51 protein-coding genes (1 of these 51 running past the window's edge) are annotated in these 57,671 nt (G+C 63.8%); 31 read left to right on the plus strand and 20 right to left on the minus strand.

Annotated elements, in window-relative coordinates; translation table 11 throughout:
- On the minus strand, positions 1-995 hold a 995-nt coding region (locus tag MKD49_RS21335; RefSeq protein WP_252697297.1), incomplete at its 3' end, for a filamentous hemagglutinin N-terminal domain-containing protein.
- Positions 996-1,378: 383 nt separating this feature from the next.
- On the opposite strand from MKD49_RS21335, the gene MKD49_RS21340 reads away from it, so the two are divergent.
- Complete coding sequence (locus tag MKD49_RS21340) at positions 1,379-2,275, plus strand: LysR family transcriptional regulator (protein ID WP_039785985.1); 897 nt, start codon at positions 1,379-1,381, stop codon at positions 2,273-2,275.
- Between the two features lie 129 nt (positions 2,276-2,404).
- On the plus strand, positions 2,405-3,535 hold the full coding sequence (locus MKD49_RS21345) for a DSD1 family PLP-dependent enzyme (protein ID WP_252697298.1): 1,131 nt from the start codon (positions 2,405-2,407) through the stop codon (positions 3,533-3,535).
- Here the strand turns inward: MKD49_RS21345 and MKD49_RS21350 are convergent.
- From MKD49_RS21350 to MKD49_RS21360, 3 genes are read right to left on the minus strand one after another with little or no spacing between them, the layout of a single operon-like run.
- Entirely contained in the window at positions 3,522-4,733 is a 1,212-nt protein-coding gene (locus MKD49_RS21350) for a M20 aminoacylase family protein (RefSeq protein WP_252697452.1), read from the minus strand. The genes MKD49_RS21345 and MKD49_RS21350 overlap by 14 nt on opposite strands.
- 45 nt (positions 4,734-4,778) lie before the next feature.
- Positions 4,779-6,260: an aldehyde dehydrogenase family protein gene (locus MKD49_RS21355; protein ID WP_252697299.1), complete on the minus strand. Its 1,482-nt coding sequence runs from the start codon at positions 6,258-6,260 to the stop codon at positions 4,779-4,781.
- A 46-nt stretch (positions 6,261-6,306) separates the two neighbouring features.
- Positions 6,307-6,705 carry a RidA family protein gene (locus MKD49_RS21360; protein WP_252697300.1) on the minus strand — a complete coding sequence of 133 codons (399 nt, stop codon included), beginning with the start codon at positions 6,703-6,705 and terminating at the stop codon, positions 6,307-6,309.
- A 126-nt stretch (positions 6,706-6,831) separates the two neighbouring features.
- Here MKD49_RS21360 and MKD49_RS21365 point away from each other — a divergent pair, with 126 nt between their 5' ends.
- The gene (locus MKD49_RS21365) at positions 6,832-7,776 is read left to right on the plus strand and encodes a LysR family transcriptional regulator (RefSeq protein WP_252697301.1); all 945 of its coding nucleotides are present in this window, start codon (positions 6,832-6,834) and stop codon (positions 7,774-7,776) included.
- 6 nt (positions 7,777-7,782) lie between these two features.
- Here MKD49_RS21365 and MKD49_RS21370 read toward each other — a convergent pair whose 3' ends face one another.
- The 8 genes from MKD49_RS21370 to MKD49_RS21405 all read right to left on the minus strand — a co-directional run bounded on the left by MKD49_RS21370 (position 7,783) and on the right by MKD49_RS21405 (position 16,964).
- Positions 7,783-9,108 carry an FAD-binding oxidoreductase gene (locus MKD49_RS21370; protein WP_252697302.1) on the minus strand — a complete coding sequence of 442 codons (1,326 nt, stop codon included), beginning with the start codon at positions 9,106-9,108 and terminating at the stop codon, positions 7,783-7,785.
- Between the two features lies 1 nt (position 9,109).
- Positions 9,110-9,844: a cupin domain-containing protein gene (locus MKD49_RS21375; protein ID WP_252697303.1), complete on the minus strand. Its 735-nt coding sequence runs from the start codon at positions 9,842-9,844 to the stop codon at positions 9,110-9,112.
- Between the two features lie 256 nt (positions 9,845-10,100).
- Complete coding sequence (locus MKD49_RS21380; RefSeq protein ID WP_121044135.1) at positions 10,101-12,038, minus strand: ABC transporter ATP-binding protein; 1,938 nt, start codon at positions 12,036-12,038, stop codon at positions 10,101-10,103.
- 4 nt (positions 12,039-12,042) lie between these two features.
- Positions 12,043-12,933: an ABC transporter permease gene (locus MKD49_RS21385; RefSeq protein ID WP_039785969.1), complete on the minus strand. Its 891-nt coding sequence runs from the start codon at positions 12,931-12,933 to the stop codon at positions 12,043-12,045.
- Positions 12,930-13,886 (minus strand): ABC transporter permease, encoded by a 957-nt coding sequence (locus tag MKD49_RS21390; RefSeq protein WP_039785967.1) that lies wholly within the window; start codon positions 13,884-13,886, stop codon positions 12,930-12,932. The genes MKD49_RS21385 and MKD49_RS21390 overlap by 4 nt, the downstream gene beginning before the upstream one ends.
- A 100-nt stretch (positions 13,887-13,986) precedes the next feature.
- Positions 13,987-15,609 (minus strand): ABC transporter substrate-binding protein, encoded by a 1,623-nt coding sequence (locus MKD49_RS21395; RefSeq protein ID WP_039785964.1) that lies wholly within the window; start codon positions 15,607-15,609, stop codon positions 13,987-13,989.
- A 207-nt stretch (positions 15,610-15,816) separates the two neighbouring features.
- Complete coding sequence (locus MKD49_RS21400) at positions 15,817-16,485, minus strand: haloacid dehalogenase type II (protein ID WP_034332087.1); 669 nt, start codon at positions 16,483-16,485, stop codon at positions 15,817-15,819.
- A gap of 14 nt (positions 16,486-16,499) precedes the next feature.
- Positions 16,500-16,964, minus strand: a complete 465-nt coding sequence (locus MKD49_RS21405; protein WP_252697304.1) for a hypothetical protein — start codon at positions 16,962-16,964, stop codon at positions 16,500-16,502.
- Positions 16,965-17,121: 157 nt separating this feature from the next.
- Between MKD49_RS21405 and MKD49_RS21410 the strand changes: the two genes are divergently transcribed.
- From MKD49_RS21410 to MKD49_RS21455, 10 genes are all read left to right on the plus strand, one after another.
- Positions 17,122-18,009 carry a GNAT family N-acetyltransferase gene (locus MKD49_RS21410; protein ID WP_252697305.1) on the plus strand — a complete coding sequence of 296 codons (888 nt, stop codon included), beginning with the start codon at positions 17,122-17,124 and terminating at the stop codon, positions 18,007-18,009.
- Positions 18,010-18,029: 20 nt separating this feature from the next.
- Positions 18,030-18,956: a glyoxylate/hydroxypyruvate reductase A gene (locus MKD49_RS21415; protein WP_252697306.1), complete on the plus strand. Its 927-nt coding sequence runs from the start codon at positions 18,030-18,032 to the stop codon at positions 18,954-18,956.
- A 132-nt stretch (positions 18,957-19,088) separates the two neighbouring features.
- Complete coding sequence (locus MKD49_RS21420; RefSeq protein WP_256497725.1) at positions 19,089-20,444, plus strand: FAD-binding oxidoreductase; 1,356 nt, start codon at positions 19,089-19,091, stop codon at positions 20,442-20,444.
- A 91-nt stretch (positions 20,445-20,535) separates the two neighbouring features.
- The gene (locus MKD49_RS21425; protein ID WP_204725004.1) at positions 20,536-22,017 is read left to right on the plus strand and encodes an NAD-dependent succinate-semialdehyde dehydrogenase; all 1,482 of its coding nucleotides are present in this window, start codon (positions 20,536-20,538) and stop codon (positions 22,015-22,017) included.
- Positions 22,018-22,066: 49 nt separating this feature from the next.
- Entirely contained in the window at positions 22,067-22,969 is a 903-nt protein-coding gene (locus MKD49_RS21430) for a GNAT family N-acetyltransferase (protein ID WP_252697308.1), read from the plus strand.
- 190 nt (positions 22,970-23,159) lie between these two features.
- Positions 23,160-24,536 (plus strand): aspartate aminotransferase family protein, encoded by a 1,377-nt coding sequence (locus MKD49_RS21435; protein WP_034332097.1) that lies wholly within the window; start codon positions 23,160-23,162, stop codon positions 24,534-24,536.
- 143 nt (positions 24,537-24,679) lie between these two features.
- Positions 24,680-25,174 carry an Lrp/AsnC family transcriptional regulator gene (locus MKD49_RS21440; RefSeq protein WP_081486017.1) on the plus strand — a complete coding sequence of 165 codons (495 nt, stop codon included), beginning with the start codon at positions 24,680-24,682 and terminating at the stop codon, positions 25,172-25,174.
- Positions 25,175-25,607: 433 nt separating this feature from the next.
- Positions 25,608-27,629, plus strand: a complete 2,022-nt coding sequence (gene fliD, locus MKD49_RS21445; protein ID WP_252697309.1) for a flagellar filament capping protein FliD — start codon at positions 25,608-25,610, stop codon at positions 27,627-27,629.
- Positions 27,630-27,853: 224 nt separating this feature from the next.
- Positions 27,854-28,522 (plus strand): hypothetical protein, encoded by a 669-nt coding sequence (locus MKD49_RS21450; protein ID WP_252697310.1) that lies wholly within the window; start codon positions 27,854-27,856, stop codon positions 28,520-28,522.
- 83 nt (positions 28,523-28,605) lie between these two features.
- Complete coding sequence (locus MKD49_RS21455) at positions 28,606-29,061, plus strand: MaoC family dehydratase (RefSeq protein ID WP_209579527.1); 456 nt, start codon at positions 28,606-28,608, stop codon at positions 29,059-29,061.
- A 4-nt stretch (positions 29,062-29,065) separates the two neighbouring features.
- On the opposite strand, the gene maiA is transcribed toward MKD49_RS21455, so the two are convergent.
- From maiA to MKD49_RS21475, 4 genes are read right to left on the minus strand one after another with little or no spacing between them, the layout of a single operon-like run.
- On the minus strand, positions 29,066-29,713 hold the full coding sequence (maiA, locus tag MKD49_RS21460; RefSeq protein ID WP_121044168.1) for a maleylacetoacetate isomerase: 648 nt from the start codon (positions 29,711-29,713) through the stop codon (positions 29,066-29,068).
- 31 nt (positions 29,714-29,744) lie between these two features.
- Positions 29,745-31,091: a fumarylacetoacetase gene (fahA, locus tag MKD49_RS21465; protein ID WP_252697311.1), complete on the minus strand. Its 1,347-nt coding sequence runs from the start codon at positions 31,089-31,091 to the stop codon at positions 29,745-29,747.
- Positions 31,088-32,425, minus strand: a complete 1,338-nt coding sequence (hmgA, locus tag MKD49_RS21470; RefSeq protein ID WP_252697312.1) for a homogentisate 1,2-dioxygenase — start codon at positions 32,423-32,425, stop codon at positions 31,088-31,090. Before hmgA ends, fahA begins: the two co-directional genes overlap by 4 nt.
- Complete coding sequence (locus MKD49_RS21475) at positions 32,422-33,765, minus strand: MFS transporter (protein WP_209567775.1); 1,344 nt, start codon at positions 33,763-33,765, stop codon at positions 32,422-32,424. The genes hmgA and MKD49_RS21475 overlap by 4 nt, the downstream gene beginning before the upstream one ends.
- 244 nt (positions 33,766-34,009) lie before the next feature.
- Here MKD49_RS21475 and MKD49_RS21480 point away from each other — a divergent pair, with 244 nt between their 5' ends.
- The 5 genes from MKD49_RS21480 (at position 34,010) to MKD49_RS21500 (ending at position 41,117) form a co-directional block, all read left to right on the plus strand.
- Positions 34,010-34,924: a LysR substrate-binding domain-containing protein gene (locus tag MKD49_RS21480; RefSeq protein ID WP_121044179.1), complete on the plus strand. Its 915-nt coding sequence runs from the start codon at positions 34,010-34,012 to the stop codon at positions 34,922-34,924.
- A gap of 45 nt (positions 34,925-34,969) precedes the next feature.
- On the plus strand, positions 34,970-35,803 hold the full coding sequence (locus MKD49_RS21485; RefSeq protein ID WP_252697313.1) for an alpha/beta hydrolase: 834 nt from the start codon (positions 34,970-34,972) through the stop codon (positions 35,801-35,803).
- Positions 35,804-35,959: 156 nt separating this feature from the next.
- The gene (locus tag MKD49_RS21490) at positions 35,960-38,509 is read left to right on the plus strand and encodes a PepSY domain-containing protein (protein ID WP_252697314.1); all 2,550 of its coding nucleotides are present in this window, start codon (positions 35,960-35,962) and stop codon (positions 38,507-38,509) included.
- A gap of 228 nt (positions 38,510-38,737) precedes the next feature.
- Positions 38,738-40,156, plus strand: coding sequence for a cardiolipin synthase (gene cls / locus MKD49_RS21495; RefSeq protein WP_039785938.1), 1,419 nt, complete (start codon positions 38,738-38,740; stop codon positions 40,154-40,156).
- Between the two features lie 67 nt (positions 40,157-40,223).
- Positions 40,224-41,117, plus strand: coding sequence for a hypothetical protein (locus MKD49_RS21500; RefSeq protein WP_252697315.1), 894 nt, complete (start codon positions 40,224-40,226; stop codon positions 41,115-41,117).
- Here the strand turns inward: MKD49_RS21500 and MKD49_RS21505 are convergent.
- Positions 41,111-42,001 (minus strand): LysR substrate-binding domain-containing protein, encoded by an 891-nt coding sequence (locus MKD49_RS21505; protein ID WP_121044196.1) that lies wholly within the window; start codon positions 41,999-42,001, stop codon positions 41,111-41,113. The two genes, MKD49_RS21500 and MKD49_RS21505, sit on opposite strands and share 7 nt — an antisense overlap.
- A gap of 208 nt (positions 42,002-42,209) precedes the next feature.
- Between MKD49_RS21505 and MKD49_RS21510 the strand changes: the two genes are divergently transcribed.
- The 5 genes from MKD49_RS21510 (at position 42,210) to MKD49_RS21530 (ending at position 47,813) form a co-directional block, all read left to right on the plus strand.
- Positions 42,210-42,959: an SDR family NAD(P)-dependent oxidoreductase gene (locus MKD49_RS21510; protein ID WP_034332119.1), complete on the plus strand. Its 750-nt coding sequence runs from the start codon at positions 42,210-42,212 to the stop codon at positions 42,957-42,959.
- A 71-nt stretch (positions 42,960-43,030) separates the two neighbouring features.
- On the plus strand, positions 43,031-44,077 hold the full coding sequence (locus tag MKD49_RS21515) for a TRAP transporter substrate-binding protein (RefSeq protein ID WP_252697316.1): 1,047 nt from the start codon (positions 43,031-43,033) through the stop codon (positions 44,075-44,077).
- Positions 44,074-45,930 carry a TRAP transporter large permease subunit gene (locus tag MKD49_RS21520; protein ID WP_121044201.1) on the plus strand — a complete coding sequence of 619 codons (1,857 nt, stop codon included), beginning with the start codon at positions 44,074-44,076 and terminating at the stop codon, positions 45,928-45,930. The genes MKD49_RS21515 and MKD49_RS21520 overlap by 4 nt, the downstream gene beginning before the upstream one ends.
- Positions 45,931-45,966: 36 nt before the next feature.
- The gene (locus MKD49_RS21525; protein WP_252697317.1) at positions 45,967-46,812 is read left to right on the plus strand and encodes a transketolase; all 846 of its coding nucleotides are present in this window, start codon (positions 45,967-45,969) and stop codon (positions 46,810-46,812) included.
- Entirely contained in the window at positions 46,809-47,813 is a 1,005-nt protein-coding gene (locus MKD49_RS21530) for a transketolase family protein (RefSeq protein WP_204724991.1), read from the plus strand. The genes MKD49_RS21525 and MKD49_RS21530 overlap by 4 nt, the downstream gene beginning before the upstream one ends.
- A 90-nt stretch (positions 47,814-47,903) precedes the next feature.
- Here MKD49_RS21530 and MKD49_RS21535 read toward each other — a convergent pair whose 3' ends face one another.
- A complete protein-coding gene (locus tag MKD49_RS21535) occupies positions 47,904-48,218 on the minus strand; it encodes a c-type cytochrome (protein ID WP_252697318.1) in 315 nt (104 codons plus the stop codon).
- A gap of 231 nt (positions 48,219-48,449) precedes the next feature.
- Between MKD49_RS21535 and MKD49_RS21540 the strand changes: the two genes are divergently transcribed.
- From MKD49_RS21540 to MKD49_RS21565, 6 genes are all read left to right on the plus strand, one after another.
- The gene (locus tag MKD49_RS21540) at positions 48,450-49,352 is read left to right on the plus strand and encodes a LysR substrate-binding domain-containing protein (protein WP_252697319.1); all 903 of its coding nucleotides are present in this window, start codon (positions 48,450-48,452) and stop codon (positions 49,350-49,352) included.
- 88 nt (positions 49,353-49,440) lie between these two features.
- Complete coding sequence (gene lgt / locus MKD49_RS21545) at positions 49,441-50,277, plus strand: prolipoprotein diacylglyceryl transferase (protein ID WP_121044207.1); 837 nt, start codon at positions 49,441-49,443, stop codon at positions 50,275-50,277.
- A 285-nt stretch (positions 50,278-50,562) separates the two neighbouring features.
- Positions 50,563-51,132, plus strand: a complete 570-nt coding sequence (locus MKD49_RS21550; RefSeq protein WP_252697320.1) for a PAAR domain-containing protein — start codon at positions 50,563-50,565, stop codon at positions 51,130-51,132.
- The gene (locus MKD49_RS21555; protein WP_252697321.1) at positions 51,129-51,908 is read left to right on the plus strand and encodes a peptidoglycan recognition family protein; all 780 of its coding nucleotides are present in this window, start codon (positions 51,129-51,131) and stop codon (positions 51,906-51,908) included. Before MKD49_RS21550 ends, MKD49_RS21555 begins: the two co-directional genes overlap by 4 nt.
- A complete protein-coding gene (locus MKD49_RS21560; RefSeq protein ID WP_252697322.1) occupies positions 51,905-52,207 on the plus strand; it encodes a hypothetical protein in 303 nt (100 codons plus the stop codon). The genes MKD49_RS21555 and MKD49_RS21560 overlap by 4 nt, the downstream gene beginning before the upstream one ends.
- Positions 52,208-52,308: 101 nt before the next feature.
- Positions 52,309-52,878 carry a YdcF family protein gene (locus tag MKD49_RS21565; RefSeq protein WP_252697323.1) on the plus strand — a complete coding sequence of 190 codons (570 nt, stop codon included), beginning with the start codon at positions 52,309-52,311 and terminating at the stop codon, positions 52,876-52,878.
- A 97-nt stretch (positions 52,879-52,975) separates the two neighbouring features.
- Here the strand turns inward: MKD49_RS21565 and MKD49_RS21570 are convergent, their stop codons facing one another.
- Positions 52,976-53,605 carry a bifunctional 4-hydroxy-2-oxoglutarate aldolase/2-dehydro-3-deoxy-phosphogluconate aldolase gene (locus MKD49_RS21570; protein ID WP_034336019.1) on the minus strand — a complete coding sequence of 210 codons (630 nt, stop codon included), beginning with the start codon at positions 53,603-53,605 and terminating at the stop codon, positions 52,976-52,978.
- Complete coding sequence (gene edd / locus MKD49_RS21575; RefSeq protein ID WP_134137175.1) at positions 53,602-55,473, minus strand: phosphogluconate dehydratase; 1,872 nt, start codon at positions 55,471-55,473, stop codon at positions 53,602-53,604. The genes MKD49_RS21570 and edd overlap by 4 nt, the downstream gene beginning before the upstream one ends.
- Before the next feature lie 323 nt (positions 55,474-55,796).
- Here edd and pgi point away from each other — a divergent pair, with 323 nt between their 5' ends.
- Both pgi and zwf read left to right on the plus strand, forming a co-directional pair.
- Complete coding sequence (gene pgi / locus MKD49_RS21580) at positions 55,797-57,467, plus strand: glucose-6-phosphate isomerase (protein ID WP_252697324.1); 1,671 nt, start codon at positions 55,797-55,799, stop codon at positions 57,465-57,467.
- A gap of 51 nt (positions 57,468-57,518) precedes the next feature.
- Positions 57,519-57,671: the 5' portion of a glucose-6-phosphate dehydrogenase gene (gene zwf / locus MKD49_RS21585; RefSeq protein ID WP_121044221.1), read on the plus strand. The gene runs 1,314 nt beyond the window's last position; 153 of the gene's 1,467 nt are visible here — the first part of the coding sequence; its start codon is at positions 57,519-57,521; the stop codon falls past the right edge of the window.

Consider the following 57,671-nt stretch of genomic DNA (forward strand, 5'->3'; position numbering starts at 1 on the left):
GTCCCGGTATTTTCCAGGCGACCGGCTGAGGTGACGACCAGTTGTCCTTCCGTCGCCGCCGAGGTGCCACCATGATGTACACCCACGCCATGCTCGGTGGCGGTCAGGTAGATGTGGCCGGCATACATGCCGCCGACTTCCGCCACATCGACCGCGCGCACCGGTGCTGCATCGACGGCGGACAGGCCCGGCGTGACCTGCGCATGATCGGCGCTGACCGTATTGAGCCCGGCCGTGAGCCGGATCTGTCTTGCCCGCAGCGTCGCATGCACGCGCACCGCACGGGCGATGACGTCGGCATAAGCAGTGTCACTGGCTTGCAGGCCGCGTCCCTCAAAGCTGATCACGCCCCCGTTCACGCGATAGCTTTCAAGGTTGCCCTGCTGGATGACCGGCGTGCCGGTGGTCATGGTGGCGCGCTGGGCGTTGATGAAGCCGCAGCCCGCACAGGTGATGCCGGCAGGGTTGGCGATGATCACCTGCGCCGGGTTGCCGGCCACCTCGATGAAGCCACGCAGGAAGCTGGGCTCCGACGCGTTGGCCTGGTTGACGATGACCTGCGCGCCACCTCCCGGCATCCATGGATTGCCGGCGATGTGGCCGCCCAGTTCGGTCTTGCTGGAGCCACCCGCGTTGTTGAGGATGGCTCCCCGCTCATCCACATCGAAGCGCCGGTAGCTGTTGACCGAGAGGCCCTTGGCGTTGGGCTGCCGGACGTTCACTACTGGTACGCCATTGGCGGCCTTGAGCACCATCGGCTGCTGCTCGCGCGCAGCGTCGCGGTCGACCAGGATCTGTGCATGTCCCACGCTCTGCCAGGCCAGTGCCAGGGAAAAGAACAGCGTGCAAAACTTCCATGAAGTCGGTGCCATCACACCAGCCATCCGGGGCGACACCGCCAGTCTCTGGCCGCTGATGGTGGACGCGGTTTCTGCGACCGTCATCAGCATGCCGCGATGACGATTGAAGACCAACTGATAGCGAAGCCGATTCATGGCATGCCTTCTCCTTGAAAACAGTCTTGCCGGATAACAAGACGATCGGAGCAGCAGTCTATTTACTTGTATCTTCCTGAAATATCAGAAATATCTGGATTCCAGGAAACTTCCAGGCATAGTTTCGAGCGGATTTGATCGCTTTCGGAGATCAGTTTTTTGACCTGATGAAAAATAGTTTTGATTGATTTCATCCAGTCTCCTGCATCTACCTGAAAAGGCAGCCGACGAGTACCGCATAACGAAGCAACGCAATAAGCTCTTTACTGTCACCCCTCTCAATGCGAGCGCCTGCTATCGGCGAGGACATGGGAAATCTTGCTCCCGCAAATCAAAGTCATTGATAAAATTGAGATCGATTGCAGCCACTATCAGGAACCCTGATGAGAGAACTCAGCCTCGACCAGTTGCGCACGCTGGTCACCATCGTCGACCTCGGCACCTTCTCCGCTGCCGCCAATGCGCTGCACCTGGCCCAGCCCACGATCAGCCTGCATGTCAGCGACCTCGAAGAGCGCCTGGGCAGCGCCCTGCTCATGCGCGGCAGCCGCCGCGTGCAGGCCACGGCGCTGGGCGCGCTGGTGATCGACCGGGCCCGGCGCCTGTTGCGCGATGCCGACGATCTGCTCGATGTCGCCAGGAAACATGTGGAAGGCAAGGTCGGCCGGGTACGGCTGGGGACGTCGACGGGCGTGGTCGTCAACCTGCTGCCCCGCGTACTGCGCCAGCTGGAAAACAGCTATCCCGGCATCGACGTGGAGGTCAACATCATGGGCTCCAACGAAACCATGGCGCGCCTGCAGGAAGGCACGCTCGACATCGGACTGGTCGCCATCCCCATCACGGCCTCCAAGGACATCCAGATCACGCACTGGCGCAGCGACCGCATGATGGCTTTCCTGCCGGCCACCTGGAAATCGCCCGCCGCCATCAAGCCGGGCTGGCTGATGGACAAGCCCATGATCTTCAACGATGCCACCACCCAGATGTACCGGCTCACCATGGCCTGGTTTGCCGAGGCCGGGGAAAACCCGCGCGCGCGCATCGAACTGAACTACAACGAAGCCATGAAGAGCCTGGTCTCCGCCGGCTACGGCGCAGCCATCCTGCCGCTGGAGCAACCCCTGGCCGCCGAACTGGAGCGCCACAAGGACATCCGCATCGTGCCGCTGTCGCCGGTGCTCAAGCGCCACATCGGCGTGGCCCATCGCGCCCTGCCCAACCTGGACAAGGCCACCGTGAACGTGCTGGAGACCATACGGCAGTTCCAGGAAGCCTGACAGGGCTGGTTGACCGCAGGATCGTGCATTAAACACAGCTTAATGCTCGATTCACCGAGCATTAAGCACAGCGCAATCCTGATCTCCTATAGTCGATGCTCATCGACCTACCCTCTTCAGGAGTTCCCCATGAGCCTGTCCACCCTGCCCACGCCCGCCGCCTTGATCGACATCTCGCGCATGGAGCGCAACATCGCCCGCATGCAACAGCGCATGGATGCGCTGGGCGTGCGCTTCCGTCCGCACGTCAAGACCACCAAGTGCCAGCAGGTGGTGCAGGCACAACTGCAGGCCGGGGCGCGCGGCATCACCGTCTCCACCCTCAAGGAAGCCGAACAGTTCTTTGCTGCCGGCATCACCGACATCGTCTACGCCGTCGGCATGGCCCCCACCAAGCTGGGCCAGGCGCTGGCACTGCGCCGCCAGGGCTGCGATCTCAAGATCGTGGCCGACAGCGTGGTCTGTGCCGAGGCCATCGTGGCCTTCGGCCAGGCGCAAGAGGAATGTTTCGAGGTCTGGATTGAAATCGACGTGGATGGCCACCGCTCCGGCATCGCCCCGGAAGACGCCACCCTGCTGGCCGTGGGCAAGGTGCTCCACGCCGGCGGCATGCGCATCGGCGGCGTGATCGCCCATGCGGGCTCCAGCTATGACTACGACAACGACGACGCCCTCATCGCCGTGGCCGAGCAGGAACGCGCCGGCTGCGTGCGCGCCGCCGAGCGTTTGCGCGAAGCCGGCCTGCCCTGCGAGGTGGTCAGCATCGGCTCCACCCCGACCGCCCTGCGCGCCGAACACCTGCGCGGCGTGACCGAAGTGCGTGCCGGTGTCTATGCCATGTTCGACCTGGTGATGCACAACGTGGGCGTCAATACCATGGACGAGATCGCCCTGAGCGTGCTGACCACCGTGATCGGCCACCAGCCCGAAAAAGGCTGGGCCATCGTCGATGCAGGATGGATGGCCATGAGCCGTGACCGCGGCACGCAAGGACGCAAGCACGACTTCGGCTATGGGCAGGTCTGCACGGAAGACGGCAAGGTGCTGGAAGGCTACCTCATGAGCGGGGCCAACCAAGAGCACGGCATCCTCTCGCGCCAGGGCAGTCCGGATGCGCAAATCGCAGAGCACCTGCCCATCGGCACGCGCCTGCGCATCCTGCCCAACCACGCCTGTGCCACCGGTGCGCAGTACCAGGAATATCAGGCCATCGGCGCGGACGGCAGCGTGGCAATCTGGCCGCGTTTCAACGGCTGGTAAGCGCCCCGCCCTTGAGCCCGCTGCCAAACCAAGACTGCGCCAGCGCCACCCAGTAACGCACGCCTTCTTCGATGATGTCGTCGTTGAAGTCGTAGTGCGGGTGGTGCAGCGAGTGCGAGGCGCGGTCCTGAGGCGCATTGCCGATCAGCACATAAGTGCCGGGCCGCTCCTCCAGCATGAAACCGAAATCCTCGGAGGTCATGTTGGCCGGGATACCGGTGCGGATGCGTTCATCGCCGAAGGTCTGGCGAATCACCCGTTCGCAGAAATCGGTCTCGGCCGGGGTGTTGATGGTGGCCGGGTAGTACTGGAAGAATTCCACCTCGACCTTGGCCCCATAGGCGTCGGCCAGCGCATGGCACATGCGGCGGATATCTTCCTGCAGCTTCTGCTGCAAGGTGGAGGACAGCGTGCGAATGGTGCCGCGCAATTCGGCGCGGTCCGGGATGACGTTGTCGGTATCGCCCGCATGGAACATGCAGACCGAAATGACGGCAGGGTCGACCGGGTCCTTGTGACGCGCCGCGATGGTCTGGCACTGCAGGACCATGGAGCAGGCCAGCGGAATCGGGTCCAGCCCCAGGTGCGGCTGGGCCGCATGGGCGCCCTTGCCGGTGATGGTGATCTTCAGGCGCGAACCGGCAGCCATGATGGGACCGGTGCGCAAGCCGAACTGCCCGGCGGGCAAGCCGGGCCAGTTGTGCATGCCGAACACGGCTTCGGTCGGGAACTGGTCGAACAGTCCGTCATCGATCATCTTGCGCGCCCCCGCCCCGCCCTCTTCTCCCGGCTGGAAGACGAAGTGCACGCTGCCCGGCAAGGTCGGCTGCTGCTTGAGCACGCGCGCCGCGCCCAGCAGCATGACGGTGTGCCCGTCATGGCCGCAGGCGTGCATGATGCCGTGGCTGCAGGAAGCGTGCGCAAAGTTATTGGCCTCGACGATGGGCAAGGCATCCAGGTCGGCGCGCAGCACGATGCCGCGTTGCGGATCGCTACCAGGCAGGCTGGCTACCACGCCGGTGCCGCCCAGGCCACGCGTGACCTCATAGCCCAGCGCTTGCAGCTCCTGCACCACCACGTCGGCGGTGCGATGTTCCTCGAAACGCAGCTCGGGATGTGCGTGCAGGTCGCGGCGCAGGCCGGCCCAGTGGGCGCGATGCTGGTGCAGGGTGTCGTGCGGATGTTCGGTGTGTTCCATGATGCTCATGTGTTCATGCCGTCATGACGGCGGTGATGAAGGCCATCAGGCGTAGAAGCCCAGGATCGATTTCACTTCCATGTATTCCTCCATGCCTTCGACGCCATACTCGCGCCCGTTGCCGGACTGCTTGTAGCCGCCGAAGGGGGCCTGTGGATCCCAGGCCGGATAGTTCAGGTGCACCTGGCCGGACTGGATGCGGGCGGCCACGGCGCACACCTGGTCCTTGTCGGTGCCCTGCACGTGCGCACCCAGGCCATAGACGGTGTCGTTGGCGATGGCAATGGCTTCTTCCACGGTGTCATAGGGCAGGATGGCCAGCACGGGTCCGAAGATTTCTTCCTGGGCGATCACCATGTCGGTATGCACGTCGGAGAAGATCGTGGGCCGCGCATAGTAGCCCTGCTCCAGTCCGTCCGGGCGTCCGGCACCACCGGCCAGCAGGCGTGCGCCGTCCTGCATCCCGGCTTCGATCATCTGTTGTACCCGCAGGAATTGCGCACGGTTGGCCAGCGGGCCGTGGGTCGTCACCTCATCGGTGGGGTCGCCCACTTTCATCTGGGCCAGCGTTCCCAGCGCCAGTTCATGCACGCGGTCCAGCGCCGCACGCGGTACGATCAGGCGCGTGGGCGCGCTGCAGGACTGGCCCATGTTACGGAACGCCGCCGCCACACCGGGCGGAATGGCACGTGCCAGGTCCGCATCCGGCAACACCACATTGGGCGACTTGCCACCCAGCTCCTGGGCCACGCGCTTGACCGTGACGGCAGCGGCTTGCGCTACCAGCACGCCGGCGCGGGTGGAGCCGGTGATCGAGATCATGTCCACCTGCGGATGCGAGGACATGGCCGCACCGACCTCGGGCCCGCTGCCATTGACCAGGTTGAAGACGCCCGCCGGAATGCCCGCCTCATGCACGATCTCGGCAAACAGCAAGGCCGACAGCGGCGACAGTTCACTCGGCTTCAACACCACGGTGCAACCGGCCGCCAGTGCCGGGCCGACCTTGGCGGTGATCTGGTAGATCGGCCAGTTCCAGGGCGTGATGAGGGCACACACGCCGATCGGCTCGCGCACGATGGCCGTGGTGCCGCGCGGGCGGATGAAGGGATAGTCCGCCAGGTTGTCGCGCGCCACGCGCAGGTGTTCGGCGGCCAGCGGCACGTGGGCGGTGCGGGCATAGATGATGGGAGCGCCCATCTCCAGCGTCAGCGCCTGGGCGAACAGTTCGGTGCGTTCCACCAGCAGGGCGTGCACACGGCCCAGCAGCGCGGCGCGCTCCAGCGGCGAGGTCGCGGCCCAGGCGGCAAACGCCCGGCGCGCAGCCTGCACCGCCTGGTCCACGTCGGCGGCGTTGCCCAATGCGATCTCGCAGACACGTTCCTCCGTGGCCGGCGAGACCACGGCGGCGAGCCCGTCGCCTTGCGGGCGCTGCCACTGGCCGTCGATGTAGAAGTGATCCAGGCGGCCGTTGCGCTTGAGGTGCGCCAGTGGAGAGACGATGTCGGTGGAAGCGGTGCGGGTCATGTCGGGGGTGTCCTTGTTTCGGGTTGGTTGCGCGTACGGCGCAGTGTCACAGCAGTGCCGTGGCCTCCACCTCGACCTGCAGGCCGAAGTGCAGTGCCGGGACCGGCACCACGGCGCGCGCCGGGCGGGCGCTGCCGGCCCAGCGTGCGTAAATCTCGTTGAAGGCGGGCCAGTGCGCCACATCGGTGAGATAGATGCGGACCTGCAGCAGCTTGCCGATGTCGCTGCCGGCACCGGCGAGTGCGGCTTCCACATTGGCCAGCACCTGCAGTGCCTGCATTTCGAAGCTGGCCTCGGTGAGCTTGTGCCCGCTCGCATCGATGGGCAACTGGCCCGAAATGAAGACCATGCCGTTGCCGATGGCCACATGGCTGTAGTGGCCGCCCGGTGTGGCCAGGCCGGTCGGGTTGAGGGTAACGGGGGCGGAGTGTGCTGTGTTGTTCATGATGGGCAAGGCTGAAGTGGCAGGAAGGCCGATCAGGATAACCGACGCATTTCCTTTGATGGACTGTAGCCAAAAGACCTTCAGCGATGTTTAATGTTCGTTCAATTCACCATTAAGAGATTTTTAATGCTGCAACTCGATGACATGCAACTGCTGCGCGCCCTGGGCTCGGCCAGCTCGCTGGCCGGTGCCGCCCGCCTGCTCGACCTGACGCCACCGGCAGTGACGGTGCGCCTGCAGCGCATCGAGGACCGCGTCGGCGTGCGCCTGGCCAATCGCGCCGCGCGGGGCTTCGCGCTCACCGACGAAGGCCAGCGCCTGGTGCAGGAAGCCATGGACATCCTGGAGCGCATCGAATCCATCACCGCCAGCGTCTCGCGCGAATCGGACCGCGGGGCCGGCGGCAACCTGGCCAACGTCAGCGGTTCGCTGCGCGTGGTCGCGCCCTTCGGCTTCGGGCGCCGCTACGTGGCACCGCTGATCCGAGATCTGCACCGCAGCCATCCCAAACTGAGCATCTCGCTGCTGCTGGCCGAAAGTCCGCTGGCGGCTTCCACCGGCGCTGACGCCATCATCTCCATCGGGCGCGTCAAGGGCTCCTCCTGGGTCGGCCACTTCCTCGCGCCCAATGCGCGCTTCCTGTGTGCCGCGCCGGTGCTGGCCAAACGCATGCAGCGCGTCAAGCATCCTTCCGGCCTGGCCGAGTATCCCTACCTGAGCCTGCGCGAGAATGACGACGACCTCAGCCGCCTGCGCTTCACGCCCGTCGACAGTGCCGGCCGCCGCACCGGCAAGGCGCTGACCGTCAAGCTCAATGGCGCGCTCTCTTCCAATGACGGCACCATCACGCGCGACTGGGCGCTCGATGGTGAAGGCTTCGTGGCGCGTTCCGAATGGGATTGCGCGCATCTGGTCGCCGATGGCAGCCTCAAGCGCGTGCTGCCCGGCTGGCAACTCGATCCCGCGCCCATCATGGCGCTGCTGCCGGGCCGCCAGGGCCTGACGCTGCGCCAGCGCGTCTTCCTCGACGCCGCCAAGCGGGCCTTCCAGCCCGTGCCCTGGCGGCGCTGAACTGCTTCAGAAATCCGCCACCTTGCCCCAGGACGAATCCGAGAAACGATTGGGGTGATAGGGACGCGGATCGACGATGGGCTCCACACCACTGGCCAGGTCCGCGATCAGGTGACCCGCACCCGGCCCGATACCGAAACCGTGACCGGAGAAACCCGCCGCCAGGATCAGGCCCGGCGTCTGCGGCAGCTCACCGATGCCCGGCACGCCATCGGGCGTGCTGTCCACATAACCGGCCCACGTATGCGTGACCTTGGCCTGCGCCAGCTGCGGCAGCAACTCGACCGCACGGCGATGGGTGGCCCGGATCGAGACCGGATCGGCCGACGCATCCAGGATACGCATGCGTTCCATGGGCGTGGGCGCATCCATGCGCCAGCGCGACAGCGTCTCATGGCCACTGCGCCAGGCTTCCAGCCCGCCCGGCGACAGGCTGCGCCAGCGTTTGGCGAACATCGGCAGGAACTGCGGGGAGAAGCGCAGGAACTGCATGGTCGGATCGACCCGCGCGCGGCCGCTGATGGCCAGCGCATAGGAACCGTTGCTGCGGCGGGTGACGGCTACGCCAGAGGTGTAGAGCGCGCCCGGCAAAGGCTGCTCCATGGGCGCCACGCTCATGATGGATTGCCGCACGGATGCCTGCGGGAAGCGAATACCCAGTTGATGGCAGAACGATGAGGCCCATGCGCCACCGGCCATGACGGCCACCTTGGTCTTGATGACGCCGGCTTCGGTGATGACACCCGAAACGCGGCCACCTTCGGTTTCGATGCCGCGTGCGGCGCATTGCTGGATCACGTGGCCACCCAGTTTCATGATGGCGCGCGCCACGGCGGGTGCTGCCTTGCCCGGGTCGGCAGTGCCGTCGGTGGGCGAGAAGACGCCGCCCTTCCAGGCGCGTCCGGTGGCATGGCCGCGCTCGGCTGCTTGCTTCGAATCGAGCATGTAGGTGGTCACGCCGGCAGTCTTGGCGAAGTCGCCCCAGGCCGCCCAGCGGGCGATTTCTTCATCATCGTTGGAGAGATAGAGCAGGCCGCAGCGCGTAAAACCGGTGTCTTCGCCGGTCTCGGCGGAGAATTGTTCCCACAGGTCGATGCTCTTGGTGGCCATCGGCAGTTCGCGGGCGTCGCGATTCTGCTGGCGGCACCAGCCCCAGTTGCGGCTGGATTGTTCGGCACCGATGCGGCCCTTCTCGATCACCGCCACCGAGATGCCACGCTTGGCCAGATAGTAGGCGGTGAAGATGCCGATGATGCCGCCGCCGATGACGACCACATCGGCCGACGCCGGAGGAATGGTAGGACTCTGGACCTGCACGAGCGGGGGCGACATCTTACTTTCCTCCCTCGGCGGCGACGGTCTGCACCACGTAGTACTTGGCCACGCGCTCACTGCTCTCCCAGCCGATGGCCGCACCCAGCGGCACGAAGACGGCGTCGCCCCGCTCCACGGAAACCACGCTGCCATCCGGTTCGGCAAAGCGCACGCCGCCGTCGAGGATGTGCATGAATTCATTGACCGGATGGGCGCGCACGATGCGGTGGTAAGGGGTGGAATCCCAGGTGCCGATCTTGCAGCCGATGGAGCTTTCATCGATCACGTTGTCGCTGCGGCAGGTGGGTACGTCGCCCAGCAGGATTTCCTTGGGCAGCGAATTGGCCGAGGGCTTGAAGTTGGCCTCGGCCACCAGCGGGAACACGCCCGGCTGCACCGGCTGCGGGCAGTCGGCCGCGCAGAACATGAGGAGGGTCGGCTGCGTGGCCGTGATACGCACGGCCGCACCGGTGGCAATGACCACGCCGCTGTCGGGCTTGATCACCAGCGGTGCGGCACCTTCGGCTTCGATACGCAGTTCGCCTTGCACCACCACCAGGGTTTCCTGATGCGGGAAGCGGGCGATGTCGAGGCTGCCTTCGAAGCGCAGGCGGCCTGCGCTCATGCCGCCGATGCCCTGCCAGGCGATCTCGCGCGAGGCGGCAAAGGGGTCGGAGGCGCTCAGCGCGCCCGGATGGAAGGGGGTGGATACGGGGGTGCCGGAGGCACGGTACAACACCAACGCTGCAGTCATTTCTTCTCCTGTTTCCTTGGGGATGGGCAGGAATGCGAGACCGACTCCACGGTGCTCTTGCGGTCCTGCCCGAATCTTTGCTTCATGGCCGGCGCTGCGGCCGACGGCATGCCATCCATGACGATGCTACGAGCCGCGCCTGATCCTGTGATTAATGCTCAACGAATCCAGCATTAAATGCGGCTTAATGCTCGTGGCCTGCCTTGCCTGCCCGCCATGGCGCGCGGCCAGACAGGCGGCTGGGTGGGTCACCGGGTCAGACGGTGATGCCCTCCACCGGCACCAGCGGCATCTGCGACTGCTGCAGGTCGGCATCCGAACGGTGGCAAAGGATCTCGCCACCGTGTTCCATGTTGCGGCGGCGCGGCGGCACCACGTTGCAGACACCATCGATGCGCTGCGCACAGCGCGGCAGGAAGGCGCAGATCTCCGGCGACGGATCGACCGCGCCAATCGGCGGCAGCTTGTGCTGGCCGGCCCCGGCCACCTGTTCCAGCCAGCCTTGCTGCATGGCCGGCACCGACGACAGCAGCAGGTGCGAATACGGGTGATAGGGCGGCGCCATCATGGCTTCACGCGGACGGTTGGCGACCATGCGGCCGGCGTAGAGCACCACGATGTCGTCGCAAATGGCACGCACGGTGCTGATGTCGTGGCTGATGAACATGTAGGACACCTGCAGCTCGCGCCGCAGCTCGGCCAGCAGTTCCAGGATGGCGGCGGCCACCACGGTGTCCAGCGCCGACGTCACTTCATCGCACAGGATCAGGTCGGGCTTGGCGGCCAGTGCACGGGCCAGGTTCACGCGCTGCTTCTGGCCACCGGACAGTTCGGCGGGCAGGCGGTCGATGACGCTGGAAGGCAGCTTGACCAGGTCCAGCAGTTCAGCCGTGCGGCGGCGCATGGCCTCGCCCTTCAAGCCGTGATAGAAGGACAGCGGACGATTCAGGATGCGGCCGATGGTGTGCGCCGGATTGAGCGCAGTGTCGGCGTTCTGGAACACGATCTGCACGCGGCGGAATTGTTCGCGGGTGCGGCCTTCCAGTGTCGGTGACAGGTTCTGGCCATCGAGCTGGATGCTGCCGCGCGCCGGCGCGATCATGCCGGCCACGGCACGCGCCAGGGTGGTCTTGCCGGAACCGGATTCGCCGATGATGCCCACGGTGCTGCCGCGCTGGATGGTGAGATTGATGTCATCCAGGATGCGCACGCCCGGCAGGCCCAGCCGGTCCGGTGCGCCGTAACCGGCCACCAGGCCGCTGATGCGCAGCAGCGGTGCACGGGCTTCGGCCGGTACGGTCTCGGGCAGGATCTCGCGCAGTTGCACCACGCGCGCAGCCGGGCAGGCGGCGGCGATCAGGCTTTGGGTGTAGGTGTCGGCCGGGGCATGCAGCACCTGGTCGGTGGTGCCGACTTCGCGCACGGCACCGTCGCGCAGCACGATGATGCGGTCGGCCATCTGCGCCACCACGGCCAGATCGTGCGACACGTAGACGGCGGTGGTGCCGATTTCCTTGACCACTTTCTTGAAGGCGCGCAGCACTTCGATCTGGGTGGTCACGTCCAGCGCGGTCGTGGGTTCGTCCAGGATCACCAGTTCCGGATCGGTGATCAGGGCCATGGCCGCCATCACGCGCTGCAACTGGCCACCGGAGACCTGGTGCGGATAACGTTCACCGATCTTGTCGGGATTGGGCAGGGCCAGCGCGCGGAACAGCTCGACCGCCTTGCGCATGGCGCTGGCCTTGTCCATCACGCCGTGCTGCAGGGCGCTTTCGATCACCTGGTCCATCAGGGTACGGGCCGGATTGAAAGCCGCCGCCGCACTCTGGGCGATGTAGGCCACATGGTGGCCGCGCATGGCCAGCAGCGCCTTTTCATCCATCTGGTCGATCTGGCGCTGGCCGATGCGCACCTGGCCACCGGCGATCTGGCAGCCGGAACGCGCATAGCCCAGCAGCGAGAGAGCAATGGTGGTCTTGCCCGAACCGGATTCACCGATCAGGGCCAGCACTTCACCGGGGGCCACGGTGAAATTGACGTTCTTGACGATCTCGACCTGGGTGCCGTCGTCCTTGCGGGCATTCACGCGCAGGCCCTGCACTTCCACCAGGGGCCGCACTGCCGCCCCGCCAGCTGCAGCGCCAGCACCGACGCCGCTTTCCTTGCCGAGGAAGATATCGAATTGCTTCACGGGCTTACTCCTTGGCAGCGCGCTTGCTGCGCAGGTTATCGATCAACAGGTTCACGCCGATGGTCAGCGACGCAATCGCCAGGGCCGGCATGATCACCGCCAGGGCGCCTTCACCCAGGCCGGAAATGTTTTCCCGCACCAGCGAGCCCCAGTCCGCATCCGGCGGTTGCACGCCCAGCGAGAGGAAGCTCAGGCCCGACAGCAGCAGCACCACGTAGACGAAGCGCAGGCCGAAATCGGCCAGCACCGGGCGGATCATGTTGGGCAGCATTTCCACGGTCATGATGTACCACACGCCCTCGCCGCGAGCGCGCGCAGCCTGCACGTATTCCATGGCCTGCACGTTGACCGCCAAGGAACGGGCGATGCGGTAGGCACCGGGCATGTAGGTGATGGCAGCCGTGAGCACCAGCAGGAACATGGAAGAACCGAAAGTGGCCACCATCATCAGCGCGAACATCTTGCTGGGAATCGAGATCAGGGCATCGAGCGCACGGCTGATGACGGCATCGCGCCAGCCGCCCGAGAAGGCCGCGAACAAGGCGATGGCGGTACCCGAGAGGCTGGCCACCACGGTCGACAGCAAGGCCAGGCCGATGGTGGCGCGGGTGCCGAAGAGGATGCGGCTCAGCATGTCGCGGCCCAGGTAGTCGCTGCCCAGCAGGAACTTGTGGCTCATGCCGGAGAACACGTCGGTATCGACGATGGCAGTGGCGTCGTAGGGCGAGATGCTGGGGCCGAGGATGGCCATCAGGATCCAGAAGCCGACGATCACCATGCCGATCCAGGCCATGGTCGAATGGCGGCGCACGCGCTTGACGGGTGCGGTGGCTGCGGCAGCCGGTGCGACAGGCGCGCCCGCTTCGGTGCCGGTGGAGTCGTGGAGGGCTTTCATCGGGTCTTCAACCTTGGATTGGAAACAATGGCCAGCACATCGGCGGTCAGCACTAGCAGCAGGTAGCCGGTGCAGAAGATCATGGAACAGGCTTGCACCAGCGGCATGTCGCGGGTGGTCACGGCATCGATCATGAGGGTGGCGATGCCGGGATAATTGAAGATGCTCTCGACGATGAGCACACCGCCCAGCAGGTAGGACAGGCTCAGCGCCACGGCATTGGCAATCGGGCCGATGGCATTGGGCAGGGCATGGCGCAGCACGATGCGGGTGCGCTTGACGCCTTTGAGCAGCGCCATTTCGGCATAGGACGAACGCAACTGGTCGATCACGGCCGCGCGCGTCATGCGCGTCATCTGGGCCACGATCACGCAGCACAGGGTCAGCACCGGCATGGCATAGGCCTTGATGAAGGCACCCAGGGTGGCGGCATCGCTGGCATGCGACAGCGCCGACAGCCAGCGCAGCTTGACCGCGAAGATCATCACGGCCACCGTGGCCACCAGGAATTCCGGCACCGATACCATCGACACGGCACTGACGTTGACGGCACGGTCAAAGAAGGAGCCGCGATACATGGCCGAGAAGATGCCCAGGAACAGCGCCAGCGGCACCGATACGAGGGCCGTCACGGCCGCCAGCATCAGCGAGGCCGGCAGGCGGCCACCGATCATCTGCGCCACCGGCACATTGTTGACCAGCGACATGCCGGGGTTGCCCGAGAGCAGGTTGCCCAGCCAGTGCGCATAACGCAGCGGGGCCGGCAGATCCAGGCCGTATTGCAGGCGCAGTGCGGCCACCGTCTCCGGCGTGGCGGCCTGGCCCAGTGCGGTCTGGGCGGCGTCGCCCGGCAACAGGTTGGTGATGAAGAACACGCCGGCCGAGACCAGCAGCAGCGTCAGCACCGCCTGCAGCAGGCGGCGCACGATCAGACGCAGGATCATTCCATTCATAGCTTTCCTCGGTAACGAGTGGCGGGGCCGGCCATCGAGATGGACCGGTCCCGCGCGACTTCCACTGACAGCGTACGTCAGGCGTGAGACTTTCCCGGACTCACGCGTCCAGCCAGACGTACTCCGCACAGGTGTAGTTCATGAACGCACCCAGCGGCACCGGATCGATCCCCTTGACCTTGGTGCTCATGCCTTCCAGGTTGATGATGAAGACCGGGATACCCAGGCCGCACTTCTCGTGGATCATGGTCTGCAGGTCGGCGTACATGGCCTTGCGCTTGGTGAAGTCGGTCTCGCCGCGCGCGGCCACCACCAGCTGGTCGAACTGCGGATTCTTCCAGCCCGATTCGTTCCACTGCGCATCCGACTTGAAGAACTGGGTCAGCAGGATGTCGGCGCTGGGGCGCGGGTTGATGTTGCCGAAACCGACCGGCACCTTCATCCACTGGTTGGACCAGTAGCCGTCGGCGGGCACGCGCTTCACATCCAGCTTCAGGCCGATCTTGGCGGCGCTCTGCTGCATCAGCACGGCCATGTCGACCGAACCGGTGGCGGCCACCGAGGCCACGATGGGGATGGTGCTGCCCAGCACGCCTGCCTTCTCCAGGTGGAACTTGGCCTTCTCCGGATCGAAGGGGCGCTGCGGCAGGCCGGCGAAGTAGAAGCGGTTGGTCGGGTCGATCGGCTGGTCGTTGGCGGTCACGGCATAGCCACGGAAGGCGGCCATCTTGATCTGCTCGCGGTCCAGCAGGTACTTCATGCCCAGCGTGAAATCCATGCTGTTGCCCGGGGCCTGGTCCTGGCGGATGACGAGGTCGGTGTACTGGCCCGACTTGGTTTCCATGACGGTGTAGCCCGGCGTGCCCTTGACGCGGCCGGTGGAACGGGCGTTGACGTCGTTGATCCAGTGCACGTCGCCGGAGAGCAGCGCATTGACGCGCGCGGCTTCGTCCGGGATGCCGAATAGTTCGACTTCGTCCAGGTAGGGCAAGCCTGTCTTCCAATAATTCTCGTTGCGCACGCCGATGGTGCGCACGCCCGGGGTGAACTCCTTGAGCTTGAAGGCGCCGGTCCCGTTGGGGGTGCTGAAGTTGGTGGTGCCGTCGCGGATGATGAGGAACTGCGCGGTCGCCAGGATCACCGGCAAGTCGGCGTTGGCGCTGGTGAGCTTGATCTGGACTTCGTTGGGGCCGGTGGCCTTGACCGATTCGAACTGGTCGGCCACGACCTTGACCTTGGAGGCGGTGGCCGGATCCTTGTGGCGCATGATCGAGTAGACCACGTCGGCCGGGGTGAACGGCTTGCCGTCGTGGAAGACCACGCCCTTGCGCAGCTTGACGGTCCAGGTGATGGCGTCGGTGGTCAGCATTTCTTCAGCCAGCACCATCTGCGGTGCGAGCTTGCCATCGAGCTTGGTCAGGCCGTTGTAGAACATGTGCACCCGGGTGTAGTCGGTGGAGTGCGCGGTCTTGGCCGGGTCCAGGGTATCGGCAGTGGAGCTGGTCTGGGTGGCGATGCGCATCTTGCCGCCGCGCTTGCCGGTCTGTGCCATGACGCTGCCGCTGGCCGTCAGCAGGCCCGTGCCGCCGACCGTCATGAGGCTGCCGGCCAGCAGGGTGCGCATCATGTCGCGACGGGTGAAGCCGCCAGGGGCCTGGTCCAGCGCATCGCCGGTGATGATGGAACCCTCTTTGGGGTGATGTCCGTTTTCCTGCTTGCTCATGAAATGCCTCACGATAAAAGTTCAACCACGAAGACCACCGGCCTGCCCTGCCGTCTGCATGTTGCAGATCCCTCGGGAGGGCACGCCGCCTGTTGGGTCCGGCACACTCCTCGCAACATTGATACCAGGGCGGGAGCACACCGGGAATGACGGAAACTGCACGGGAGCCCTGCAGCTCCCGCTCACTGCTGACTGCTGACAAGCGCCTTACAGACCCAGCACGCCCGGCAGGCCGGAGATGTCCTTGATTTCGGTGTAGCCGTAATACGGGGTCGAGGGTTCATGGCCGCGGGCCACGAAGACCTTGTTCTTGATGCCCATGTCGGAGGCCGGCATGAGGTCGTAACGCAGGCTGGAGGACACGTGCAGCACGTCTTCCGGATTGCAGTTCAGGTTGTCGAGCATGTATTCGAAGGCGCTCAGGCGCGGCTTGTAGGCTTGTGCCTGCTGGGCGGTGAAGACCTTGTGGAAGGGCGCGCCCAGTTGCTCGACGTTGTGCATGATCTGGCTGTCGTCGGCATTGGAGAAGATCACCAGCGGGAATTCCTTGGCCACCTTGGACAGGCCGGCCGGCACGTCGGCGTGCGGGCCCCAGGTCGGCACGGCCTTGTAGAAGGCACCGGTTTCCTCGTCGGTGGTCTTGATGCCCCAGCGCGCGCAGGTGCGGGTGATGGCGTTCTTGCAGACCTGTTCGTAGGGCTTCCATTGATCCAGCACTTCATCGAGGCGATAGGCCGCGAACTGGCGCAGGAAGAACGGCATGTCTTCGGCGGAGACGCGATCGGCGTAAATCTTTTGTGCCGTTTCCGACATCTGGAAACGGGTCAGGGTGCCGTAGCAATCGAAGGTAATGAACTTGGGCTTGAAAATGCTCATGGAAAATCGTCCTGTCAAAAAAGGGGGCGCATCACCTGTTGGGCCTGCGCTGGAGGCTGCTTGCTTGCGGGATTGCGGTTGACTGCATGAGAAGGATTACAACATAGCGAAACTTGCGATTTATTCCTTTTTGACCGGGCCGCGAAACAGAAATATGTGTTTTCTGCGGTCCAATCAGCATAGCTTGCCGAGCAGTGCAGCAATGCGAGCCGGGTGCGCTGCTTTGGGGCATTTTCACCAAGCTGGTGCGGATCGTGTCCGCAGGCTGGCGCATGTCCGGGACTGCATTTGCGCAGGCGATGCCTGCTCCGCATCTGCTTGCGCACCGCGCTGGCCTGCCAAAGCAGAATCTGCGGGGGCTGCATCATGCTACTGCCGGTGCCGCCCAATTTTGTGCCGAGAAGAGGGGGCAGATCGCCATAAGATTGCGAATTGGCAGGCTTGAAAACTGCCGCGCAATGCCGCGCCAGGTGCATCATCGCTGGGGTAGCGTTGCGGACCCGGCCAGCGGGCGCGGCCCGCAGCGCGAGAAGACCGAAACCAGCAAACTATTTATATATTTATAGGATTTGACGGAACAGGGACCTTTGACCCTGCCTCATCCGCATCGCCACCGTATCGACAAGGACACGCTGCATGACTACCCAAAGCACGCTCCCGGCCGGACAGGCCGTACAGACCACCCTGCGCCCCATGCGCCCCGAGGACCTGGCCAGTTGCCACGCCATGAGTCTGCACCTCTACTGGCCGCACCGGCTGGCCGACTGGCAGTTCCATCATCAGGTCAGCAGCAGCTGGGCGGTGGAACTGGAAGAACCCGATGGCACGCGCAGCGTGGCCGGCAGCGGCATGCTCTGCCCGCTCGGTGAGGACTATGCCTCGCTGGGCCTGGTCATCATCACCGATGCCCTGCAAGGCCGTGGCCTGGGCCGCGCCATGATGCAACGCCTGCTGCAGGATGCCGGTACGCGCAACGTCATCCTCAATGCCACCGAGGCCGGACGCCCGCTCTATGAGAAGCTGGGCTTCGTGGTCACCGACACCCTGAGCCAGCACCAGAGCACTACCGCGCGTGCCACCCCGGTGCTGGCCGCAGGCGCGCGCATCCGCCCGCTGCGCAAGGACGAAGTGCCTTATCTGCTGGCACTGGACCGCCAGGCCAGCGGCATGGACCGCAGCGCCCTGCTGGTGCCGCTGCTGGACACCTCTGAAGTGGCCGTGCTGGAACAGGCGGGCCAGGTCAAGGGCGTCGCCTATCTGCGCGAGTTCGGGCGCGGCCGCGTGATCGGCCCCGTCATCGCCAGCAATGTGGAAGATGCGAAAACGCTCATCGCTTACTGGATCAACGCCTATCCCGGCGCTTATCTGCGCATCGACGTGCCGGGCCGGACCGGCCTCAAACCGTGGCTCGAAGAGATCGGCCTGACCTGCGTGGACAACGTGGTCAGCATGTGCCGTGGCACCCCGCCCGCGCCCGCCACCGCGTGGCGCACCTATTCCATGATCAACCAGGCACTGGGCTGAACGGCCCGCACGAGACCAACATGACTTTTCTCTACAAGGCCGATCCGGTACGCGGCGCCGAATGGGCGCAACTGTTTGCCGAGAAGGCCCCCGAGCTGCCCTTCCATATCTGGCCGCATGACGGCGATGGCAGCAGCGTGCGCTATCTGGCCGCCTGGACGCCGCCAGACGATATCGCGCAACGCTTCCCCCATCTGGAAATCCTGTTCTCGGTCGGGGCCGGCATCGACCAGTTCGACATGTCCACCCTGCCCCCGGACCTGCCGGTGGTGCGCATGACCGAACCCGGCATCGCCGCCGGCATGGTGCAGTACGTGACGCACGCGGTGCTGGGCCTGCATCGTGACAGCCGCGTGTATGCGCGACAGCAGCGGGAACAGGTGTGGCGCGCCCATCGCGTGCGCCCGGCCTCGGCTTGCCGCGTCGGCGTGCTGGGACTGGGCATGCTGGGGCGCGCCGTGCTGCAGCAGTTGCACGGACTGGGTTTCCCCTGCGCAGGATGGAGCCGTTCGGCGCACCAGATGGACGGTATCGATTGCTACAGCGGCAGCGATGGCCTGCGCCACTTCCTGGCGCGTACCGATGTGCTGGTGTGCCTGGTGCCGCTGACCGACGATACGCGCGGCCTGCTCAACGGCGAGCTGTTTGCGCAATTGCCGCGCGGTGCCGCGCTGGTCAACGTCGGACGCGGTGGCCATCTGGTGGAAGACGATCTGCTGGCCGCTCTCAATGACGGCCAATTGAGCGCCGCCGTGCTGGACGTGTGCGAGACCGAACCCTTGCCGCAGGGCCATCCCTTCTGGACCCATCCCGACATCGTGCTCACGCCGCACATCGCCAGCATGACCCAGCCCGATGGTGCGGTCGATGCGGTGCTGGAAAACCTGCGCCGCCATCGCGAGGGCTTGCCGCTGCTGGGCCTGATCGACCGCCAGCGCGGTTACTGATGTCTCACCGCCACTTCATCCGGAGATGCCGCATGGCAAACAAAATGCCGAACCGCCCCGCCACAACGGCATGCCATGCCGCTGGCGGCGGGCAGTTCGCGTCACGGCGCTGGCTTATGCGTTCTATCCTTGATGACGTGGCGCAGTGCGTCTGCCGCCTCACCTTTCCCCATTCACCTGCCTGAAGCCCCGACCATGAAGCTGGAATCCTACTGGACCGATTCTGCACCGCTGTTCATCTCCCCCACGCGCGAGCTGCCCACGCAGGTTGACGTGGCCATCGTCGGCGGCGGCTTCACCGGCTTGTCGGCGGCACTGGCTTTCGCCAAGCGCGGGGCCTCGGTGGTGGTGCTGGAAGCCGGCCCTCATGTCGCCGCCGAAGCCTCGGGCCGCAACGGCGGCCACGTCAACAACGGCCTCGCGGTGGACTATGCCGAGGTCGCCGCCAAGGTCGGCGTGGAGCGTGCCCGCGCCTGGTATCACGCCTATGACGATGCGGTCGATACGGTGGCGCGACTGGTGCAGCAGGAGCAGATTGCCTGCGATTTCCTGCGCCACGGCAAGCTCAAGATGGCCACCAAACCCTATCAGATGGACGCCCTGCAACGCAGTGCCGACCGTCTCATCGCCGATGGCGTGGACAGCGATGTGGAGATCCTCGATGCCGCCCGCGTGCGTGCCGAGGTGCAAAGCGAGCGCTTCCACGGCGGCCTGCTCTACAAGCGCAGCGGCCAGATGCACATGGGCCGCTTCGCCTGGGGCCTGGCCACGGCGGCAGAACGTCACGGCGCGGCCATCCATACCGGTACCGAAGTGCGACGCCTGGAACGCATCGGCAACACCCACGCGCATCGCGTCCACACCGCGCGCGGCACCATCACGGCCAAGCAGGTGCTGCTGGCCACCGGAGCCAGCCGTCACGGGGCCTATGGCAGCTTCGGCTGGCTGCGCCGGCGCATCGTGCCCATCGGCAGTTTCATCGTGGTGACCGAACCGCTGGGCGCCGAGCGCGCTGCCGCGATGCTGGCCAGGCAGCGCACCTACACCACGGTGGCCAACATCCACCACTATTTCCGCATGACGCCCGATACCCGCCTGGTCTTTGGCGGACGGGCGCGCTTTGCGATTTCCAGTCCGCAGTCCGATGCGGCCAGCGGCGAGATCCTGCGCCAGGGCCTGCACGAGACCTTCCCGCAGCTGGGCCAGGTGCGCCTGGACTACTGCTGGGGCGGCCTGGTCGACATGACGCGCGACCGCCTGCCGCAGGCTGGCGAACGCGACGGACTGTATTACTCCATGGGTTACAGCGGCCACGGCACGCAGATGTCGGTGCACATGGGCCAGTGCATGGCCCAGGTGATGGCGGGTGACGCGCTGGCCAACCCCTGGCGCGAACGCGAATGGCCGGCCATCCCCGGCCACTTCGGGCCGCCGTGGTTCCTGCCGGTGATCGGCCTGTATTACCAACTGAAGGACAAACTGGCGTGATGGCGTAATGGAGTGACGGCGCGCCACTGGCTGCATTAACTTTTTCTGAATGCTCGTTGATAGTTGCATTAACTTTTGCTGAATGCTCACCATGACCTCTCTGACTCTGCAACGCCAGGACCTGATGCCCGGCGCCCAACTGATCGGCGCCGACTGGCGCGCAGCGGCCGATGGCCGCGTACTGGACGTGACTGACCCGGCCACTGGCCAGGTGTTTGCCACCGTGCCGGACGGTACCGCCGCTGACGCGCGTGCTGCCGTCGATGCGGCTGTGGCCGCCTTCCCGGCCTGGCGTGCCACGCCGGCCAAGCAGCGCGCCACCATCATCAAGCGCTGGAACGATCTGCTGCTGGCGCACCAGGAAGACCTGGGCCGCCTGATCTCGCGCGAGCAGGGCAAGCCGCTGGCCGAAGCCAAGGGCGAAGTGGCCTATGCCGCCAGCTATGTGGAATGGTTCGGTGAAGAAGCCACGCGCGCCAATGGCGACATCATCCCGGCACCGGTCACCGGCCGCCGCATGATGGCGTTGAAGGAACCGGTGGGTGTCGTGGCGGCCATCACGCCGTGGAATTTCCCGGCAGCGATGATCGCCCGCAAGATCGCCCCGGCCCTGGCCGCCGGCTGCACCGTGGTGTGCAAACCGGCCGAGGACACGCCGCTGACGTCGCTGGCGCTGATCCGCCTGGCACTGGAAGCGGGCGTGCCGGCCGGGGTCATCAACATCGTCACGGCCTCGCGCGAACGTACCCCGGAAGTGGTCGATGTGTGGCTGGCCGATGGCCGCGTGCGCAAGATCAGCTTCACCGGCTCGACCGCCGTGGGCAAGCACCTGGCGCGCCATTCGGCCGATACCTTGAAGAAGCTCTCGCTGGAACTGGGCGGCAATGCGCCCTTCATCGTCTTCGATGATGCCGATATCGACGCCGCCATCGATGGCGTGATGGCCGCCAAGTTCCGCAATGGCGGCCAGACCTGCGTGAGCCCCAACCGTATCTACGTGCAAGACAAGGTCTATGAAAACTTCGTGGCCAAGCTCGGGGCGCGCGTGGCGGCACTGAAGGTCGGCCCGGCCACCGATCCGGCTTCGCAGATCGGCCCGATGATCAACGCCCGCGCCATTGGCAAGATCGACCAGCACGTGCGCGATGCCATCGAACGCGGTGCGCGCGTGATCACCGGCGGCAAGCGCCTGCAGGGCTCCGGCTTCGAAAGCGACAACTACTATGCCCCGACCGTGCTGGCCAACGTCACCGGCGAGATGCAATGCAGCTGCGAAGAGACCTTCGGACCGGTGGCACCAATTACCCGCTTCTCGACGGAAGAGGAAGTGATCGCCGCCGCCAATGCCACGCCCTTCGGTCTGGCTGCGTATTTCTATTCGACCGATGTGCGCCGCATCCATCGTGTCACCGATGCGCTGGAAAGCGGTATCGTGGGCGTCAACGAAGGTGCGCTGGCAGCGGAAGCCGCGCCCTTCGGCGGCGTGAAGGAATCCGGTTATGGCCGCGAAGGCTCGGTGCATGGCCTGGATGATTACCTGCACACCAAATACGTTTGCCAGGGCCAGCTCTGAGTCCTCCCGTGCCTAGCTGCCCCTCTCACTGAAACCAACAGGAGCCACCATGCCCGCGCTGTCCACCCACGAGCCCGAGACCGCCCGCGAGCCCTTGCCCGACCTGCTCTTGCGGCCGATTGCAACGGATGACCTGGGCCACTGCCACCGGCTGTCGCTGCGCTTCAAGTGGCCGCACCGGCTGGAAGACTGGAATTTCCTGCTGCAGATGGGGCAAGGCTACCTGCTGGAAAACACCGCCTCGGACGCGGCGCTGCGCACCGTCGGCAGCGTGGTCTGCACCACCTATGGCGAGCACCACGCCGTCATCGGCATGCTGCTGGTGCAGACCGAGTTGCAGCGGCGCGGCCTGGGACGGCGGCTGATGCAGCATGCGGCCAGCGAAGTCAATGGCCGCAGCCTCATCGTCAACGCGACAGCGGCCGGCATGCCGCTCTACAAGCAACTGGGTTTCGTGCAGCAGGATGTGCTGCACCAGTTCCAGGGCTCGTCGGCGCAGCCGGTGCTGGTGTCGCTGCCACCAGGCGAGCGCGTGCGGCCGATGGGCAAGAATGATGTCCATCGCCTGCTGGAACTGGATGCGCAGGCCACCGGCATGGATCGCAGCAAGCTGCTGCTGGCCCTGCTGGAGATATCCGAAGGCGTGGCACTGGACCGCGATGGCGAGATGCTGGGCTTTGCGCTGGTGCGCCGCTTCGGCCATGGCCGCGTGATCGGGCCGGTGGTGGCACCTGACGCGGAACGCGCCAAGGGATTGATCGCACACTGGATCAATACTTATTCGGACTCCTTCATCCGCATCGACGTCTTCGAATCGAGCGACCTGCCGGCCTGGTTCGACAAGCTGGGCCTGACCTGCGTGGACCATGTCACGCGCATGTGCAAGGGTGAACCACCGGTACGCGATGCGGGCATGCAGCTGTTTTCCATCGTCAACCAGGCGCTGGGCTGAGGCTGGGCTGAAGTGTCCGCGCTGCTGCCGCAGAAAATGCCGCAGCAGCGCGCAAAACCCATGAACATGCTTTTTCAGCCCCGCATCTTGCGCATCGCCTGCGCGGCCGGGGGCATAGGATAGAACCCATGCCGGTTGTGCCGTTTGCCTGCACGGCCTTGTTCAACGCATCTTCAGCGAGTCCACCTCTATGCAAACTTCCGCCCTGGCCGCGCTCGACCGCAGCCACCTGATCCACCCCGTTGCCAGCTTCCGCGAGCATGAAGAACTGGGCCCCATCATCCTCAAGTCCGGCCAAGGTGCCTACCTGACCGATCACCAGGACAAGCAGCTGCTGGATGCCTTTTCGGGACTGTGGTGCGTCAACACCGGCTATGGCCAGGAGAGCGTGATCCGCGCCGCCACCGAGCAGATGCAGCGCCTGCCGTATGCCACCGGCTATTTCCATTTCGCCTCGGAACCGGCCATCCTGCTGGCCAAGAAACTGGTGGACATCAGCCCGGCGTCGCTCAAGCACGTGTATTTCACCTTGGGCGGTTCCGATGCGGTGGATGCGGCCATTCGCTACATCACGCACTATCACAACTCCATCGGCAAGCCGACCAAAAAGCATTTCATCTCGCTGCAGCGTGGCTATCACGGTTCGTCCTCGGTGGGCGCGGGCCTGACTGCATTGCCCAATTTCCATTACAACTTCAACCTGCCGCTGCCGACCCAGCATTACCTGCCCTCGCCTTACCCTTACCGCAGCGAGCTGCAGGGCGATGAAGCGATCATCGCGGCCTCGGTGCAATCGCTGCGCGACAAGGTCGCCGAACTGGGCGCGGACAATGTGGCGGCCTTCTTCTGCGAACCGATCCAGGGTTCCGGTGGCGTGGTGGTGCCGCCCAAGGGCTGGCTCAAGGCCATGCAGCTGGCCTGCAACCAGCTGGACATCCTGTTCGTGGTGGACGAGGTCATCACCGGCTTCGGACGCACCGGCCCGATGTTCGCGTGCCTGGACGAAGACGTGCAGCCCGACCTGATGACCATGGCCAAGGGCTTGACCGCCGGCTATGCGCCGATGGGTGCGGTGATGATGTCGGACCGTGTCTACAACGGTATTGCCGATGGCGCACCGATGAGCACCGTGGTCGGCCATGGCCAGACCTACTCGGCCCATCCGGTCAGTGCGGCGGTGGCGCTGGAGGTCCTGCGGCTGTATGAGGAAGGCGGTCTGCTGGAAAACGGCCGGCGCCTGGAACCGGTCTTCGCCGGCGGCCTGCGCGCCCTGCTCGATCATCCGCTGGTGGGCGATGCGCGCAGCCGTGGCCTGCTGGGCGCACTGGAACTGGTGGCTGACAAGCAGACCAAGGCACGCTTTGCACCGGAGCTGAAGCTGCACGATCGCATCTTCCAGGTGGCCTATCGCCATGGCCTGGTGTTCCGCGCCTTCGGCGACAACATCCTCGGCTTTGCGCCCGCGCTGTGCTACACGGAAGAGGATTTCGCGCTGATGTTTGCGCGCCTGCGTGCCATCCTCGATGAAGTGCTGGCCCAACCCGAGGTGCGCCAGGCCGTGCGCTGAGCCGGCCCATGCGAGTATCGCCTCCGGCACGATGGGGAAATCGCCGCCGGAGGGGTTAAAATGCCCTGCTACATCCTGCCGGATTGCGCTGCGTGCGATACGCGAGGCAGACCGGCAGGCTGAGTCGAATAACCCGAGGCAACATGATGACTAACGGCGCGTTGAAACTGGACCGGATCGATCTGAGGATTTTGTGTCACCTGCAGCAGAATAGCCGCATTACCAATGTAATCCTGGCCGACGCCGTCGGCCTCTCGCCCAGTCCCTGCCTGATCCGTGTCAAGCGCCTGGAGAAGGCCGGCTACATCAGCGGCTATGGTGCGTATATCCGTCTGGAGAAACTGGCCGACGTCCAGATCGTGTTCACCGAGGTGACGCTGTCGGACCATCGGCGCGAAGACTTCGCCAAGTTCGAGGCCACCATCCGCAACGTCGATGAAATCATTGAATGCCATCTGGTCAGCGGTGGTTATGACTACCTGCTCAAGTTCATGACTCGCAGCGTGGTGCACTACCAGAGCGTGATCGAATCGCTGCTGGAACAGAATCTGCGCATCGAGAAGTATTTCAGCTACATCGTCATCAAGTCGCCCTTCATCAAGCATCACTATCCGCTGGAAAAATTCATCCAGACCTGAGGCGCATGGGCTGGCCGTCGCCGGACGATGCCGCGCGGCGCCAGCCAGGCACGCTCTGGAGGCGGCGATAGCGCTGTCTGCACGGTTTTCCGCAGATTTTTTCTGGCCTTTTTCCTGGCTTTTTTCCTGCCCCTTTTTCTGTACAGACGATCGCGGATGGTCCTGATCGTTTTTGCACACCCCCCTGTCAATTTCCGCACAGCAAGTTCTTTCCAGGGCAGGAAGCCCTCGGCCTCATCTTTACATTTATGCCCTCCGCGACGGCGGGATTGCGGCATCTCCATCCAATCTCCACAAATCCCCCAGAAAAACACCACTATTGGTCAGCAAACTCCCCTTTACTTTTGTAAAGACGTGCCGTTAACCTTCGGGTGCGCTGACGAAGGGTCAGTTTCTCAAATTACAAGAACATCACGTTTGCTTAGGGGTCAACATGGCAACTTCCACGGGGACGATCTCGACATCGGCCGGTCCGCTTGACGTTTCGACGCTGGTCAACCAGCTCATCGCGGTCGAGAGCAAGTCCAAGCTCACACCGCTGAAGACCAAGGAAAGCGGCTTCAATACGCTCATTTCCGCGTATGGCTCGCTGAAGAATGCGCTGACCAGCTATCAAAGCGCCCTGAAGGTCATGACGGCCGCCAGCTTCAGTGCGCAGAAGACCACCGTGTCCAATGCCGGCACCGGCACCAGCCTGACCACCGATCCGTTCACGGCAGAAGCCAACAGTGACGACTCGACCAAGGTCCTGGCACAGAAGCTGAAATCCGGTGGCTATGCCAGCGGCACCACCTTCAATGCCGGCGACTCGATCGCCATCAAGATCGGCACCAACTCGCCCACCTTCATCACGCTGCAGGCCAATGCCACCCTGGCAGGCCTGCGCGACACCATCAATGCCTCCAAGGCCGGCGTGACGGCCTCCATCGTCACCGATGGCAGCGGCGACCATCTGGTCCTGGAATCCAATACCGGCGGCACGGCCAACACCATCAAGGTCACGGCCAACAATTCGCTGTCCGGGCTGAGCTATGACCCCAGCGTGTCGGGCTCGGTGACGCAGATCCAGGCCCCGCGCGATGCCACCAAGGCCGCCGCCGGCAAGTACAGCATCGGCGTGAGCCAGCTGGCGCAGGCGGTCAAGGTCAGCTCGGCCGGCATCGTGCCCGGCACCACCTTCGACAATGGCGTGCTGGCCATCAAGACCGGCAATGGCTCGACCACGCTGATCCAGCCCAAGACCAATACCCTGGCCGGTGTGCGCGATGCCATCAACGCCAGCGATGCGGGCGTCAATGCGGCCATCGTCAGCGACGGCACCAACGATCACCTGGTGCTCACCGCCAAGGACAGCGGCGCGGCCAACAGCCTGCGGGTCAGCGGCACCGGCAATTTCGCGGTGTTCAACTTCGATCCCAGCGGCACCGTCACCACCACGGGCGTAGCGACCAACCAGACTTACAGCAGCGGCAGCCTGGCGCTGCAGGTCGGCAGCAAGTCCTTCACCATCACCCCGACCGATCTCGACAACAGCGGTGCCATCGGCCTGAACGACGTGATGAAAGCCATCAACGATGCCAATACCGGCGTGATCGCCAGCATCAGCAACGACGGCAGCAATGACCATCTGGTGCTCACGCCGGCCGGCACGGATCCGATCAAGCTGGTCGGCAGCAATGACTATGCCAACCTGTCCGGCAGCAGCATGGGGCAATTGGCCAAGGCGCAGGATGCCAAGCTGACCATCGATGGCGTGGCGGTGACCAGCACCACCAACAAGGTCAGCAATGCGATTTCGGGCGTGACGCTGAACCTGGCGAAGGTGACGACGGCGGCGGACAATTTCTCGCTGTCCATCGCCAATGACACCAGCGGCCTGTCGACGGCGGCCAACAGTTTCGTGACGGCCTACAACAACCTGGCCAAGGCCGTGACCAACCTCACCAAGCAGACCCCGTCCACCACCAAGGGCCAGGCCAGCACCGGCTCGCCGCTGGCAGCGGAATCTTCCGTGCTGAACATGATGACGCAGATCCGCGGCACCATGCTGGGCGCACTGGGCGACGATGGCGGCATGAACCTGTCGCAGGTGGGGATCTCGTTCCAGAAGGATGGCACGCTGGCGCTGGATGCGACCAAGCTGACGACGGCCGGCAACAAGGATTTCGACGCGGTCGCCAAGCTCTTCACCGGGACCTCCGGCGTCGTGCCCAAGCTGCAGAAGCTGATGGACAGCATCCTGGGCGACAGCGGCACGCTGGCCACCAAGACCAAGGGCCTGCAGGACAGCCTCAAGACCGTGACCGACCAGCAGACCGCGGCCAATGATCGGCTGCAAACCCTGAAGGACAACTACACCAACCAGTTCAACCGGCTCAACGTCACGCTGGCGACGATGCAGTCGCGGCAGAGCTATCTGACCCAGCAGCTGGCGAAGTTGTCCAAGTCGTCGTGATGAGAACGGCCGTGCCGAATGGCGTGGCAGAGGAAGCGGTGACACCGGGTTGCGCGTCACCGCTGCATCGAATAAATCCCAGGTTGCTCCGCTTTATCCGAAGCCCAATGGAAAAACCCCGCTGCAAGCGGGGTTCGTCGTTAAACTCTCGTGTGTCCTCGGGGGGAAGCTTGCGCTAACAGATCCCGTGGCTCGCGTGGCGACTATAGGGGTTAACGGGTGCAATGTCAATTCAGGCACAGATAGCGGAAATCCACCGGGCACTCTCGCCCGCGCGCATCTCGACCTACGCGGCGGCCACCCACTGCCACGGCCCCGACGACCCTGCCGCACTCAATCTCTACCTGTGGAACGCGCAGGTCTCCGCTGCCTTCCTGACACCCCTGCACTTGTGTGAAGTCGTGCTGCGCAATGCGGTGGACGACGCCCTTGCTGCCAAATACGGTGCTGCGTGGCCATGGGCCTCCGCCTTTGAACAAAGCTTGCCGGCCAGTTCGATCGCGTATGGTGCGCGCCATGATTTGGCCAAGGCCCGGGCAGGACTACCGATCGGGCAGACGGGCAAAGTGATTGCGGAACTCAAGTTCGTCTTCTGGCAGCGCATGTTCGCCGCAAGGCATGATGGACGACTATGGAATCCTCACCTGCGGCGCGTCTTCCCATATCTCGATCCGCGCCGCTCCGTGGCACAACATCGCAAGGCCATCCATGACGCACTTGAAACGATCCGACAATTGCGCAACCGCATCGCCCATCACGAGCCGATATTCCACCGTACGCTGGAGGCCGAGTATCAATTGATCGGTCAACTGATCGCTTGGCGTTCGCCACAGACCTTCCGCTGGATGCATCAGCACCAGCAAATCACTACCTGGCTGGCCGCCCGTCCATAAGCAGCGCGGTATCGTTATACTGGCTACCTGCCCCATGACGACAACAAGCACGTTACAGCGTGCATACCAGGAATGGAGACTCAGTGACCACCCTCAACTATCTCGATGACTTCCAGCCGGGCCAGGTATTTCGCTCGCCGGGCACGCTCACCGTGAGCGCCGAAGAGATCAAGCAGTTCGCCCAACAGTACGATCCCCAGCCCTTCCACCTCGACGACGCTGCTGCACAGCAGACCTTCTTCCGTGGCCTGGCCGCCAGCGGCTGGCATACCGCCGCGCTGACCATGCGCCTGCTGGTCGATACCCTGCACATCCAGGGCGGCATCATCGGTGCCGGCTTCGATGAATTCCGCTGGCCGCGTCCGACCCGTCCCGGCGATCTGCTGCGCCTGGAAGCCGAAGTGCTGGGCATCAAGACTTCGCAATCCAAGCCGCAGCAGGGATTCCTCAACCATCGCGTGACGACTTACAACCAGCACGACGAAGCCGTGCTCATCATGACCGGCAACCTGCTGGTACCGCGCCGCAGCCCGGGCTGATCGCTTACGCGGCGTCGGGCTGTTGCGCCGGATGCGCCTGCTCGAAAGCGGGCAGCGCATTGCAGGCGGCCTCGATGGCGCACAGCGTCGGGTAAGGCGCCATGTCCACTTCGAAACGGCGCGCATTGAAGATCTGCGGAATCAGGAAGCAATCGGCCATGGTCGGTGCATCGCCTACGCAGAAGTGGCCACGCGTGGCATCGGCCGCCAGTTGCTGTTCCAGCGCGGTGAAACCGAGCTTGATCCAGTGCTGGATCCAGGCCGTCTTCTGCGCCTCATCCACCGCCAGCGCGTGCTTGAGATAACGCAGCACGCGCAGGTTGTTCAGCGGATGGATTTCACAGGCGATGGCCAGCGACAGTTCGCGGATATGCGCTCGCGCAAAGGCATCGCCCGGCAACAGGGAGGGCGTCGGATAGCGCTCTTCCAGATACTCCAGCATCGCCATCGATTGCGTGAGCAGCTTGCCCTGGTCGGCCAGCACCGGGACCAGCGCATGCGGATTCAACTGCGTGAAGGCGGGCAGCAATTGCTCGCCGCCCTGATTCAACAAATGCACGGCCGCCGTTTCGTAAGCCACGCCTTTGATGTTCAGGGCGATGCGCACGCGATAGGAGGCCGAGCTGCGGAAATAGCTGTAGAGGGTAGTCATGCGCTTGCTCCCTTCAGGAAAGACAATCGGATCAGGCCAGGCTGCGGGCAGGCAACACAGTGCCGGCCGCTTCACCGAAACCGATATTGGGCAAGCCATCGCGACGAGCCACTGCGCGCAGGATGATGGTATCGCCATCTTCCAGGAAGACGCGCTTCTCGCCATTGGCCAGGGTCAGCGGGGTCTTGCCGCCACCGCTCAGTTCCAGCAGCGAACCGGCCTGGTCCGGTGCCGGACCCGACAAGGTCCCCGACCCGAAGAAATCGCCCGGACGCAAGTTGCAGCCATTGACGGTATGGTGCGTGACCAGCTGCGCCACGGTCCAGTAGGCATCCCGATAGTTGCCCAGCGAGAGCCGTTGCGGGGCACTGCCCGCTTCATGCATGGCAGCGGTCTGGATCAGCACTTCCAGTTCGATGTCAAAGGCGCCGCTCTCGCGCAGGGTCGGCGCATCCAGGTAAGGCAGCGGTTGCGGGTCGTCCGCCGGGCGCGTCCATCCGCAACGATACGGCGCCAGCGCTTCCAGCGTGACGATCCAGGGCGAGATGGTGGAAGCAAAGCTCTTCGACAGGAAGGGGCCCAGCGGCTGGTATTCCCAGGCCTGCACATCGCGTGCGGACCAGTCGTTCAGGAGACAAAGTCCAAACACCTTGTCCTCGGCCTGCGCCATCGGGACCGGCTCGCCCAGCGCATTGCCGCCGCCGATGAAGATGCCCAGTTCCAGTTCGTAATCCAGCCGCTTGCAGGGACCGAAAGCGGGCAGGTCTGCATCGGGGGCCTTGGTCTGGCCGACCGGACGGCGGAACTGCTGGCCCGAGATCGCGATGGATGAAGCACGGCCGTGATAGCCGATGGGCACCCACTTGTAGTTGGGCAGCAGTGGATTGTCGGGACGAAACAGCTTCCCTATCGTGGTGGCGTGGTGGATCGATGTGTAGAAGTCGGTGTAGTCGCCGATCACGGCCGGTACATCGTATTCGGCCTGGGCTTGCGGAACCAGGCAGGCGGCCAGTTCGGACTGATGCGCCGAACCGCTGCGCAGCAGGCGCGACAATGCCAGGCGCAGTGCCGACCAGGCAGCCGGCGTGAGCGCCATCAGGGCATTGAGGCTGCTGCCGCTGCAGGCGGCATGGGCTGCCGTGCGCGTGGCTTCATCGAAGCCCGAGAAGGCGCCGGCTGCCTGGGCGGCCGGCAGGTCCAGAATCTGGTCGCCGATGGCAACGCCCGCGCGGTACGCTTCTTCACTGCGGCTGCGGCGAAACACGCCGTAAGGCAGGTTCTGGATCGGGAAGCTGCAGTTTTCTGCATTTGCGCTCTGGACCCAGCTACGCAGCGAGGTGTCATGGGTTTCGTTCAGTGTCAGGCTAGGCAGGCTCATGCGCGCTCCGGGTTGAAGTTCTTCTGGATGCCCAGCCAGCAGTCCTGGTAATCGCGCTGCAAGGTCGGCGCGGACAGGGCGTGACGGGTCGGGCAAAGGATGTTGCGGGTCTCGAACATGAAGGCCATGGTGTGGTCGACCTTGTTCGGGGTGCTGGTATCGATGCGGCTGGCCTTCTCGAAGGTGGCCGCGTCCGGTCCGTGACCGCTCATGCAATTATGCAGGCTGCCGCCGCCGGGCACAAAGCCGCCGCCTTCCTTGGCATCGTACTGGCCGGTGATCAGGCCCATGTATTCGCTGGCCACGTTGCGGTGGAACCAGGGCGGACGGAAGGTATTTTCAGCAGCCAGCCAACGCGGCGGGAAGATCACGAAGTCGATCGTATCCACGCCGGGCGTATCGCTCTGCGACTGCAGCACCAGGAAGATCGAGGGATCGGGATGGTCGTAGCTGATCGAACCGATGGTGTTGAAGTGGCGCAGGTCGTACTTGTAGGGAACATAGTTGCCATGCCAGGCCACCACATCCAGCGGCGAATGGCCGATCTTCGCCTGCCACAGATTGCCGCCGAATTTGGCGATGAGCTGGAAGTCGCCCTCGCGGTCTTCGTACCAGGCGTGCGGTGTGGCGAAATCGCGCGGATTGGCCAGGCCGTTGGACCCCAGCGGACCAAGATCAGGCAGGCGCAGCAGCGCGCCGAAATTCTCGCAAATGTAGCCGCGTGCCTCGCCATCCGGCAGACGCACCTGGAAGCGCAGGCCACGCGGAATGACGGCGATCTCCTGCGGCTCGATATCGATCACGCCCAGCTCGGTACGCAATTGCAGGCGGCCCAGCTGCGGCACGATCAGCAGTTCGCCATCGGCCGAATAGAAGAAGCGATCGGTCATCGAGCAATTGGCGGCATACAAGTGAATGGCGCAACCGCTCTGGGCTTGCGGCGAGCCGTTGCCGGCCATGGTGACCATCCCTTCGATGAAATCGGTGGGCACGGTCGGCATGGGTAGCGGGTCCCAGCGCAACTGGTTGGGCGGCGCTGCGACGTCGTCGAAGTGGCTCACCAGCAGGCCGCGTTCCATCGGCTCAAAGGGATGATGCACTGCTGCCGGACGGATGCGATAGAGCCACGAGCGACGGTTGTGACCGCGCGGTGCAGTGAAGGCGGTACCGGAAATCTGCTCGGCATACAGGCCATAGGGCGCACGCTGCGGCGAATTCTGGTGCGCGGGAAGCGCACCCGGCAGGGCCTCGGTGGCGAACTCATTGCCGAAGCCGGACTGGTAGCCGCGTGTATGCACGTGATGGCTGACGGAAGAATCGGTGACGGTATTCATGCGGACACTCCTCGGGAAGTACGATGCAGGCGCGCGATGGTCAGCGCCGAAATCAGCGCCGGCACCGCCGCTGCAATGAACAGCGAACCATTGCTCCACTGCAGCGCGATCAGTTGGCCGCCGATGACCGGCCCGACCACCGAGCCGATGCGGCCGATGCCCAGCGCCCAGCCGATGCCGGTGGAGCGCAGCGTGGTCGGGTAGAAGGTACCGGCCAGTGCATTGACGGCCGGTTGTCCACCCACGATGCAGAAGCCCGCCACGATCACCGCCAGGAACAGCAGCACCGGCATGGCCGCCACCTTGCCGATCAGCGCAATGGACACGCAGGCCAGCAGGAAGCAGCTGCCCAGTACGCGGGTGAAGCCGAAGCGGTTGATGAAGCGGCCCAAGGTCAGCGTACCGACCACGCCGCCCACTTGCAGCGAGGTACCGATCAGCACGGCCATGCTGGTGGAATAGCCGGCGTCACGAATGAGCGTGGGCAGCCAATTGGAGAGGAAGTACAGGTTGATCAGGTTCATGAAGCTGATCAGCCACAGCAGCACGGTGACACCGGCGCGGCCATCGCGGAACAGGGCGGCTACCGGCATGCCTTCGGCCTTGCTTTCCTTGACCACGACCTCGGTGCTGTCATCGATGCGGATGGCGGGATCGAGCTTGCGCAGCCAGCGCGCCACCTGGCTGCGCGCACGACGGTGCAGCACCAGGAACTGTATCGATTCCGGCAGCCAGACCAGCATCGCCAGGCCCAGCACCAGCGGCACTGCACCGCCCACCCAGAACACTGCATGCCAGCCGTGCGCCGGGATCAGCGCTGCGCTCACGAATCCGCCGGCCGCAGCGCCCACGGTAAAGCCGCAGGAGACCAGCATCATGCGGGTCACGCGGGAGGACGAGGGGCTGTATTCACCGACCAGCGCCATCGCATTGGGCATGATGCTGCCCAGGCCGAAGCCGGTGATGAAACGCACGATCAGCAACTGATCGATGGTGGTGACCAGCGGCGTCACCAGCATGCAGACCGCAAAGAACAGGGTCGAGGCGATCAGGACCGGACGGCGGCCGTAGCGGTCACCCACCGGGGTAAGCACCAGCGAGCCCAGCAGCATGCCGAACAGGCCGGCACCGAATACCGGTCCCAGGCTGGCCTTGCTCACGCCCCAGTCGGCGATGATGGCCGGGGCCACATAGCCCATGGCCTGCACGTCGAAACCATCGATGATGAGGCACAGGCCGCACAGCAGCAGCAGGCCGAATTGAAAAGTGCCGAACCGGCCCTGCTCCACCACCTGGTCCACATGGACCGTGGGGAGAGCGCCACTTGCGTGGATACTCATTGTCGTGCTCCTCGTCTGTCTTTACGTTTTTTTAGTTGTGTTGCCTGCCATCCATGGGCCGATGCGGCCGACAATGGCAGATTGCATGGCCGTGTGCGCAGGCGCTGCTGCGCGGCTCTTGATGGTGTTGTCGCGCCGTCACTGTAGTGCAATCGCCTTTCTTTTACGATATAAATACGAAAATACGACCCATTCATTTCATGAATATTGCAGTGCACGCATTTGCCGTACTGCCGAGCTGACCATGGCCCTCATCGAACCGCGCGACATCGATCTCAACCTGCTGGTGGTATTTCAGGAAGTCTTCCAGGAACGCCAGATCTCCTCGGTCGCCCGTCGGCTGGGGCTGTCGCAGCCGGCGGTGTCCAATGCGCTGGCGCGGTTGCGGCGCAGCTTCGGCGATGAGCTGTTCGTGCGCACGGCGCAAGGGATGCAGCCCACGCCCTTTGCCGAACAGCTGGCCGAGCCGGTGGCTGCGGCGCTGCAGCAGGTGGCCCGTGCTCTCAACCTGCAGGAAGGCTTTGCGCCACAGACCAGCGAGCGCCGCTTCACGATTGCCATGACCGATGTGGGCGAGGTGTATTTCATGCCGCGCCTGATCGAAGCCTGTGCCGAAGTCGCGCCGGGCGTGAGCCTGTCGACCGTGCGTGCCGGCGCCATCGACCTGAAGAGTGAAATGGAAGCGGGCCGGGTGGACCTGGCCATCGGCGCGTTCGACAATCTGTCGGAGGCGCTGTACCAGCGGCGATTGTTCCGCCAGGAATACGTGAGCATGTTCCGCATCGGCCATGCCCTGGACAAGCGCGGCGAAGTCAGCCTCAAGGAATTCCTGGCGGCCGAGCACCTGATGGTGTCTTCGCTGGAGAGTCCTTATGATCGCATCAACCAGAATCTGGAGAAGGCGGGCGTGCTGCCCAGCGTGCGCTTCCGGGTGCCGCATTTCACGGCGGTTCCTTACATCGTCAGTACCACGGCGCTGGTGGTGACGGTGCCGCGCAAGCTGGCCGAGAGTGCTGCCGCGCCCTTCGGACTGCGTTACATCAAACCGCCGTTGCGCCTGCCGGCGCTGCAGACCAACATGTTCTGGCATCGCCGCTACAATCAGGACGAGGGCAATGTCTGGCTGCGCAACCTGATCTCGGCGCACTTTGCGGAATGAATCCGGGCAGGACAACGACTGTGGCCGGAAGGCCGGGGAGACAACATGAACATCTACCGCGACTATGACCGCGAGGCGCTGGACGAGCAATACAACGTGCGCCTGCGTATTACGGATTTCCAGGCGTATTTCGACCGCTTCGCGCGCGAGGGAGAAGCAGCGCGGCAAGCGCATCCGCATCTGACCGATGTACCTTACGGAGAGGATGCGCTGCAGACGCTGGATTTCTTTCCCGGGCGCAGCAATGGCCGGCCCCTGCTGGTCTTCATCCACGGCGGCTACTGGCGCTCGCTGGACAAGCACCAGTTCAGCCAGTTGGCCCTGCCCTACCTGGCCCAGGACATCAACGTTGCCCTCATCAATTACCGCCTGGCCCCGCAGGTGCGCATGGGCGACATCGCCGCCGACTGCGGGCGCGCGCTGCGCATGCTGTATGCCAAGGCCGCGGCGCTGCGCTTCGATCCGGATGCGATCTGGCTCATGGGCCACTCGGCCGGTGCCCACCTGGCCGCGCTGATTGCTTCGCTGGGTGCCGCGCCGGTGCGCGGCGTGTGCGGCATCAGCGGGATCTATGACCTGGAACCGGTGCGGCTGTCCTATCTGAACGAAGTGCTGCACCTCTCGCCCTCGGACGCCCAGCAGGCCAGCCCGCAGCTGCTGGCCATGCCCAATGGGGTACAGGCCTTGCTGTGCGCGGGCGACGATGAATCGGCGGAATTCCTGCGCCAGCGCGATTTCTATGCGGCCACGCTGCGGCAGTCGGGACATGCGGTGGAAGTCTTGCCGCTGCCCGGGCAACATCACCTGAGTGTGGTGGATGTGGCGGCGGATGAGGGGAGTGTGTTGACGCGGACGATGTTGAAGATGATGTTGGGCTAAGCTCATCGCTGTTCTTTACATGGCAGCCTCCAGATACCAATAAGAATCATTTTCATCTGAACTATAATAGCGGCCTGACCCGCCGGTCGCCCCCGCTGCGGCCCGGCAGACAAGACCAACAAGGCGCATGCGCGCCTCTCGCCGCCCTAGTGATACATGTTCAAGAAGATCTGGTTCCAGTTGCACTGGTTCATCGGCATTACTGCCGGCACCCTGTTGATGACCATCGGCGTGACCGGCGCCGTGCTGGCTTTCCGCGAAGAAATCATGGAGGCGCTGAGCCCCGGCGTGATGCATGTGCAAGTGCGCCAGCAGGCCACGCTCACGCCCCAGCAACTGCTGGACAAACTGCGTGAGGCCGAACCGGCCCGGCGCGTCACCACCCTCACCCTCACTGCTGAACCCGGCGCCTCGGCCCGCGTGGTCTTCGCGCCGCCGCCCGGCGTGCGGCGCGGTGAGGTGCGCTATGCCGATCCCTATACCGGCGCGCTGCTGCCGCCGGTGACAGGCGCGGAATTCTTCGAGTTCATCGAGCACTTCCACCGCTGGCTGCTGCTGCCCACCGAGATCGGCAAGATCGTCCTGGGCACGTTGGCACTGGCGCTGCTGATGCTGGCGCTCTCCGGCCTCTACCTGCGCTGGCCGCGCCGCCCGCTGTCGCTGCGCGCCTGGCTGCGGCTGGACTTCCAGTTGCAGGGCCGCTCCTTCCTGTGGAACCTGCATTCGGTCATCGGTACCTGGTCGCTGGTGATGTATGTCGTCTTCTCCATCACGGGTGCCTACTGGGCACTGGACTGGTTCAAGGACGGCCTCAATACGCTCGCCGGCGAGAGCCGCCGCCCCGCCATGCAGCGCGGCGAAGGCAAGAAGAAACCGGCCACGGACGAAGCCATCCCGCTGGAACTGGCCCAGGCCTGGAACAGTTTCCTCGCCAAAGCACCGGACTACCAGAGCGCCCAGCTGCGCCTGCCGGAACAGGGATCACAGCCGGTGCAGATCTTCTTCCTCGATCACGGTGCGCCCCATGAGCGCGCCCGCAGCCGCATGGTAGTCCTGCCGCAGAGCGGCGAGGTCCGGCAGCTGGAACGTTACGAGGACAAGAGCAATGGCGGCAAGCTGATCGCCGCCATCTATCCGCTGCACATGGGCACTTACTTCGGCCTGCCCGGCCGCATCATCATGGCCATCGCCAGCCTGATGATGCCGCTCTTCGGCATCACCGGCTGGATGCTCTATCTCGACCGCCGCCGCAAGAAGGCCGCGCTGCGCGCCGAACGTGCCAGCCTCAACGGCACGGCACCCGCTCCCGAAGGCGAACCGGTCCTGGTGGCCTATGCCTCGCAGACCGGCCAGGCCGAGCGCATCGCCCTGCATACCGCTGCCGGCCTGCGCCGCAGCGGCATCGCCGTGCAGCTGCAAGCGCTGGCACAAAGCACGCCGGAGAGCTTGCGCCATCACCGCCGCATCCTCTTCATCGCCAGCACCTTTGGCGAGGGCGATGCGCCCGACAGCGCACGCGGCTTCGAAAAGCGCCTGCGCCAGGCCGCAGGGCAGTCGCTGGCCCACGTGCAATACGCCATCCTGGCGCTGGGCGACCGTCACTACGCGCAGTTCTGCGGCTTCGGCCACACCCTCGACCACGGCCTGCGCCAGTGCGGGGCCAAGCCCCTGTTCCCGCTGGTGGAAGTGGACCGCATGGCCGGCGTGGCGCTGCGCAAATGGGAAACTGAACTGGCTGCCCACGGACTGCAGGCGAATGTGAGCGAAATCCTGCCCACCACTGCGCCGGCATGGCAGCAATGGAAGCTGACACGACGCGTGCTCATGAATCCGGGCAGCCAGGGTGCGCCGCTGTATCACGTGGAAATACAGCCGCAGGACGGCAGCCTGCCCGACTGGCAAGCTGGTGCACTGGTCGAGATCCTGCCGCGCCACGCACCGGATCGTATCGCCCTGCTGCTGCAGCGACTGCAGCTGGATGGCAGCGCCATGGTGAGCCATCAAGGCCGCCAAAAGACGCTGGCCGACGCGCTGGCCTGCAGCGTGCTGCCCACGCATCCCGTACGGGATGCCCAAGCCCTGGCCGACCAGTTGCAGCCCCTGGCCGCGCGTTCGTACTCGGTGGCCTCGGTGCCACAGGATGGCGCGGTGCACCTGCTGGTGCGCCAGGTCCGGCATGAAGACGGACTGGGACTGGCCTCCGGCTGGCTGACCGAATTTGCACCAGACGATGCCTCCATCGATCTGCGTCTGGTGGAGAACGCCGGTTTCGCCCCGGTCGCGGCCGATACGCCGGCCATCTTCATCGGCAATGGCTCGGGCCTGGCCGGCTTGCGCGGCCATCTGCGCGCACGCATGCAGCACGCAGAAACGCAGTCCCGCAACTGGCTGCTTTTTGGAGAACGTAACGAACGTTACGATTTCCTGTATGCCGATGAATTGCAGGACTGGCTGGAACACGGCCGCCTGGCGCGCCTTGATCTCGCCTTCTCGCGTGACCAGAGCGAACGCCTGTATGTACAGGACCGCCTGCGTGAAGCCGGGCCCGAGCTGCGCCAGTGGCTGGACCAGGGGGCCGTCATCTACGTCTGCGGCAGCCTGGAAGGCATGGCCGCCGGTGTCGATGCCGTCCTCACGGACCTGCTGGGCGAAGCCGGCCTGCATGCCCTGATCGAACAGAATCGCTATCGCCGCGACGTTTACTGATGATTCCCGCCGGATGGATCGTCGATCCATCCGCCTCTCCTCCTGCGGGATGCAACACCTCCCGCGCCCCCCTGTAGGCAGCTCCCGCTTTCCTCTGTAGGACAGTTCCGATTCGTGCCTGCGGCCGCGCTACGGCGCTGCGGCCGGGCATATACTCGTCCGCACAGCGTTGCCTGCCGACGCCGGACAGCGTCGCGGTCCATGGCAGCGCCCAACCGGGATCCTTCCATGACCAACAAGAAAATGAGATTGAGGAGCTGGTCCGCCGCCGGGCTCGTATTGCTGCTGAGCTCGGTGATGCTGGCCGCGTGCAGTTCGCTGCCCACCATCGTGCCCGACATGGACACGCAATCGGCCCGCACCATCCAGATGAAGGGCGGACGCGGCGTACTCTCGGAGGCACAGGCCAAGGCCGCGCTGGACAAGCTGCGCGCGCAGAATGCCGACAACACCCTGCTGGACCGCCACGTGGCCATCGAAGGCGCCATCACCGGCTCGCCGCTGGTCACCGGCAACAAGGTCACGCTGCTCATCGACGGCCCGGCCACCTATGCCTCCATGCAGCAGGCGATCCAGGCCGCGCGCTATCACATCAACATGGAAACCTACATCATGGAAGACGATGAGGTCGGCCGCCAGTTTGCCGACCTGCTGATCGCCATGCAGAAGAAGGGAGTGCAGGTCAACCTGATGTATGACAGCGTGGGCAGCATCAATACCCCGCGCGAATTCTTCCAGCCCCTGATCGATGCGGGCGTGCATGTGCTGGAATTCAATCCGCTCAATCCGACGCAGCTGCGCAAGGACTGGGCGGTCAACCAGCGCGATCACCGCAAGCTGCTGGTGGTCGATGGCAAGACCGCTTTCGTCGGCGGCATCAACATCAGCAGCGTGTATTCCAGCGGGTCCTTCAGCACCCGCAAGAAAAAACCGCAGCTCAACAAGGACGGCGAGCAAATCCCTTGGCGTGATACGCAGGTGCGCATCGATGGCCCGGTAGCGCTGGAATTCCAGAAGCTGTTCATCGAGACCTGGGGCAAGCAGCGCGGTCCGGACCTCGGCGACCATCGCTATTTCCCGCCCGTGGCCCCGGCCGGCAACGAGATCGTGCGCGCCATCGGTAGCTCACCGGATGATCCTTACAGCATCATCTACGCCACCTTCATCTCGGCCATCCAGCATGCCGAGAGCTCGATCTACCTGACCAATGCCTACTTCGTGCCCGATCCGCAACTGCGCGATTCGCTCAAGGATGCGGCCCGGCGCGGCGTGGATGTGCGCCTGATCCTGCCCTCGCACAGCGACTCCTCGCTGGTGCTGTATGCCTCGCGCTCCTTCTACAGCGAACTGCTGGAAGCGGGCGTGCGCATCTACGAGCGCCAGGACGCGCTGCTGCATTCCAAAACCGCGCTCATCGATGGCGTCTGGTCCACCATCGGTTCGACCAACCTCGACTGGCGCAGCTTCGTCTACAACCAGGAAATCAATGCCGTGATCCTGAGCCCGCAATTCGGGGCCCAGAATAAAACCATGTTCGACCGGGATCTTGGCGCCTCCAAGGAAATCACAAAGGAACAATGGGAGCAGCGCCCGATCAGTGAAAGGATGAAGGAATTTGGTGCCAGCGTCTGGTCCCGCCTGCTTTGAGCGCGGCGGGAAACGCCGGTGAATGAACGAATGTACTGAAATCGAAAAGGAGTCCGGTTTGCGATCGATGTTGTCCCGTCTGACCTCACGCTTGTTGCTGGCTGCCACCTGTGCCTTGGCGGTCGGCAGCTGGGCACATGCCCAAACCCAGACCGGTGCGGTCGCCATGAAGAGCCGTTACGAAGAATTGCAGGGCGAGCTCAGCAACAACGGTTACCATCGCCCGCTTTACCTGAATTCGCGCGAGGAGGGCGGCAACGTCAAGGGCGACATCTATGCCGTGCTGAGCTATCCCTTTGCGCAAGTCCGCGAATCACTGGACAACCCCGATCATTGGTGTGACATCCTCATCCTGCACCTCAACACCAAGTATTGCCGCATGATGCGCGAGAACGGCAAGACCACCCTGCGCATGCTGGTCGGCAAGAAGACCGAACAGGATCTCAACGATACCTACCGCGTCGACCTGCGCTATCACGGCGGGGCCAGCGCGGCCGATTATTTTTCGTCCTCGATGCTGGCCGACAAGGGACCGCTGGACACCTCCAACTATCGCATCGAGATTGAAGCCATTCCGCTGGATGACAAGCGCTCCTTCCTGCATTTCAGCTATGCCTATTCCTATGGCATGGCCAGCAAGCTGGCGCTGCGTGCCTACCTGATGACGGCCGGCCGCGACAAGGTCGGTTTCAGCGTGGTCAAGCGCGAGGCCAACGGACAGCCGCAGTATGTCTCGGGCAGCCGCGCCACGGTGGAGCGCAATACCATGCGCTATTACCTGGCCATCGATGCCTATCTGTCCGGCCTGGAAGCACCGGCCGGAGAACGGCTGGAGAAGCGGCTGACGGCCTGGTACGGTGCGACCGAACAATATCCCCGCCAGTTGCATGAGGTCAGCCGCGAGGACTATCTCTCCATGAAGCGCAAGGAAGTGGCGCGGCAGCAGAAGGCCGCTCAGTAATCCTGCACTTCGGCCTGCTCACGCAGCCACTCAAGGAACGCAGCCACCGCAGGCCGGCGTGCATGATGCGCCGGGTAGACCGCAAAGTGCGCCTTGACCTTGATGGCGCGATCCAGTCCGAAGACCGGTTTCAGTTTCTTTTCCTCGATGTGCCGCGCGGCCACGGTCGCGCTCTCCAGCGCCACGCCCAATCCCTGGGTAGCGGCATCCAGTGACATCTGCGCACGGTCGAAGCGCACCGCGAATTGCTCCGGCGGACGCACGTCCGCAAATTCCCCGAACCAGTCCGACCACTGCACCACGCTCACGTTGCTGCGAATGAGCTTCACGCCCAGCAGATCGGCAGGTTTTTTGAGCTTGTACTCACGGATGAAAGCCGGGCTGGCCAGCGGCACGATGCGCTCTTCAAAGAGCGGCTCCACCACCAGTCCCGGCCAGTTGGGAATGCCGTAGCGGATGTCGATATCGACCTCGCCCAATTCAAAATTGCTCTGCGAATGCGCCGCCGAGAGATTGAAGGTGATCTCCGGATAGGTGCGCGCGAAATCATTGAGCCGCGCCATCAGCCACAGGCTGGCGATGCTGGGCGCGGAATGGATGTAGAGCGTATTGCTGACGCCCTGCCGCACATCCATGGAGGCCGCCGTGATGGCCGAGATCGCCCCCTGGATGCGCGCCAGGTAACTCTCCCCTGCCGTGGTGATGCGCACGCCGTGCGCGCTGCGCTCGAAGAGGCGAATGCCGAGATAGGACTCCAGCCGCGCCACCTGATGGCTTACTGCCGAAGCGGTCAGGTGCAGCTCGGCCGCCGCCAGCGCAAAACTCTTGCGCCGGGCCACCGCTTCGAAGGCCTGGAGGTTGGGTAACGGCGGGAGAACGGCCATGGACGGGCTCTCTGGCTAAGATGATGATCCGTCACTTTAACATGACGAGACTTCGCTTGTCGTCAGGCGAGGAAAGTTCGACCATGCGCATCAGAACAAAAACGGAGACATGGTCAAAGCCCTGCACGCTGCACGCTGCACGCGCCATCGCGCATCCGCGCTGTCTCCGCTGTTGCTCACTTCAACGCAAACATCTGGAGAACACGACATGCTGCTCAAGGACAAGGTTGCCGTCATCACCGGCGGTGCAGGAATCAACGGACTGGGCTACGCCACCGCGCGCCTGATGGCCGGACAAGGCGCCCGCGTGGTGGTGCTGGACCTGGCGCAAGCCGATCCGGCCGGTGCTGCCGCCCGCATCGGCAGCCAGCATCTGGGGCTGGTGGCGGACGTGACCGACAAGGCTTCCTGCGAGGCGGCCATCGCCCAGGCCGTCAAGCAGTTCGGCCGCATCGACATCCTGGTCAACAATGCCGGCATCACCCAACCCGTCAAGACGCTGGAGATCACCGGTGCGGATTACGACCGCATCCTCGATGTCAGCCTGCGCGGCACGCTCTACATGTCGCAGGCGGTGCTGCCGGCCATGCGTGCGCAGCAGAGCGGTTCCATCATCTGCATCTCGTCGGTATCGGCGCAGCGCGGCGGCGGCATCCTGGGGGGGCCGCACTATTCGGCGGCCAAGGCCGGCGTGCTGGGGCTGGCGCGTGCCATGGCGCGCGAGTTCGGCCCGGAAGGCATCCGCGTCAACAGCATCACCCCCGGCCTGATCGGCACCGACATCATCAAGGGCAAGCTCACCGAAGAAAAGAAGGCTGAGATCGCCGAGACCATTCCGCTGGCGCGCCTGGGCCGTGCCGACGACATCGGCGGTGCCTGCGTCTTCCTCGGCAGCGACCTCTCGCAATATTGCACCGGCATCACGCTGGACGTTAATGGTGGAATGCTGATTCATTAAACACAGCTTAATGCTCGCACGCCGGCCTGGCCGGCATCTTTCCCGATACCAGAACAAACAGGAGACCAGAGATGACCCAAGACAACAGCAAACCCCGCAAGACCACCCTGAGCCGCCGCCAGCTGCTCAAGACCGGTGCCGTGGGCGCGGCGCTGCCGCTGTTTTCCATCATGAGCCGTCCGGCCCATGCGGCCGAGTTCAACTACAAGTTCGCCACTGGACAAGATCCGTCGCACCCGGTCAACAAGCGTGCGCAGCAGGCCATCGACCGCATCCGTGAAGCCACCGGCGGCCGGCTGGACATCAAGCTGTTCCCGGCCAACCAGCTGGGTTCGGATACCGACCTGATGTCGCAGATCCGCAATGGCGGCGTGGAATTCTTCAACCAGGCCAGCGTGGTGCTGTCGACCCTGGTGCCGGCAGCCGGCATCGTCAACACCGGTTTCGCCTTCCACGACTACAAGGAAGTCTGGCAGGCCATGGATGGCCCGCTGGGGGCCTATGTGCGCGCGCAGATCGAGAAGGTGGGGCTGCTGACCATGTCCAAACCCTGGGACAATGGCTTCCGCCAGATCACCACCTCGACCAAACCGATCAAGACTGCGGGCGACCTCAAGGGCCTGAAGCTGCGCGTGCCGGCGGCACCGATGCTGACTTCGCTCTTCACCGCGCTCGGTGCCAGCCCCACGCCGATCAACTTCAACGAAGTCTATTCGTCGCTGCAGACCAAGCTGGTCGAAGGCCAGGAAAACCCGCTGGCCATCATCAGCACCGCACGCCTGTACGAGGTCCAGAAGTTCTGCACCATCTCCAATCACGTGTGGGATGCCTACTGGATCCTCGGCAACCGCCGCGCCTTCGAGAAGCTGCCCAAGGACATCCAGGAAATCGTGCGCCGCGAACTGGACAAGGCCGCCACGGATGAACGCGCCGACATCGCCTCGCTGGCCGGCTTCGCCCGCAATGACCTGCAGGGCAAGGGCGTGCAGATCATCGAGGCCGACAAGGATTCCTTCAAGGCTGCACTGGCGCAGGCCAACTTCTACAAGGACATGCGCGCCAAGTTCGGCGACGATGCATGGAAGCTGCTGCAGAACGCTGTCGGGAGCCTGGGATGAGCGCCCTGTCGCTGGAGCAGCCGGTGACGGATGATCGCTCCTTGGCGGCGCGCCTGGAAAACTGGCTGGGCCTGGCCATCGAGATTCCTGCCGCGGCGCTGGTGGTGGGCGAGGTGGTGGTCCTGCTGGCGGGCGTGATCATGCGCTTCATCTTCAACAACCCGATCCCCTGGGCCGATGAACTGGCGTCCATCCTCTTCCTCTGGCTTGCCAACCTGGGCGCGGCCGTGGCCCTGCGGCGCGGTACCCACATGCGCACCACCGTGCTGGTGGGCTTCATGAGCGAACGCGGCAAGGCCTGGGCCGAAGCCTTGGCCATCATCGCGCCCTGCGTGATGCTGCTGATCCTGATGCATCCGATGTGGGAATACGCCGAAGACGAAATGTTCGTACAGACCCCGGCGCTGGGCTGGCCCAACACCGTGCGTGCGGCGGCCGTGGCGGTCGGTGCGGCGCTGATGATTGCGCTGTCGCTGCTGCGTATCTCGCGCCAGAAGCTGGTCGACCTGGCCGGCGTGGTGGTCCTGCTGGCCGTGGTGGCCGGTGCCATGTATCTGGGCGCAGGCTGGCTGCAGGCCATCGGCAACTGGAACCTGGTGGTGTTCTTCGGTGTGGTACTGGGGGTGTCGGTGCTGCTGGGCATTCCCATCGCCTTCTGCTTCGGCCTGGCGACGGTGGCCTTCATGCTCACGGTCACCACCAGTCCGCTGGCCGTGGTGGCGGGGCGCTTCGACGAAGGCATGTCCTCGCTGATCCTGCTGGCCGTGCCGCTGTTCATCCTGCTGGGCCATCTGGTGGAAATGACCGGCATGGCCAAGGCCATGGTGGATTTCCTGGCGTCGCTGCTGGGCCACGTGCGCGGTGGGCTGAACTATGTGCTGCTGGGCGCGATGCTGCTGGTCTCGGGCATCTCCGGCGCCAAGACCGCCGACATGGCGGCCGTGGCCCCGGTGCTGCTGCCGGAGATGAAGCGCCGTGGCAATCACGAGGGTGAACTCATTTCGCTGCTGGCGGCCTCCGGTGCCATGGCCGAGACCATTCCGCCCTCGCTGGTGTTGATCACCATCGGTTCGGTGGCAGGGGTATCGATTGCGGCGCTGTTCACCGGCGGCATCATGCCGGGCATCGTGCTGGCGGTGCTGCTGGCGATCCTGGCACGCTGGCGCAGCGCCGAGATTCTCGAAGGCATCCAGCGCGCGCCCGGCCGCGTAGTGCTGCGCACGCTCATCATCGCCCTGCCCGCGCTGCTGCTGCCGATCCTGATCCGCACTGCCGTGGTCGAAGGCGTGGCCACGGCCACCGAGGTCTCCACCATCGGCATCGCCTATTCGGTGGTGGCGGGTCTGTTGGTGTATCGCCAGTTCGACTGGAAGCGGCTCTATCCGATGCTGGTCGATACGGCTGCCTTGTCGGGCGCGATCCTGTTCATCATCGGCACCGCTACCGGCATGTCGTGGGCGCTGACGCAGTCGGGCTTCTCGCATGCGCTGGCCGAGGCCATGACCAGTGTGCCGGGGGGCAAGTATGGCTTCCTGCTGGTGTCGATCGCCGCCTTCATCGTGCTGGGCAGCGTGCTGGAGGGAATCCCGGCCATGGTGCTGTTCGCGCCGCTGCTGTTCCCGGTGGCCAAGGCCATCGGCGTGCATGAGGTGCATTACGCCATGGTCATCATCCTCTCCATGGGCGTGGGCCTGTTCGCACCACCCTTCGGCCTGGGCTACTACGCCGCCTGCACCATCGGCCGCGTGCATCCGGACGTCGCCGTCAAGCGCATCTGGCCGTATCTCGGCGCGCTGGTGGTGGGCCTGCTGATCGTCGCCTTCGTGCCGTGGTTCTCGATTGGCTTCCTGTGATTTTTTACGTTTTCATTCCTCTAGCAAGGACTCGCAATGTCTGACAATTTGGCAAACCTGCGCGCAAGCGCATACCGCATCCGCCGCAATGCCGTGCGCATGGGCGAGGTCCAGGGCCAGGGCTACATCGGCCAGGCGCTGGGCTGGGCCGACGTGCTGGCCGTGGCCTACAAGCACGCCATGCAACTGCGCCCGGATGATCCGGAATGGAGCGGCCGCGACCGCTTCCTGCTCTCGCACGGGCACTACGCCATCGCCCTGTATGCCGCCCTGATCGAGGCCGGCATCGTCCCCGATGAAGAGCTGGAATCCTACGGCAGCGATGACAGCCGCCTGCCCATGTCGGGCATGGCGACCTATACGCCGGGCATGGAAATCTCCGGTGGCTCGCTGGGCCAGGGCCTGGCCATCGGCGTGGGCATGGCGCTGGGCCTGCGCTACAACCACAATCCGGCCTTCGTCTACAACTCCATGTCCGATGGCGAGCTGGATGAGGGCTCGACCTGGGAAGCCGCCATGGGCGCGGCCCACCACCAGCTGGGCAACCTGATCTGCCTGGTCGACATCAACAACCAGCAGGCCGATGGTCCTTCCAGCAAGGTGATGGGCTTTGAGCCGCTGGCCGACAAGTGGGCGTCCTTCGGCTGGTACGTGCAGCGGGTCGATGGCAACGACCTGGCCGCCGTGGTGCAGGCCTTCGACAATGCCCGCCACCTCAAGGACGCCAAGCCGCGCGTGATCCTGTTCGATACCCTGATGGGCAAGGGCGTGCCCTTCCTGGAGCAGCGCGAGAAGAACCACTTCATCCGTGTGGATCCGCCCGAATGGCAGCAGGCGCTGTCCATCCTCGACCAGTCTTATCAACAAGGAAGCCAAGCATGAACACCGTCGCAGAGAAGAAACCGCGCCTGACCACTTCGGCCATGATCGCCTCCATCGCCGCCGAAGGGCAGCGCGTGCAGGCGGCCCCGTTCGGCAAGGCCCTGGTGGAATACGCAGCGGACCGCCCCGAGATCGTGGGCCTCACCGCTGACCTGGCCAAGTACACCGACCTGCATCTGTTCCAGAAGGCGTATCCCGAGCGCTTCTTCCAGATGGGCATGGCCGAGCAGTTGCTCATGGCCGCCGCCGGCGGCATGGCCAAGGAGGGACTGGTGCCCTTCGCCACCACCTATGCGGTCTTTGCCACGCGGCGTGCGTATGACTTCATCCACCAGGTGATCGCCGAAGAAAACCTGAACGTGAAGATCTGCTGCGCCCTGCCCGGCCTGACTACCGGTTACGGCCCCAGTCACCAGGCGACCGAGGACCTGGCGATGATGCGCGCCATTCCGGGCCTCACCATCGTCGACCCCTGCGATGCGCTGGACCTGGAACAGGCGGTGCCGCAGATCGCGGCGCACCAGGGCCCGGTCTACATGCGCCTGGCGCGCGGCAACGTGCCGCTGGTGCTGGATGAATACGACTACAAGTTCGAGCTGGGCAAAGCCAAAGAGATCCGCGATGGCAACGACGTGCTGATCATCTCCAGCGGCTTCATGACCATGCGCGCACTGGAAGTGGCCAAGGCGCTGGAAGCCGACAACGTCAGCGTGGGCGTGCTGCACTGCCCGACCATCAAGCCCTTTGACGAAGCCACGGTGGTGGAGCAGGTCAGCAAGAAGAACCGTCTGGTGGTGGTAGCCGAGAACCATTCGGTCATCGGCGGCCTGGGCGAGATCGTTGCCACCACGCTGATGCGCCACCGCGTGCAGCCGGCGGGATTCCAGATGGCCGGGCTGCCGGACGCCTTCCTCGATGCGGGCGCGCTGCCGACCTTGCATGACCGGTATGGGATCAGTTGTGAGGTATTGAGCCGGCGGATCAGGGAGTGGTTGAAGTAATCGCTTGTCAGCGCATACGGACGCTGACCAGAACGCAGACGATAAAAAAGGAGACCTCGGTCTCCTTTTCTCATGGCGGTTTGCTGACGCTTACTTCAGGCTCAGCACCCACTTCACCAACTCCTTCGCCTCAGCCTCGGTCACCTGGCCCTTGTTGGCCGGCATCGCCACCGGACCCCAGACACCGCCGCCGCCGTTGAGGACCTTCTGGGTCAGCTTGGCTTCGGCATCCTTCTGGCCGTTGTATTTCTTGGCCACTTCCTTGAAGGCGGGGCCGACGATCTTGGCATCCACCGAGTGGCAGGCCATGCAATTCTTGGACTTGGCCAGTTGCGCATTGGCCATGGCTTCGGCGGAAATGGCCGAACCGGCCACCAGGGTGGCGATCAACAACAGGTATTTCATGGGGGCTCCTCAGCAAGCGGTGGACGACGGTCACGCCTGCAGCGGCATTCTCCAGGCGCTTCGCAGGCGGGGCTATTCTAACCGGCTTCGCCACGCCCCCTCTATCTGCCCTCGCGTATATCTGTCATAGATCAAATTCCATGACGGAAATATCACGTCCCCTTCGCCTTGTCGCCCTGCAAGGCCGGAGATATCATGGACGCCCGACTCATTCGGATCCGATATCAGTCCATGTCCGACCATCCCCGCCTGGAATTGCGCCAGCTGCGCTACTTTGCCGCCGTCGCCGAAGAAAAACATTTCGGCCGCGCCGCCGCGCGCCTGCACATGACCCAGCCGCCGCTGTCGCAAACCATCGCCGCGCTGGAAGAGCAACTCGGTACGCCCCTGTTCCAGCGCACCAAGCGCAGCGTGGCGCTCACGCCGGCCGGCGAGGCATTGCTGCCGGAGGTCCAGCGCATCCTGCAACAGGCCGCCGCCCTGCCCGACCTGGCCCGGCGCGCGGCCAGCGGGGCCTCCGGACTTTTATCGCTTTCTTTCATATCGAGTGCGGACTACAGCATCCTGCCCCCGCTCCTGCAGCGCTTCCGGGCGCGTTATCCGCAAGTTCAGATCGAATTGCGCGAAGCCACCACCGATATCCAGCTGGAAGACCTGATGCAGGGCAAGATCGACGCCGGCCTGCTGCTGCCGCCACTGCCGGAGAAAGCCGCCGCCGTGCTGGATGTGCGTCCGGTGCTGTCGGAGCCGCTGATTGCGGCGCTGCCCGAAGGCGCGGTCAAGAGACGCGGAGCGGTGTCGCTCAGGAGCCTGCGCGAGCTGCCGCTGATCATTTTCCCGCGCCGCATTGCACCGGCCTTCCATGACACCATCCTGTCCTGCTTTCGCGATGCGGGCGTGACGCCCCATATCGGCCAGGAGGCGATCCAGATGCAGACCATCGTCGGCCTGGTCTCGGCTGGCATGGGAATGGCGCTTGTGCCACAATCCGTCTCGAATTTGAAACGCCCGGGCGTGGACTATCGCCGGCTCTCGGATGCGGCACCGGAAATCCAGACCGGCCTGGCCTGGCGGCGCGACAACCCGTCCGGCGTGCTGCGCGCTCTGCTGGAGCTGCTGGACATGCCTGCCTGATCCCGCCGAATGGGAATGGCTGCCGCGAACTTGCGCAAGCCGGCGCGCTCCAACCGCCGTTCCGCCCAACAACAGAAAGATCAAACTCATGCTCGTCCACCCCATGCCCGACCCGATCGCCATCCACATCGGGCCGCTGGCCGTCCACTGGTATGGCCTGATGTACCTGCTGGCCTTTGCCCAATTCATCGCGCTGGGACGCCTGCGCATCAAGCAGCCGCACATTGCCGCCGTCGGCTGGAAGAAGGAGGACCTGGACGACATGCTCTTCTATGGCGTGCTCGGGGTGGTGTTGGGCGGGCGGCTGGGCGAGATCCTGTTCTACAACCCGGCGTATTACTTTGCGCATCCGGCCGACATGATTGCGGTCTGGAAGGGCGGCATGTCCTTCCACGGCGGCTTCCTGGGCGTGATGCTGGCGATGTACCTGTGGGGCCGCAAGCGCGGCCGCAACCTGATGGACATCATGGACTTCATCGCGCCCATGGTACCGCTGGGCTATGCGGCCGGCCGCCTGGGCAATTTCATCAATGCAGAACTGCCGGGCCGTCCGGCCGATCCTTCGCTGCCCTGGGCCATGATCTGGCCCAACGTCGACAACATCCCGCGCCATCCTTCGCCGATCTACCAGATGCTGGTCGATGGCATCCTGCTGTTCATCATCCTGTGGATCTTCGCACGCCACTCGCGTCCCCGCATGGCGGTGGCGGGCATGTTCTCGCTGCTGTATGGCTGCGCGCGCTTCTTCACCGAGTATTTCCGCGTGCCGGATTACGAGGTGCATTTCGGTGGCATCACCATCTCGGCCGGGCAGATGCTGTCGGTGCCGATGATCGTGCTGGGGATCATCTTGCTGGTGTTGGCTTACAGGCTCAGGCAGCAGGCGCAAGCGCCGGTGGAGCCGGCAGTAGTGGCCAAGAACTAGACAAGCAAAAACTGGTAAAAGAAAAACAAAGACAGGCAAAAAGGGCGGGCAGCGATATCCATCGCGCCCGCCCTTTTTTCTTACAGTGGCATTCGAGGAGCAAACCGATATTCTTCGAGAAAGTAGTCTACATTCCTTGGGTTGAAGGTCTCTTCTGGTTAGCGAACCTTACACTCGCACCTCTCTGTTCACGTGCTGAAACCGCATGTGGTCCTTAAGAGCTGTATTCGCAGATAACCAGAAGGAACAACATGAAATACGAAGCATTTGCAGGAGGGCTGCAAGATGGCTAAGCGGCCCATCATTCGTTACGGCGACCGAACTACACATGGCGGAACAGTCATCACCGCTGATCACACATTCGCTGTTTATGGGAAGTCCGTAGCACGGGTTGGTGACTTGGTGTCGTGCCCAAGCTGCAAAGGAACATTTCCCATCGTCACAGGAGCTCCATATATGTGGAGCAGCCAGAACGTCGCCAGACAGGATGACATCACCTCATGCGGCGCAAAACTGATTGCTAGCCAAAGCACCGCTACCATTGACGACGATTCTGCGGTTTGCGCGTCATTTGCAGAAGTCTCGGCGCTTCTCCCGTCACAAGCCTCCGTATTCACTGATGACGACCAGCCTTGTGCAATCAGATTTCAGGCACTTGATCCGGAAACTGGAGAACCAGCCCCAAAATGTATCTACATACTGACGCGGGAAAATAGCACACAGCACGGCGGTATCACGGACCGGAAAGGCTACACCGAAATCATTGAGACCAAGCGACCCGAGCATATCGGTGTCCACTTCATGTTCAAGTCGCCCAAGGGGAGCAATATCGAACGGGGGGATTTGGCAGTATGAGCAATACAAATCACGACGACCTCAAAAAGGGCCCCTTCGACACCTGGGCTACTACGGAAGCCAGGCAAGGAGCGGAGATCAAAACGGTACACGTGAGAGTCAATTCCAAAGCGGCTACCAGACAGGCTATCATCGCCGATATAAGACGCAAAAAATTCGACTTCAGAACGCGTTCCGATTGGAAAGCAAAAGAACTGGCAAAGAATTCCAAGGCGGACTGGGACTATAAGGCGATTGCAATACACCATGCTGGAAACAGCTATAGCTGTGCTGCAGATGGGTTGACAGAATTGCGCAGAGCCGAAGCAACTGACATCAAGTCATTTGGGAATCTCAGTTACCACTATGCAATCGACTGCCATGGCGTGATTTATGAAGCGCTTGATATTCGCTTTCTAGGCGCGCACATCGAGGGCGGTAACTCCGGAGTGATTGGAATCGTTTTCTTGAGTGACCTAAGTGTCCGTGGAGAAGCTGCAAAATATGGACCAGGAGTATGGAACGTGATGAAGAAACGTGGCTTCAGAGCCGGTATCACCGAATGGATAGGAGAGCAAAAGGATAAATTGGACGTCACCCACGACGACCCAACTGAAAACCAGCTTGAGGCTGCGACCGCATTGATCGCAACACTACTGCAGTTTTTTGAGATCAAGATAATTGGCGGCCACCGTGAGTTTGCAAAAACTCATGGCACCAACCGACCATGCCCGGGCGTCTATGGAATGATTGTCGTGGAAATGATGCGTCGAGATTTCAATTTGATGCCGCCATGAGAAGCCTATCGTTCAAGAGCAAGCTCGCAGTGGCGGCTGCATTTTTCGTCTGGCCATTTATCGGTATAGAACGGATCGTTGGCGACCACGAAATGGGAATCTCTTGGGAACCCTTCTTTAAGCACCGCCCCTCCTTGCAGTTCCGTTTCTCAAATCCCGCACAAAAAGGGCTTGATATCATCCCGGTTGATGAACTTTCAATTTCAGAGCGGGCAGAGTTCAAACAATATTGTGAACAGCGCTTTGGCGAAGCTGAGCCATCCGATTGCTACGCACGGCTTGCTGACCGAGCCATCTGAATCTTAAAGCAGAGCCTCATCTTGATACCCGTGCGACATGATCTGTCTCAAGCAATGGATTAGCTTAACTCCGCTCAACGCAGACATATCCCAACTTATCAATGAAACGACTCATCATCATCACGACAAGCGTCCTCTTGATCGTCATGACATGCCTGCTGGGCATCGTACTGACCGGCCTGCTCGATGACATCCAGAAGAGCGATGCAGGCATCGTACTCGGCTCCAAGGTCATGCCAGACGGCACGCCCTCTGACCGCCTGCGCGCAAGACTGGACAAGACCGCCGAACTGTATCGGCAAGGCATGTTCCCGCGCATCATCGTCAGCGGAGGCACAGGCAAGGAAGGCTTCAGCGAGGCGCAAGTCATGGCCGCCTACCTGAGCGAAGTACAATCCGTTCCCCGTTCGGCCATCCTTCTGGATGAGCAGGGCAACACGACCATGGCAACGGCGGTCAACAGCGCGGCGATCATGCAGGCCCATGGTTTCCGGAGCGCCCTGGTCGTCACTCAGTTCTTCCACATTCCGCGCAGCCGTTACGCGCTGCACCGCGTCGGCATCGACACCGTTCATTCAGCACATGCGAACTACTTTGAAGCCCGTGATTTCTATTCCCTCGCACGCGAAATGATCGCACTACCAGCCTACTGGCTGGGCAGCAGACAATGACCAAAACAAAAAGCCCCGGCTGCAAACCGGGGCTTTTTTGATTCGATCAGACGGCCGGAAAAACCCGGCACCGTCCTCTCTCAAGGCTGTGGAAAACTCAAGCCTTCTTCAACGCAGCCGCCGCCTTGGCGATCTCGGTGATCTTGTCCCAGTCACCGGCCTCGATGGCCGCCTTCGGGGTCAGCCAGGAGCCGCCTACGCACACGACGTTCTTGCACGCCAGGAACTGCGGTGCCGTCTCTTGTGTAATACCGCCCGTCGGGCAGAACGACACATCGGACAAGGGGCCGGCGATACCGTTGAGCATGCCCACGCCACCGGCCGGCACGGCCGGGAACAGCTTCAACTGACGGAAGCCCGCTTCGCGCGCAGCCATCACTTCGGAAGGGGTCATCACGCCCGGCAGCAGCGGCAGGCCGCTGCGCTTGGCCGCTTCGATCAGCGCGGGGGTCAGGCCCGGCGAGACGCCAAAGACCGCACCTGCATCACGCGAAGCAGTGAACTCTTCAGGCGAAGTCAGCGTACCCACGCCCACGATGGCGTCCGGCACCGACTCGGCAATGGCGCGGATGGCCGGCAGGCCGTGTTCGGTGCGCAGGGTGATTTCCAGCACGCGGATCCCGCCCGCGACCAGGGCGCGTGCCAGCGGCACGGCGTGTTCGAACTTGTCGATGGCGATCACCGGGATGACCGGCGAGGCGCGCATGATTTCCAGTGTGGTCTTCATACCGTGACTTTCTCTTTCTCAAAAATCGGCGGCAGGCCAAAGGTGGCGCCACCCTCTTCTGCGGTTCCCACCGCGTTGCGGAACAGGCTGAACAATTCGCGGCCCATGCCGTGCTGATTGCCCGACAGGTCGCTGCTGTCCAGGCCACGTGCTTCCCACTCGGCTGCCTCCACCTTGGCTTGCAGCGTACCCGCATCGGCGTCCAGGCGGATGATGTCACCGGTGCGAACGCGGCCCAGCGGGCCACCGCCCAGCACTTCCGGCGTGACGTGGATCGCGGCCGGTACTTTACCCGATGCGCCCGACATGCGGCCATCGGTCACCAGCGCCACGTGACGGCCCTTGTCCTGCAGGATGCCCAGCGCCGGGGTCAGCGAGTGCAGCTCCGGCATGCCATTGGCACGCGGACCCTGGAAGGTGATGACGGCCACGAAGTCGCGGTCCAGCTCGCCGGCCTTGAAGGCGGCCATGAAGGCTTCCTGCGAATGGAATACCACGGCAGGTGCTTCCACCACACGATGCTCGGGCTTGACGGCAGAGATCTTGATGACCGCGCGGCCAAGGTTGCCCTGCAGCAGCTTCAGGCCACCATCGGCCGCAAACGGCTTGGCCACCGTGCCCAGCACGCCTTCGTCGCCGCTCGTGGCGGGCGCATCGTGCCAGGTGACGATGCCGGGACGGCCGTTCTCGCCTTCAGCTGCCAGCATCGGTTCCTTGCAGTGCTGGCGCAGGCCCTGGCCGAGGATGGTGGTGACGTCGTCATGCATCAGGCCGGCATCGATGAGCTCACGCAGCACGAAGCCGGTGCCACCAGCCGCATGGAAGTGGTTCACGTCGGCCGTACCGTTGGGGTAGATCTTGGTGATCAGCGGCACCACGGCCGAGAGCTTGTCGAAGTCGTCCCAGTCGATCACGATGCCGGCGGCCTTGGCGATGGCCACCAGGTGCAGGGTGTGATTGGTGGAGCCGCCGGTAGCGTGCAGCGCGACGATGGCATTGACGATGGACTTCTCGTCGATCATGCGGCCCACTGGCGTGTATTGCGAACCGAGGTCGGTGATCTTGGCAGCCTGCTTGGCGGCCGCAGCGGTCAGCGCATCGCGCAGCGGGGTATTGGGGGTGATGAAGGCGGCACCCGGCAGGTGCAGGCCCATGGCTTCCATCAGCATCTGGTTGCTGTTGGCGGTGCCGTAGAAGGTGCAGGTACCGGCCCCGTGATAGGACTTCGATTCTGCTTCCAGCAGCTCGGCGCGGCCGATCTTGCCAGCCGTGTAGAGCTGGCGGATCTTGACCTTGTCGCTGTTGCTCATGCCGCTGGTCATCGGACCGGCGGGCACGAACACGGCCGGCAGGTGGCCGAAATGCAGCGCGCCGATCAACAGGCCCGGCACGATCTTGTCGCATACGCCCAGGTACAGCGCCGCATCGAACATGTTGTGCGACAACGCGATGGCAGTGGCCATGGCAATGGCGTCGCGCGAAAACAGCGACATCTCCATGCCGCTCTGGCCTTGCGTCACGCCATCGCACATGGCCGGGGTCCCGCCAGCGAATTGCGCCACGGCACCGGCTTCACGCGCGGCTTCTTTCAAAATCTGGGGGAAACGCTCGAAGGGCTGGTGCGCCGACAGCATGTCGTTGTAGGCCGAGACGATGGCCAGCGACGGAGCCTTGTCTTCCTTCAACTTCAGCTTGTCATTGGCGGGGAAGGCGGCGAAGCCGTGCGCCAGGTTCGTGCAGGCCAGCGCGCCACGCTGCGCGCCCTTGCGGCGCGCGGCTTCCAGGCGTTCAAGATAAGCGGTCCGGTAAGGACGGCTACGTTCGGCGATGCGTTGGGTGACGCTGGCTAAGGTAGCGTTGAGAGACATTGTCGGTTTCCTGTTAGCGTTAACACTGTAATTTTACTACACAATTTTGGCCGAATGAAATCATACACTTAGAGCACTGCAGCAGGCCAGTCGCGCCCGTCTTTTCATTGGTCGACATCATTCCGCTTCAAAACCCTTATCACTTCCGGCTTTGGGGCGCAGCGCGCCGATGCCGCACGGCAATGTAACGGGCCGGTCATAAACTGTAGTGAAACTACCACTTTGGCGACATTTGATGTATAGTCGACCGCGTTGCCCCGAGAACATGACCACGGCCGGCCGCGCTGCCAACCAGGTCAAGACAGCCAACCGACACCCAACTCATGCATACCACCGCCCTGACCGACACGGCCGCCTTCCAGGCATTGCAAGCACATCACGCTACGGCAGTTCAATGGCATCTGCGCGACCTGTTCGCCCAACAGCCCGACCGTTTCGAGCGCATGCACGTGCGTGCCGCCGGGCTGCTGCTGGACTACTCCAAGAACCGGCTCAATGCCGACACGCTCTCTCTGCTGATGAGCCTGGCCCGCGAGCGCGGCGTGGAAACCCTGCGCGAAGCCATGTTCAGCGGCGAGAAGATCAACTTTACCGAACAACGCGCCGTCCTGCACACTGCCCTGCGCGCACCGGCTGATGATCGCACCGCGCAAGTGGACGGACAGCCCGTGGCGCAGGAGGTTCACGCGGTCTTGCAGCACATCCGCGCCTTCTCCGAACGCGTACGCAGCGGCCAATGGCGCGGCTACACCGGGCGCGAGATCACCGACATCGTCAACATCGGCATCGGCGGCTCCTTCCTCGGCCCGCAGATGGTCTGCACGGCCCTGCGCGATTATCGCCACGCTCGCCTGACGGCGCATTTCGTTTCCAACGTCGATGGCCATGATCTGGATGAGGTGCTCGCGCGCATCGATCCCGAGACCACGCTGTTCATCGTCGCCTCCAAGACCTTCACCACCCAGGAAACCATGCTCAACGCCAAGTCGGCGCGCGCGTGGCTCTTGCAGCATGGCAAGTCCGAAGATCTGGCCAAGCACTTCGTGGCCGTCTCCACCAATGCCAAAGAAGTCTCGGCCTTCGGCATCGATACCGATAACATGTTCCCCTTCTGGGACTGGGTCGGTGGCCGTTACTCGGTGTGGTCGGCGATCGGCCTGCCGATCGCCCTGCTGATCGGCTATGACAACTTCGCGCAATTCCTGGCCGGCGCCCACGCCATGGACCGCCATTTCCGCGAAGCACCGCTGGAATCGAACATGCCGGTGATCCAGGCCCTGGTCGGGATCTGGAACCGCAACTTCCTCGACAGCGCCTCGCTCACCATTGCGCCCTATCACCAATGGCTGCGCTTCTTCCCGGCCTACCTGCAACAGCTGGACATGGAGAGCAACGGCAAGCGCATCACCCGTGACGGCACACCGGTCTCGGTACAGACCTGCCCGGCCATCTGGGGCGACGTCGGCACCAATGGCCAGCACGCGTACTTCCAGCTGCTGCACCAGGGCACGGACATCACGCCCATCGATTTCATCGCCGTACTCAAACCTTCACACGCCATTGCCGAGCATCAGGAAGCGCTGCTGGCCAACTGTTTCGCGCAGTCGGAAGCTTTCATGCGCGGCAAGGACGCCGACGAAGTGCGCGCCGACCTGCAGGCACAGGGTGTGCCGGAGGCGGAACTCGCGGCCCTGATCCCGCACAAAACCTTTGACGGCAACCGTCCCAGCAACACCTTGCTGCTGCCCGAACTGAGCCCGCATGCACTGGGCGCGATGATTGCGCTCTACGAGCACAAGACTTTCGTGCAGGGCGCGATCTGGGGCATCAACAGCTTCGACCAATGGGGCGTGGAACTGGGCAAGGTCCTGGCCAAGACCATCCTGGCCGAACTGAAGTCCGGCACCGCACCGGATGCCGCGCGGCATGATGCCTCCACCAGCGCCCTGATCGCACTGGCGCGCGAGGCAGCCCGCACCGGGCAGCAAGGCTAGCAACCACGTAGCGCCAACCCGCTACTTCACGCACAAGAGACAACACACACCATGGCTACTTCTGATTTCGATCTGGTTTTATTCGGCGGCACCGGCGACCTCTCGATGCGCAAGCTGCTGCCGGCGCTGTACGCCCGCGAGCGCGCGCGCGACCTGCCGGCCGATGCCCGCATCATCTGCCTGGGCCGCGATGAAAAATCGCGT

The sequence above is a fragment of the Herbaspirillum sp. WGmk3 genome (assembly GCF_023952535.1).
Classification (GTDB): Bacteria; Pseudomonadota; Gammaproteobacteria; order Burkholderiales; family Burkholderiaceae_D; genus Herbaspirillum; species Herbaspirillum huttiense.

Coding starts and splice junctions, on each gene's coding strand:
- MKD49_RS21540 (WP_252697319.1), top strand. CDS start 48,450: ATGTCCGACCATCCCCGCCTGGAATTGCGCCAGCTGCGCTACTTTGCC.
- MKD49_RS21370 (WP_252697302.1), bottom strand. CDS start 9,108: ATGTCGCCCCCGCTCGTGCAGGTCCAGAGTCCTACCATTCCTCCGGCG.
- MKD49_RS21405 (WP_252697304.1), bottom strand. CDS start 16,964: ATGATGCACCTGGCGCGGCATTGCGCGGCAGTTTTCAAGCCTGCCAAT.
- MKD49_RS21435 (WP_034332097.1), top strand. CDS start 23,160: ATGCAAACTTCCGCCCTGGCCGCGCTCGACCGCAGCCACCTGATCCAC.
- MKD49_RS21480 (WP_121044179.1), top strand. CDS start 34,010: ATGGCCCTCATCGAACCGCGCGACATCGATCTCAACCTGCTGGTGGTA.
- MKD49_RS21500 (WP_252697315.1), top strand. CDS start 40,224: ATGTTGTCCCGTCTGACCTCACGCTTGTTGCTGGCTGCCACCTGTGCC.
- MKD49_RS21345 (WP_252697298.1), top strand. CDS start 2,405: ATGAGCCTGTCCACCCTGCCCACGCCCGCCGCCTTGATCGACATCTCG.
- MKD49_RS21475 (WP_209567775.1), bottom strand. CDS start 33,765: ATGAGTATCCACGCAAGTGGCGCTCTCCCCACGGTCCATGTGGACCAG.
- MKD49_RS21440 (WP_081486017.1), top strand. CDS start 24,680: ATGATGACTAACGGCGCGTTGAAACTGGACCGGATCGATCTGAGGATT.
- MKD49_RS21555 (WP_252697321.1), top strand. CDS start 51,129: ATGAGCAATACAAATCACGACGACCTCAAAAAGGGCCCCTTCGACACC.
- MKD49_RS21520 (WP_121044201.1), top strand. CDS start 44,074: ATGAGCGCCCTGTCGCTGGAGCAGCCGGTGACGGATGATCGCTCCTTG.
- MKD49_RS21400 (WP_034332087.1), bottom strand. CDS start 16,485: ATGAGCATTTTCAAGCCCAAGTTCATTACCTTCGATTGCTACGGCACC.
- MKD49_RS21340 (WP_039785985.1), top strand. CDS start 1,379: ATGAGAGAACTCAGCCTCGACCAGTTGCGCACGCTGGTCACCATCGTC.
- hmgA (WP_252697312.1), bottom strand. CDS start 32,425: ATGAATACCGTCACCGATTCTTCCGTCAGCCATCACGTGCATACACGC.
- MKD49_RS21360 (WP_252697300.1), bottom strand. CDS start 6,705: ATGAACAACACAGCACACTCCGCCCCCGTTACCCTCAACCCGACCGGC.
- MKD49_RS21450 (WP_252697310.1), top strand. CDS start 27,854: ATGTCAATTCAGGCACAGATAGCGGAAATCCACCGGGCACTCTCGCCC.
- MKD49_RS21515 (WP_252697316.1), top strand. CDS start 43,031: ATGACCCAAGACAACAGCAAACCCCGCAAGACCACCCTGAGCCGCCGC.
- MKD49_RS21420 (WP_256497725.1), top strand. CDS start 19,089: ATGACGTGGCGCAGTGCGTCTGCCGCCTCACCTTTCCCCATTCACCTG.
- MKD49_RS21395 (WP_039785964.1), bottom strand. CDS start 15,609: ATGAGCAAGCAGGAAAACGGACATCACCCCAAAGAGGGTTCCATCATC.
- MKD49_RS21530 (WP_204724991.1), top strand. CDS start 46,809: ATGAACACCGTCGCAGAGAAGAAACCGCGCCTGACCACTTCGGCCATG.
- fahA (WP_252697311.1), bottom strand. CDS start 31,091: ATGAGCCTGCCTAGCCTGACACTGAACGAAACCCATGACACCTCGCTG.
- MKD49_RS21355 (WP_252697299.1), bottom strand. CDS start 6,260: ATGACCCGCACCGCTTCCACCGACATCGTCTCTCCACTGGCGCACCTC.
- MKD49_RS21505 (WP_121044196.1), bottom strand. CDS start 42,001: ATGGCCGTTCTCCCGCCGTTACCCAACCTCCAGGCCTTCGAAGCGGTG.
- MKD49_RS21415 (WP_252697306.1), top strand. CDS start 18,030: ATGACTTTTCTCTACAAGGCCGATCCGGTACGCGGCGCCGAATGGGCG.
- MKD49_RS21535 (WP_252697318.1), bottom strand. CDS start 48,218: ATGAAATACCTGTTGTTGATCGCCACCCTGGTGGCCGGTTCGGCCATT.
- cls (WP_039785938.1), top strand. CDS start 38,738: ATGACCAACAAGAAAATGAGATTGAGGAGCTGGTCCGCCGCCGGGCTC.
- MKD49_RS21490 (WP_252697314.1), top strand. CDS start 35,960: ATGTTCAAGAAGATCTGGTTCCAGTTGCACTGGTTCATCGGCATTACT.
- MKD49_RS21385 (WP_039785969.1), bottom strand. CDS start 12,933: ATGAAAGCCCTCCACGACTCCACCGGCACCGAAGCGGGCGCGCCTGTC.
- MKD49_RS21365 (WP_252697301.1), top strand. CDS start 6,832: ATGCTGCAACTCGATGACATGCAACTGCTGCGCGCCCTGGGCTCGGCC.
- fliD (WP_252697309.1), top strand. CDS start 25,608: ATGGCAACTTCCACGGGGACGATCTCGACATCGGCCGGTCCGCTTGAC.
- MKD49_RS21350 (WP_252697452.1), bottom strand. CDS start 4,733: ATGGAACACACCGAACATCCGCACGACACCCTGCACCAGCATCGCGCC.
- MKD49_RS21390 (WP_039785967.1), bottom strand. CDS start 13,886: ATGAATGGAATGATCCTGCGTCTGATCGTGCGCCGCCTGCTGCAGGCG.
- MKD49_RS21525 (WP_252697317.1), top strand. CDS start 45,967: ATGTCTGACAATTTGGCAAACCTGCGCGCAAGCGCATACCGCATCCGC.
- MKD49_RS21550 (WP_252697320.1), top strand. CDS start 50,563: ATGGCTAAGCGGCCCATCATTCGTTACGGCGACCGAACTACACATGGC.
- maiA (WP_121044168.1), bottom strand. CDS start 29,713: ATGACTACCCTCTACAGCTATTTCCGCAGCTCGGCCTCCTATCGCGTG.
- MKD49_RS21570 (WP_034336019.1), bottom strand. CDS start 53,605: ATGAAGACCACACTGGAAATCATGCGCGCCTCGCCGGTCATCCCGGTG.
- MKD49_RS21485 (WP_252697313.1), top strand. CDS start 34,970: ATGAACATCTACCGCGACTATGACCGCGAGGCGCTGGACGAGCAATAC.
- lgt (WP_121044207.1), top strand. CDS start 49,441: ATGCTCGTCCACCCCATGCCCGACCCGATCGCCATCCACATCGGGCCG.
- edd (WP_134137175.1), bottom strand. CDS start 55,473: ATGTCTCTCAACGCTACCTTAGCCAGCGTCACCCAACGCATCGCCGAA.
- MKD49_RS21565 (WP_252697323.1), top strand. CDS start 52,309: ATGAAACGACTCATCATCATCACGACAAGCGTCCTCTTGATCGTCATG.
- MKD49_RS21375 (WP_252697303.1), bottom strand. CDS start 9,844: ATGACTGCAGCGTTGGTGTTGTACCGTGCCTCCGGCACCCCCGTATCC.
- MKD49_RS21560 (WP_252697322.1), top strand. CDS start 51,905: ATGAGAAGCCTATCGTTCAAGAGCAAGCTCGCAGTGGCGGCTGCATTT.
- MKD49_RS21425 (WP_204725004.1), top strand. CDS start 20,536: ATGACCTCTCTGACTCTGCAACGCCAGGACCTGATGCCCGGCGCCCAA.
- MKD49_RS21410 (WP_252697305.1), top strand. CDS start 17,122: ATGACTACCCAAAGCACGCTCCCGGCCGGACAGGCCGTACAGACCACC.
- MKD49_RS21430 (WP_252697308.1), top strand. CDS start 22,067: ATGCCCGCGCTGTCCACCCACGAGCCCGAGACCGCCCGCGAGCCCTTG.
- pgi (WP_252697324.1), top strand. CDS start 55,797: ATGCATACCACCGCCCTGACCGACACGGCCGCCTTCCAGGCATTGCAA.
- MKD49_RS21510 (WP_034332119.1), top strand. CDS start 42,210: ATGCTGCTCAAGGACAAGGTTGCCGTCATCACCGGCGGTGCAGGAATC.